Origin of the sequence: Enterobacter sp. 198, assembly GCF_009025585.1 — a bacterium.
Classification (GTDB): Bacteria; Pseudomonadota; Gammaproteobacteria; order Enterobacterales; family Enterobacteriaceae; genus Enterobacter; species Enterobacter ludwigii.
In genome coordinates this window covers 519,043-576,713 of the sequence record NZ_WCIM01000030.1, presented here as the reverse complement: position 1 = coordinate 576,713, position 57,671 = coordinate 519,043, and the positions used below count along the sequence as shown (strand labels likewise).

Below are 57,671 nucleotides of genomic sequence, written 5' to 3'. Positions count from 1 at the left end.
CTGCCCGGTGCGCGCGTGTATGCGAAAAACATCAGCGGCGATGGACTGCAAAGCGGGAAACAGCTCCCGCTTGGCCCTGCCCTGCTTGGCCGCGTTCTGGACGGAAGCGGTAAACCGCTGGACGGCCTGCCCTCGCCGGATACCACCGAAACCGGCGCGCTGATCACCCAGCCGTTTAACCCTCTGCAACGTACCGCCATCGAACATGTCCTCGACACCGGCGTGCGCCCGATTAACGCCTTGCTGACCGTAGGCCGCGGGCAGCGTATGGGCCTGTTTGCCGGCTCAGGGGTGGGCAAATCCGTCCTGCTTGGCATGATGGCACGTTACACCCAGGCCGATGTCATCGTCGTGGGTCTGATCGGTGAACGTGGTCGCGAAGTAAAAGACTTTATTGAAAACATTCTCGGTGCAGAAGGCCGTGCCCGCTCGGTGGTCATCGCCGCACCGGCGGATGTCTCACCGTTACTGCGTATGCATGGTGCTGCGTATGCCACCCGTATCGCGGAAGATTTCCGTGACCGCGGCCAGCACGTGCTGCTGATTATGGACTCCCTGACCCGCTATGCGATGGCGCAGCGTGAAATCGCTCTCGCCATCGGAGAACCTCCGGCGACCAAAGGTTATCCGCCTTCGGTCTTTGCCAAGCTCCCGGCGCTGGTCGAACGTGCAGGAAACGGCATCAGCGGCGGCGGCTCAATCACCGCTTTTTATACGGTTCTGACCGAAGGCGATGACCAGCAGGACCCGATTGCCGACTCCGCGCGTGCGATCCTCGACGGTCATATTGTGTTATCGCGCCGTCTGGCCGAAGCCGGCCACTACCCGGCAATTGATATCGAAGCATCAATCAGCCGTGCAATGACGGCATTGATCACAGAGAAGCACTACGCCCGCGTGCGTAACTTCAAACAACTCCTCTCCAGCTTCCAGCGCAACCGCGATCTGGTGAGCGTGGGGGCGTATGCCAAAGGCAGCGACCCGATGCTCGACAAAGCGATTAGCCTGTGGCCGCAGCTGGAGGCGTTTCTGCAACAAGGTATTTTTGAACGCGCCGACTGGGAAGACTCACTCCAGGCACTGGAGCTGATTTTCCCGCAGGTGTAACACAGGTGGAGGGCGAAGGTCATGGCGCAAAACAGCGCGTTATCAACGCTGAAAGATCTGGCTGAGAAAGAAGTTGATGATGCCGCATTGCAGCTCGGCGCAATGCGACGCGGGTGCCAGCAGGCTGAAGAGCAGTTGAAGATGTTAATCGACTATCAGCATGAATATCGCACCAACCTCAATACCGATATGACACAGGGCATTGGAAGCCAGCGCTGGATTAACTATCAGCAGTTTATTCAGACGCTGGAAAAGGCGATTGAACAGCATCGCCAGCAGCTTAACCAGTGGACCCAGAAAGTCGACACCGCGCTGAATTTCTGGCGCGAGAAAAAGCAGCGACTGCAGGCCTGGCAGACCTTACAGGACCGACAGATCGCGGCAACGACCCTGGCGGAAAACCGTCTGGATCAGAAGAAAATGGATGAGTTTGCCCAGCGCGCATCAATGAGGAAACCGGAATGATCACATTGCAACAACTGCTGATGACCGACAGCGACCTGTCGGGCGGCATGCAAACAGGGAAAGGCACCGACGGTGCACAAGACTTTCTTTCTCTGCTGGCAGGCGCCCTGACTGACGCAACAGGCCAGGGCAACGATGCGCCGCTGACGCTGGCTGACCTGAAAGCAGCCGGCAGTAAGCTGTCAAAAGTTGCTCAGGAAGCCGGGGGAGAGAACACCCTGCAGGCCAAAATAGCCAACCTGCTCTCGCGTCAGCCAGCCCTGACAGGCGATGAACCGACAGCAGCCACCCCGCTGGACACCCTCGTTTCCGGGCTGGTGCCGGTTTCAAAAGGTGATGCCCTGAAGACCCTGAGCGCGGTGAAAACGCAGGATGACAGCAAAAGCGAGCTGAGCGAAGAAGAGCTGGCAGGGTTGAGCGCGCTGATGGCGATGCTGCCCCACCAGCAGACGGCAACGCCGGTGGCCTCTGGCGCGACAGGTATTGGCGTGACGGCGAAATCAACGCTGAACGCTGCCGCGCTTTCGCAAAATGGTGCAGGTCAACAGTCCATGAGCACCCTGCTGGCGGGCCATGAAAAAGCGCAACAAGCGTCGACTTATCAGGCGCAGGCGCAAAACGCCGATCCGTCTCAACCGGTCAACGCACCGGCGACCCCGATCGTGGTCGCCGCCGCTGAGAAGCAGGATCTCGCCAGTTCACCCTCTTCAACAGCCCCAACCGCAACGCTTGCGCCCGTCATTTCCAGCAACGTCACCAGCCACGCTGCCGCAACCGTTGCCACGGCACCGGTATTGAGCCAGCCGCTGGGAACCCAGGAGTGGCAGCAATCCCTGAGTCAGCACATTACGTTGTTCACGAAACAGGGCCAGCAAACCGCAGAGTTGCGTCTGCATCCGGAAGATCTGGGTCAGGTCCAGATTACCCTGAAACTGGATGATAACCAGGCACAGCTGCAAATGGTGTCAGCGCACAGCCACGTGCGTGCGGCCCTGGAAGCTGCACTGCCGGTCCTGCGCACGTCGCTTGCTGAGAGTGGCATTCAGCTCGCGCAAAGCAGTGTCAGCAGCGAGAGCTTTGCCGGACAGCAGCAGTCCTCCTCTCAACAGCAGCAACAGGCTTCACGTTCCGGTAATACCGGCGGTTTTAATGATGAGAGCGATGAGTTACTGCCTGCCCCTGCCGCCCTGCAATCCGCGGCGCGTGGCAACAGTGCCGTAGACATCTTTGCCTAAACGCCAGAGGTAGCGTGATTATCCCCGTCTTTTCCACGCTTTGACGACAGCAGGACACGGGATAATCACCTTATTAAGCTGTACCGAAACAGGAAGCTCGTATCAGATGACTGACTCCGCGATCACCAAAAAAAGCAAGCGTTCCATCTGGATCCCGCTGCTGGTGTTAATCACGCTCGCCGCCTGCGCTACCGCGGGCTATAGTTACTGGCGTATGCAGCAGGAACCTTCTACCGCTGCGGCCAAAGCCGAACCGCCTCCTCCGCCGGCACCGGTATTCTTCCCACTGGATACCTTCACCGTGAATCTGGGTGATGCGGATCGTGTGCTGTATGTGGGTATTACGTTACGCCTGAAAGATGAAGCCACGCGTGCGCGCCTGAATGATTATCTTCCTGAAGTGCGTAGCCGTCTGCTGCTGCTGTTCTCTCGTCAGGACGCCTCAACGCTTGCTACCGATGACGGTAAGCAAAAGCTGGTCGACGCCATTAAACAGACGCTGGCGACCCCGCTGGTAAACGGTCAACCCAAGCAGGAAGTCACTGACGTTCTGTATACAGCCTTCATACTGCGGTAACGACATGGGCGACAGTATTCTTTCTCAGGCAGAAATCGACGCGCTTCTTAACGGCGACAGCGATAAGAACGATGATCCGCAACCGGGTATTGGCGGCGATAGCGATATTCGTCCTTATGATCCCAATACCCAGCGCCGCGTAGTACGTGAACGTCTGCAGGCGCTGGAGATCATTAACGAACGCTTTGCACGTCAGTTCCGTATGGGGCTGTTTAACCTGCTGCGTCGTAGCCCGGATATCACGGTCGGTGCGATCCGCATCCAGCCGTATCATGAGTTTGCCCGCAACCTGCCGGTGCCAACGAACCTTAACCTGATCCACCTGAAACCGCTGCGCGGCACAGGTCTGGTGGTGTTTTCGCCAAGCCTGGTGTTCATTGCGGTGGATAACCTGTTTGGTGGTGATGGGCGTTTCCCGACCAAAGTGGAAGGTCGTGAATTTACCCACACCGAGCAGCGCGTCATCAACCGCATGCTGAAGCTGGCGCTAGAATCTTACAGCGACGCGTGGAAAGCGATTAACCCACTGGAAGTGGAGTACGTACGTTCTGAGATGCAGGTGAAATTTACCAATATCACCACCTCCCCGAACGATATCGTCGTGAATACCCCGTTCCATGTGGAAATAGGTAACCTGACCGGTGAGTTCAACATCTGCCTGCCGTTCAGCATGATCGAACCGCTGCGTGAACTGCTGGTCAACCCGCCGCTGGAGAACTCACGCAACGAAGATCAGAACTGGCGTGAAAACCTGGTGCGTCAGGTTCAGCATTCTCAGCTTGAGCTGGTGGCGAGCTTCGCGGATATCCCGCTGCGCTTATCCCAGATCCTGAAATTACAACCCGGCGATGTTTTGCCGATAGAAAAACCCGACCGCATTATTGCCCATGTGGATGGTGTCCCCGTGCTGACAAGTCAGTACGGCACAATTAACGGTCAGTATGCGTTACGCGTTGAGCACTTGATCAACCCGATATTGAATTCGCTGAATGAGGAACAGCCCAAATGAGTGACATGAACAATCCGTCCGATGAAAACAGCGGAGCACTGGACGATCTGTGGGCTGACGCGTTAAACGAGCAAAAAACGACTCCGGCCAAAAGTGCAGCGGATGCTGTGTTCCAGCAGCTCGGCGGCGGCGATGTCAGCGGTACGCTGCAGGATATTGATCTGATTATGGATATCCCGGTTAAGCTGACCGTGGAACTGGGCCGCACCCGGATGACCATTAAAGAGCTGCTGCGTCTGACGCAGGGTTCCGTGGTGGCCCTTGACGGTCTCGCCGGCGAACCGCTGGATATTCTGATCAACGGTTATCTCATTGCCCAGGGTGAAGTCGTGGTGGTGGCCGATAAATACGGCGTGCGCATCACCGACATTATTACGCCATCTGAACGTATGCGTCGTCTGAGCCGTTAAGCATGAAAACCCAGGCAACAATATCACAGCCCTCTGCCGTTCCCGGCTCTCCGCTGCTCCAGGTGAGTGGCGCGTTGCTCGGTATTATTGCCTTTATTCTTATCGCCGCATGGCTGGCGAAGCGCTTCGGCCTGGCGGGTAAAACCGCCGGCACCCGCGGTCTGAAGGTCAGCGCCAGCACGACACTGGGGCCACGCGAGCGCGTGGTCGTTGTCGATGTGGAAGATGCACGGCTGGTGCTGGGCGTGACTGCCTCCAGCATCAACGTCTTGCATAAACTGCCGCCAGCCCCGGCAACGGGTGACGAGCGCGCAGAAGTCCCTGCGGATTTTCAGTCCGTCATGAAGAGTTTGCTTAAGCGTTCCGGGAGATCCTGATGCGCCGTTTGTTATCCCTTACGCTTGCGGGCGTCGGCCTGTTTGCCCCTGCGGTTTGCGCGCAACTGCCCGGTCTGGTCTCAACCCCTCTTGCAGGCGGCGGGCAAAGCTGGTCGCTGCCGGTGCAGACGCTGGTTTTCATCACCTCGCTGACGTTTATTCCGGCGATCCTGCTGATGATGACCAGCTTCACCCGAATCATCATCGTCTTTGGCCTGCTGCGCAATGCGCTGGGCACCCCGTCCGCGCCGCCTAACCAGGTACTGCTGGGTCTGGCGCTGTTTTTAACCTTTTTCATTATGTCGCCGGTTATCGACAAGATTTATACCGACGCATACCAGCCGTTTAGCGAAGATAAAATCTCCATGCAGGAGGCGCTCGATAAAGGGGCTCAGCCGCTGCGGGAGTTTATGCTCCGCCAGACCCGAGAGGCGGACCTGGCACTCTTCGCCCGCCTGTCCAATACCGGCGAGCTTCAGGGACCGGAAGCCGTTCCGATGCGTATTCTGCTGCCTGCGTATGTCACCAGTGAGCTGAAAACGGCCTTTCAGATTGGCTTTACCATCTTTATTCCGTTCCTGATTATCGATCTGGTGATCGCCAGCGTTCTGATGGCGCTCGGGATGATGATGGTGCCCCCGGCCACCATTGCCCTGCCCTTTAAGATCATGCTCTTTGTCCTGGTCGATGGCTGGCAACTGCTGGTCAGTTCGCTGGCGCAGAGTTTCTACAGTTAAGGAGCCGTAATGACGCCAGAATCGGTCATGATGATGGGCACGGAAGCGATGAAAATCGCGATAGCCGTTGCCGCGCCGTTACTGCTTGTCGCGCTGGTGACCGGTCTGATTATCAGTATCCTGCAGGCCGCCACGCAGATTAACGAAATGACGCTGTCATTTATCCCAAAAATTATCGCCGTGTTCGTGGCGATTATCGTTGCCGGGCCGTGGATGCTGAACCTGTTGCTGGACTATATGCGCAACCTGTTTACCAATCTGCCGTACATCATCGGCTGACCAGACGATGCTGCACTTCACCAGTGACCAGTGGGTTCAATGGCTTGGCGTCTATTTCTGGCCGATGCTGCGTATCCTGGCGCTGATTACAACGGCCCCCATTCTCAGTGAGAAAACGATACCCAAGCGCGTCAAAGTGGGGCTGGGCATCATCATCACCGTTATCGTCGCCCCTTCTCTCCCGCCAGTGGATATTCCGATCTTCTCGGCGAAAGCGGTGTGGGTTGCACTGCAACAGGTGATGATTGGCGTAGCCGTAGGCTTTACCATGCAGCTTGCCTTCGCGGCCGTGCGGACCGCCGGCGAACTGATTGGCCTGCAAATGGGTTTATCATTCGCCACGTTTGTGGATCCCGGTAGCCACCTCAACATGCCGGTGCTGGCGCGCATTATCGATCTGCTCGCCATGCTGCTGTTCCTGTCGTTCAACGGCCATCTGTGGCTCATCTCCATGCTGGTGGATACTTTCCATACGTTGCCGATTGGGGAAAACCCGGTGAACAGCAACGCGTTTCTGGCGCTTACGCGTGCGGCCGGGCTTGTTTTCCTGAACGGCCTGATGCTGGCGCTGCCGATCATCACCCTGCTGCTGACCGTGAACCTCGCCTTAGGGTTACTCAACCGAATGGCACCGCAGCTCTCGGTGTTCGTCATTGGTTTTCCGCTGACGCTGACGGTCGGTATTTTATTAATGTCATTACTGATGCCCCTTATCGCCCCCTTCTGTGAGCACTTATTCGGCGAGATATTCAATCTGTTAGCAGATATTGTCAGTGAGCTACCGCGTAAATAATAGCCCTCACAGTTGATATTGTCTTTCTGAGGATATTCCTAAAATAAAACGTGAAAAACATCTTCCAGGATATATCTGACGCGGTTTAATTGTTTCTAACCACCTCACAATACTTAATATTTACTTTACTTTAAGAAGATTCCTGGCAAATTATACGTAACTTTACGGGATAGTGAGTCCGCCTGAAAGTCTTTGTCATGCTCACAGGTTTATTAATTTTTTCCATCCCGTATGGCTGTTATGAGCTCTCAGGCAGATGGTGAATTATCGTTACGCATTGAGTGAGGGTATGCCATGTCAACGATCATTATGGATTTATGCAGCTACACCCGGCTAGGGTTAACCGGGTACCTGGCAAGCAGAGGGGTAAGAAAGAGAGACATCAACGATGCACACACCGTTGACGAACTCGCAGCCGCTTGTGACGAACTTAAACCAGGCGTGGTGTTTATTAATGAGGACTGTTTCATTCACGATCCAGCCAACAGTCAGCACATTAAGCAAATCATTAATCAGCATCCAAAAACCCTGTTTATTGTTTTTATGGCGATCGCGAATATCCATTTCGATGAGTATTTGTTGGTTCGTAAAAATTTATTGATCAGTTCTAAATCGATTAAACCAGAGTCGCTGGATGACATTCTGGGTGATTATTTGAATAAAGAAGTTAAAAATGTAGGAGCGGTTAACTTACCCACCCTATCATTAAGCAGGACTGAATCAAGCATGCTGCGAATGTGGATGGCAGGGCAAGGGACTATTCAGATCTCAGACCAGATGAATATTAAAGCCAAAACCGTTTCGTCACATAAAGGAAATATTAAAAGGAAAATTAAAACGCATAATAAGCAAGTGATCTATCACGTGGTACGCCTCACCGATAATGTGACGAACGGGATTTTCGTCAACATGCGTTAGTCGCTAAAAAAACCCTTTGCACCCTACCTTTGATCTCTGGCCTGGCCAGAGATTTTTGCTTCTGTGGACAGTGTCGGGCGCGCCAGTCGCCACCCGACGCCATGCTATTGCGCTTTCTCTACAAAGATGCCATCCGGGTGTCCCAGTTCGTTAAAAAACCAGATGCCGAGCGGGTAGTCTTCAAGTGATACCAGGTACATCGTGCCTTCACTAAACTCTTCAATTGCCAGGACCACACCCGGGCGGCGCGGTCCACCGTCCGTTTTAACGGTTACCCGATCGTTGACCTTCATACGTTCCTCCTCTGGTTTTGAGCCAGTGTAGAACAAAACGCCTTAACTGGCATCGCTGCCCGGTGTGAATGGCGTTTTTGTGCGCAGTCTATACTTACGGTTGGAGACGGCAAAATGAGGTACCCCGTAATGAAGACCGACAAAGAGTACAGCGACACCATCAAACGTGAGGTTGAGGTGGATGTCGATGCCCTGCTGGCCGCCATCAATGAGATCAGTGAGTCAGAAGTCCGTCGTTCAGACGACAATTCAGACAGGGTCATTGTGAACGGAAGGGATTATCACACCTACCGTGAACTGGCGGAGGCCTTCGAGCTTGATATACACGATTTTAGCGTGTCTGAAGCAAATCGTTAGGACGAAAAAAATCCCGGTCATGGGGATGGCCGGGATCAAAACTTGCTTATGCAAGAAGCACTTGAAAATTCGTTACACCAGGAAATCTGATGTACACAAAACACTATCCTCAACCATTTTGTATGACAAGCATATATTCTCATGGCGAATATAATATTTGGTACATAATAAATTTAGTTATGAGGGACAACATGCGCCGCATGCGGGTTTGGCAGGAGAGATACCCTTTTGCCTCACTTAAGCATTAGGATTTTTTTTAGGAATATTCTTAGGTGGCAGTTTGTCAGTTATCAGGAGTCGTTATGCCTTCACTGCAGGATAGCCTGCTGATCTTTTCCGATCTCGACGGCTCGTTGCTCGATATTCATACGTACGAGTGGCAACCGGCCATGCCCTGGCTGGACACCCTCCAGGATAACCAGGTGCCGGTTATTCTCTGCAGCAGCAAGACCGCGGCAGAAATGCTGGATATCCAGCAGGATCTGGGTCTGGAGGGGTTACCCTTCATAGCTGAGAATGGCGCGGTGATTCAGCCCGACGTGCGCTGGGAGACAGGTCGACGCCACATCAGGGGGATGACGCACCGTGACATTCGCCCGCTGATCGACCAGATTCGCCAGCAGTGGGGCTTTAAATTCACCACCTTTGATGACGTCGACGAACGGGTTATCAGCGAGTGGACGGGGCTGACGCGCTATCGTTCGACCCTCGCGCGCCGACACGAAGCCTCTGTCACGCTCATCTGGCGCGACAGCGATGAAAAAATGGCGCAATTTGACGAGGCGCTGGCGCAGTGCGGCCTGAAATGCCTGCAGGGAGCCCGCTTCTGGCATGTTCTGGATGCTCGCTGCGGTAAAGACGTTGCGGTTGACTGGCTAATTGAGCAGTACCGTGAGCGGGAAGGCATTGTGCCGGTCACCCTGGGGCTCGGCGATGGTCCAAATGATGCCCCGCTACTGGACAGCGTGGACTACGCCGTGGTGATCAAGGGCATTAACCGGCAGGGCATCACGTTACGTGACGATAACCCCGCCCGGGTGTACCACACGCAACAGCCCGGACCCGCGGGCTGGCAGGAAGGGCTGGATCACTTCTTATCCTGATCGTGCCAGAACACCCGGTTGCGCCCGCACTGCTTGGCCTGATACAACCGGGCATCCGCCACTGACTGCAGCTGTTCGAAATCGTAATTGTCCTTTTCCTGGGCGCTGCTTACCCCCAGTGAGGCACTGATACGCACGGTGGCGCTCTTTTTCACCAGGATCTCTTTACTGTTGATGCGTGAGCGAATGCGTTCCGCAATCCCCCTCGCCTCTTCAAGCCCGCTGCCGGGCAGTACCACGCAGAACTCTTCCCCACCCACGCGTCCGGCAACATCATTCTTGCGCAGTGCGCTGCCAATCAGGCCCGCGGCATGGGAAAGCACTTTGTCCCCGGCCTGATGGCCAAAGCGATCGTTAATGCTTTTAAAATGGTCGAGATCGATTTGAATCACCGAGAACGGCAGCGACTGCTGCCGACATTTTTCCGACAGCATTTTGGCACGCTCAAACAGGGCACCACGGTTATTCAGGCGGGTGAGCGGATCGTGCCAGGCCTGCCACTGCAAAGAGTGCTGAAGCGTGTACATATTGCTGACCATCCGACGGATAACCAGCCACGAGATAAGAAGCATGGCGGTGAAGAGTGCCCAGAGCAGCGCCAGCACGATACTGATACTGCCGAAGTCCCCCTTCACGCCTTCATGCAGGGTATGAACGCGTAAAATCACACCATCGAAGTGATCGAGCCGCTCCCAGCTGATAAAGCGGCTTCCGAGGCGGATCCCCCCGCCGGTATCGTTCTCAATCGCGTGCGCTATCTGCGCCGTTTCGCGTTCGTCAAACCGGTTCACCAGACTACCGGTCTCTTCTGACGTGGCAATCATATTCAGCCGGGTGTCGTACAGCTGATATTCCCCCTCTGTACGCTCTTGCGTTGCCTCTTCCAGCAGATGTTTCATGGTCTTCAATGAGAAATCCATCGCCACAACGCCATACCAGTAATGGTCAAAATAGATCGGTACGCTGGCCGTGATCATCCGTTCACCACCGGTCCAGGGCGACGGGCTGGAGATAAACCAGCGCACCGCGCGAGCGCGATTGTTACGTTCAGACTGCTGGGTAAACCACGGCTGGGTAACCAGATAGTAATAGCGCTGGCTAATATCACTCGTCTGTTCAGGCGTGTCCGTCGCAAGGTAAAACCCGGCGCGTGACGCATAGATAACCCGCTCTTCACTTTGCCCCACCGAGGACGCCAGTCGGAGTAAATACCCCACTTCGAGGGCAGCAGAAATTTCATTGCTGATACGCTCAGGATCACGATTCAACAGCGTGGTTTTTTCGACGAACGCATCCGACACGCCGTTAATGGGGAGAGTGCGTTTTTTATCAACGGCGAGCTGCCAGCTGGGGCGCGTGCGAAAGGCGTTAAAGCGTGAAATCGCTTCATACAGGACATCAAAGGCCAGCGGCGTCTGGATGGCATCACGCATGCTTTTGCGGAAAAAAAGCATTTTATCCACGCTGTACTGTAACTGCCGGTCCAGCGAAGTGGCTACCATTTCCAGATGATTACGCTGGCTGGAGATATACGCATCTTCCAGTACCACCACCTCTCGCCAGGTCAGGAGCGTGGAAAATATCAGTACGATGAGAAAACAGAGATTAACAATCAACCCCGGATTGCTACGCATATGCAGCCATTGCAGAAAAGATCGTCTTACAACAAAGGTCTCGCGCTGCACACACACTCCCTGATTACTGCCCGACGCCGGATACGGAAGGTAAAAACGCCCGGCAAAGCCGGGCGTTATGTCATTAAGCCTTGTCTCGCTTGCGCTGCCCGTCTCCCGGCTGAAGCTCATCTTCACGGAACGCTTCCCGCTTGATGCTATAACCGTCGTGCCACCGGCATTCCACCATACCGCTGGAATACCCGGTGACAATCATACGTGGGCCGCCCTTCTTAGGCTTAACTTCATCACTGACCAAAAAGACCATACCTGCCTCCTGTATCAGGGTGAAACGTTTTCAATTTAGACGAGGAATGATCTTTTTGCACCCCGCAACAGGTAACAATTAGTGCGACGTTCCGCGGATTTTTTCGACCAGTTTTACGGCCCCAACCACGATAATGCCAATGATAAAGCCCAGCACAAGATTAAGCAGCGTGGGCAGAATCGCCGCCACTATGCTGCCCTGCGCCGAGGCGAAATGTTCAATAGCATGGTGCAGCGGCGCGATACCGTGAACCACAATACCGCCTCCGACAAGGAACATCGCCAGCGTGCCAACCACTGACAGGCTCTTCATCAGCCAGGGCGCGGTCACCAGCAGGCTTTTGCCGATACCTTTGGCGATAGCGCTCGATTTTTCTTCCAGCCAGTAGCCGATATCATCCAGCTTAACGATAAGCCCCACCAGCCCGTACACTCCCACCGTGACCAGAATGGCGATCCCGGAGAGGATCAGGACCTGGTTCAGAAGCGGTGCTTCAGAGACAATACCTAACGTAATGGCCACGATCTCCGCCGACAGAATAAAGTCGGTACGAATGGCACCTTTCACCTTATCACGCTCGAAGGTTTTAGGATCCTGCGCGGCCAGCGCCTCAAGACGCTGCTGGCGCATTTCCGGCGTGTCGCTGTTCTTACGTGCGGCGAACGAGTGCAGGATCTTCTCAGCGCCTTCGAAGCATAAAAATGCGCCGCCAATCATCAGCAACGGCGTGATCGCCCATGGGATAAACGCGCTGATCAGCAGCGCAAGCGGCACCAGGATCACCTTATTCAGGAATGAGCCTTTCGCTACGCCCCATACCACCGGTAATTCACGGTTGGCCCGAACGCCGCTCACCTGCTGGGCGTTGAGCGATAAATCGTCTCCCAGAACCCCGGCGGTTTTCTTCGCCGCCAGTTTTCCCATCACCGAAATGTCATCCAGTAAGGTGGCAATATCATCCAGTAATGTTAATAAGCTACTTCCTGCCAAAATCTCATTCCTTCTTTTTTTGGTAATTAAGTGAATAGTATGGAGCAAAAGTGTAAACCCGGAAACAGGCACCTCGCGTCAACAAAAAATTCACATCAACTACACAATTAAAGGGCTCGCCAGGCCGATAGTTTTGGCGTTTACTGTCAGCGACCTTTTCATTTTGTCGCGAGGGATTATGCGTTTCCGGCAACTGCTACCGCTCATTGGGGCACTTTTTTCGCTGTATATCATCTGGGGTTCCACCTACTTTGTCATTCGTATCGGCGTGGAGAGCTGGCCGCCGCTCATGATGGCGGGCGTACGCTTTCTCTCGGCGGGCGTGTTACTGATGGCCTTCCTGCTGTTACGGGGTCATAAGCTGCCTCCGCTTCGCCCGATGCTCAATGCCGCCCTGATTGGCCTGCTGCTGCTGGCCATAGGGAATGGATTTGTGACGGTCGCCGAGCACCAGAACGTGCCGTCCGGAATTGCCGCCGTCGTGGTCGCGACCGTCCCGCTGTTTACCCTGTGCTTTAGCCGTCTTTTCGGCATCCGCACCCGCAAGCTCGAATGGGTAGGGATTGGGATCGGGCTTGCCGGGATCATCCTGCTCAACAGCGGCGGTAACCTGAGCGGAAATCCGTGGGGCGCAGTGATTATCCTGATCGGCTCCATGAGCTGGGCATTTGGGTCGGTATACGGTTCACGAATTGAGCTGCCGACCGGCATGATGGCGGGCGCGATTGAGATGCTCGCGGCGGGAATTGTGTTGCTGATTGCCTCAACGCTGACGGGCGAAAAACTGACAGCCATGCCGGACCTTTCGGGCTTCCTGGCCGTGGGTTACCTGGCATTATTTGGCTCTGTCATCGCCATTAACGCCTATATGTTCTTGATCCGCAATGTCTCGCCGGCGATCGCGACCAGCTACGCTTACGTGAACCCGGTGGTTGCCGTACTGCTGGGCACCAGCTTTGCCGGCGAAACGTTATCTCCCGTGGAATGGCTGGCGCTGGGCGTGATTGTCTTTGCCGTTGTGCTGGTAACGCTGGGGAAATATCTGCTTCCTGCGAAGCCGGTTGTTACGCCGTGTGAGGTGGAGAAACCGTAAGCGGGTGAATACCCTGGGTGTCGATCTGCGCGGCCTGCCCGCCGCCGCAGATCCACTCTTCCAGCCGTTCTGTCAGGTCGGCATCAGTACGTCTTAATCTGCCGCGCAGCGCGCACTCCCAGACAATCAACACCCGCCAGCCCTGCGCGAGAAGCGTGCTAAGGTCACGGTTGTCCCGCGCGACGTTCTTGCCAATCTTCTCCAGCCAGAAATCCGTACGCGTCGCGGGAACCTTAAACAGGTAGCAGTCGTGGTGATGCCAGAAACAGCCGTGGGTAAAGATGATGCATTGATACGCATCGATAACGAAATCCGGACGGCCCGCAAGCGCGGCATCCTGCACGCGGAAATCAAACCCCGCCTCGGTCAGCAGCCCGGCTAGCCGCTTTTCAATGGCGGTATCACGCGTGCCGATGGCACGCATGTTTTTACTGCGCGTCGCCTTATTGTGAACATCCGTCATTGACGGCCTCACTCTCACGTAACGCCACGGCCTGTCTGATGCGGGAGGCCAGCAGTTTTGCCACCGCCGCAAACGCGGGAACGACCACCGAGTTACCAAACTGCCGATAAGCCTGGGTGTCCGACACCGGAATGCGGAAGGTGTAACCCTGCGGGGTCTCAAACCCCATCAGCCGAGCGCATTCACGCGGCGTTAAGCGGCGCGGACGGTGACGCTGGTTATCGGGATCGTCAAACTCTTTCTCCCCCAGCGCTTTATCCCAGCCCCGGTCGATCAGGATCTCTGCGCCATCTTTATAGTAGCGAGCGGACAACGTGCGCGTCACACAGTGCGGATCGTTCGGATTAACCATCCCGAAGCCAAAACCGTTGCCTTTGGCCTGGTGTTTTTTCGCATAGCGGTAAAGGTATTTCCACAACACCGGGGTGAGGATAAATTTCGCGTCGACGACAGGTTCCAGCAGGTCGGCCACGGTTGGGCGACGCGCAGGATATAAAGAGGGAATATCCCGCAGGGTAAAATCCCCCTTCAGGTTGAGGTCGCGGCGAAAACCAACCAGCACAATGCGTTCGCGGTGCTGCGGCAGGAAATGTTTACCGTCGATGATTTTCGGGTCATCCGCGCCCATATGCTGAGCGTCCGCTACGTCATACCCCAGCTCATCGAGCGTTTGCATGATAATGCGGAAGGTCTTTCCGCCGTCATGGCTCTTGAGATTCTTGACGTTCTCCAGCACGAAAATCGCCGGACGACGGGCATCGATAATGCGGACAACATCAAAGAACAGCGTGCCTTGCGTATCGCAGGCAAAACCGTGAGCGCGTCCGAGGGCATTCTTTTTCGACACGCCGGCCAGCGAGAAAGGCTGGCACGGGAAACCCGCCAGCAGGACATCATGGGCCGGAATTGACTGGCGAATGTGCTCAGCCGCCTCTTCATCACTCACGCCACTTTTGTGGCTCAGCGTAACATCACGGATATCGGCGTTGAAACGGTGTTCATGGGGATCGCAGTACCAGTTGGCTTTGTAGGTACGGACCGCATGTTTGTTCCACTCGCTGGTAAACACACACTGCCCGCCAATGGCCTCAAACCCGTGTCGAATGCCGCCAATGCCGGCAAACAGATCGATAAAACGGAAGGCATAGTTCGGGTGCGCGGCTGAAGGACGCGGAAGCAGGTTTTGCAGGTAACGAAACTCGCCCTCACTCAGACGCTGCCCTGCCCGCTCGCTGGTCAGCAGTCTCTTCAGGATTGCCGGGCTCCAGTGGCTCTCACCGTGCGCCACCAGCTGATTCGCCAGCGTTTTAGCATCATAGATATCCAGCAGCTGGCGCAATAAAGCCTGCACCGTTGCCGTTGATTTCTCAGCCTGCTCTGGCGCGGGCTCACTCACTGATCGATTTTCCTGCATTCTTTTAACCGGAGAATAAAGACTGGAAACAGATTACCACAGTTCACTCGCTCAAACTGCGACGGAAGCGGCTCAGCACCTGGCTATCCAGCCCCAGGCAGTCGCCCTGTAATTCGGCACTTAATTTCGCCATAAACTGGATGAGAAAATCGGCGTTGTGTTGCGCAAGTTCGCGCCCCACGTCTGTGTGCATTGTATCAGGCAAGCGCAGCAGCTTGGTCTGAAAATGGTCGAGGGCAAAGGCGCGGTCATTAAGGGTACGCGCGTCGGCAAACGGGTCTTCAGCGTTAAAGAGCGCCACGCCCAACGCCCCCGATACCGCAAAGACGCGCGCAAGACCAATAGCACCAAGCGCTTCCAGCCGGTCAGCATCCTGAACAATTTTGGCTTCATGACTGTGCGGCGCGATATCGGCGCTAAAACTGTGCGCTTCAATGGCATGCTCCACGGCCGCATAGCGTTCAGAGGAGAAATCCGTAAAATCGCGACGCAGAATGTCGAGCGTCTTGCTGGCCGCCAGACGTGATGACTGACTGCGTTGGGGATGGTTTTTCGGCAGGCTGACAATGTCATGAAAATAACAGGCGGTCAGTACCACCAGTGAATCGACCGCCTGGTTCGCCATGATTTTTTGTGCCGTCATCCAGACACGACGAAAGTGCGAAATATCATGCGCGGCGTCGTGGGTCGCGTGGTTTTCATCGAGCCAACGCTCAAAGCGAGACTGCCACTGCGTAAGTTCCATCATCACGTCCTGTTGTTAAAACGGCTACAATAGCAACTTTCCCCGCCGCTATCACGGCTTGTCCTGACAGGGACGCGTGTACCCTGCATTCCCGAGGAAATATATTTAATATCAATTGGAGATATTAAATAATACTGCCGCTAAATACTTAATGATAATTTATTTCTATATATCCTAAACTCTAATTCACCAGAAAAATAAAGCGACAGATAGAAATATTTTGCAATATTTCTACGATTTTAATTACATTTATTTTTGAACCAAAATGACATTGCGTAGAATAGTATCAATTCTGTAATGACAGAGAGTGATTACATATATTCATATTAATTATCTTTAAAGGGAATATATAATGAAAAGAAAAGTTCTGGCAATTCTCGTACCCGCGTTATTAATGGCTGGCGCAGCACATGCAGCTGAAATGTATAACAAAAACGGCAATAAAGTTGATCTGTACGGTAAGATCGATGCGCGTCATACCTTCTCTGATCACCCTGGGGATGATGGCGATGAAACCTATGTACAAATTGGTTTCAAAGGCGAAACACAAATCACTAACGATGTTATTGGTTATGGCCAGTGGGAATATAAAACCTACGCCAATAATACCGAAGACGCCGGTGATACTTCTTTTAACCGTCTGGCGTACGCTGGCCTGAAATATGGCGAATACGGTTCATTCGATTACGGTCGTAATTACGGCGTCGTGTATGATGTTGAAGCCTGGACCGATATGCTGCCCGTATTTGGGGGCGATTCTTATACCTGGACCGACAACTTCATGGTCGGCCGTGCAAACGGTGTGGCGACCTACCGTAATGCCGATTTCTTCGGCCTGGTTGAGGGTCTGAACTTTGCGCTGCAGTATCAGGGGGCAAACGAAGGTCAGGACGCAACAGAAGATCAGGAAGGGACCAAGAACGGTCATAACGACGTGCGTTTCCAGAACGGTGACGGCTTCGGTATGTCCACGACCTATGATTTCTCCGGCGATCTGTCTGGCCTGACCTTAGGCGCGGCCTACTCCTCTTCTGACCGTACCAATGAGCAGGAAGCGAAGGGTATACAAGACAGCGCACGTTTCGCCGGCGGGAAGACTGCGGAAGCGTGAACCGTTGGCGCGAAATATGATGCCAACAGCGTTTATCTGGCGATGATGTATGCGCAAACCCGTAATATGACGCCATATGGCGATACCGGGATTGCGGATGAGACGCAGAACTTTGAAGCCGTGGCGCAATACCAGTTCGACTTCGGCCTGCGTCCGTCCCTGGCATGGGTTTACTCCAAAGGCAAGGACATGACTTATCCTGGCAATGCGGGTAACCCACAGGGCCAGCATGGCGACATGGATCTGGTTAACTATATCGACGTCGGCATGACCTACAACTTTAACAAAAACTTCTCCACCTATGTTGATTACAAAATCAACATGCTGGACAACGACGAAAGCTTCTACGAAGCAAACGGCATCTCTACAGATGACATCGTTGGCGTAGGTATGACGTACCAGTTCTAACTTCCTAGTATAAAAAAAAGCCCGCATCGCGGGCTTTTTTTTATTCAACAGAGAAATGTTACGGAGCTTCCTGCAGTGCCAGACGAATAAAGCCGTTATTCTGCGCCAGCAGTTCATGCGCCTTCCAGGCATCCAGCCCTGTCAGCACCATCAGCACCGCTGTTTTACAGTTATGGTTGCAGCTCTCCAGCGCGGCTTTCGCCGCTGACCGGGTGCATCCCCCCGCTTCCATGACGATGGCAATTTGCCGTTCAGACCATTTGGTGTTGCTGGCGTCCAGATCCACGCGCAGGTTGCTGAACACGCGTCCGGTTCGAACCGCCAGGCCGGTGGTTATCATGGTCAGGATCATTTTTTGTGCGATCCCGGCTTTGGTATTGATATAACCCGCGATCGCGTCCGCGCCGAGCTCCGGGGCAATCACCATGCTCGCCAGCTGCGCGGCTTCACTTTGCGCGTCATCCGTAATAGCCGCGACCGGGGAACCCAACGACCACGCATGGCGCATCGCGCCCCAGACCCACGGTGTTTTGCCGCTGACGGTGACCGCCAGCATCATATCCTGTTCACCAAATTTGATGGCCTGCAGGTCGGCGACACCGCGCTCGTAGCTGCCCGCCTCCTCTCCCGCCGTTATGGCGATCACTGGCGTTTTTCCCGGGGCATACTCATCGGCTGCCTGCTGCGCGACACGGCCTGACGGGCCGGCGCCAACAATGACCAGACGACCACCGTGACTCAGGGTCGCAGCGGCGTTATCCACCACGCGGGCGATCGTTGTTAAACATGGGGTTATTGCAGCGGAGATGAGGGCATCATCCTGGTGAATGACTTTCAGCATGTCCAGCGTGGACAATCTATCGATATTCATCGTGCTGGCGTGCCGTCTTTCCTTGACCGAACCGGTAAGCGTAATGCTCATAAACAACCTCCTTATTATGAGTACCCCTACACTATAAAGTGTTTTAGACAGGTGACCTGCGAGGAGGGTCACGAAAAGAGGACCGAATCCATGCCTTTACATGGCTTTAAGAAACGCGCGTCATCGGCGATAATTACCCCTTTCTTAATCATCGCGGAGTTTTGATGAGCGATTTGCAGCCCTTCCCCCTGACGCGCAAGCGCCCCATGAAACTGAACACCCTGGTCACGTTAATGGTGTGCGCGATTATCGGTTCTGTGCTGCTGTTGGTATTTGCGCTCTATTCCGTCCAAATCACCCGTGCCACCCGCGATGATGTTAAGGATACGGCCCTTGGGATCGCGCGAACGCTGGCCGACAGTCCCGAAATTCAACGCGGTCTGATGCAGGCTCCCCAGGCGGATATTATTCAGCCCATCGCCCAGGCGGTCACCAGGCGCAACGACCTGCTCTTCACCGTCGTCACCGACATGCGCGGTATTCGTTACTCGCACCCGAACGAAGCCCTGCTAGGTCTGCACTTTATCGGCGATGACCTGACGCCCGCGCTGGAAGGAAAGGAGCATGTCGCCGTTAACCGGGGTGCCCTCGCGGAAGCGCTTCGCGTCTTTACTCCCGTCTTTGATAGCCAGCACGAGCAGATCGGCGTAGTGGTGGTCGGCATCTCCCTTAAAAAAGTGGAAGATCAGATTGCCCGTGGGCGGCTTAACGCCGTCTGGACCATATTATTCAGTATATTGATGAGCTCGCTGGCCATCTGGGGTCTGGTTCGCGTGCTCAAACGTATCCTGTTCGGCCTTGAGCCGTATGAGATCTCTGCGCTGTTCGAACAGCGGCAGGCGATGCTGCAGTCGCTTCGCGAAGGGGTACTGGCCGTGGATATTCAGGGCCGGGTGACGATGATTAACCACACCGCCAGAGAAATATTGCTTCTGCCTTCCGGCAAACAGACCGAAAATGCCAGTGCTCCCCTGCTGGCAAGCCTGCGGGAAGTCTCGAAGAGTGGCATTGCACGCAAGGATCAGGAGATCAGCTGCAACGGGCGACTCTTGCTGTGCAACATGGTGCCTGTTAAAAGCCAGGAGCGGGTTATTGGTGCCATCACCACTTTTCGCGATAAAACGGAAATCAGCCAGCTGATGCAGCGTATTGATGGCATGGTCAATTATGTCGATGCCCTGCGCTCCCATACGCACGAGTTTATGAATAAACTGCACGTGATCCTCGGTCTGCTGCATATGAAGCGCTACGACAAACTTGAAGAGTACATCATCCAGACGGCGCATAATTATCAGACCGATATTGGTACCATTCAGAGCAAAGTTAAATCTCCGGTGATAGCCGGGTTCCTGCTGGGTAAAATCAACCGGGCTAAGGAAGCAGGGATCGCCCTGACGCTGGCCGATGAGTGCCAGATACCGGATACCGCCAACGAAGAGCAGGTTGCGGTGCTGATTACCGTGCTGGGTAACCTCATTGAAAACGCGCTCGACGCGATGGAAGGACAGCAGGAAGGCGAAATTGGCCTGCTGCTACATTATCAGAATGGCTGGCTCAGTTGCGAAGTCAGCGACGATGGCCCCGGTATTGATCCGGCTCAGCTCGAGGCTGTTTTTACAAAGGGCTTCTCAACCAAAGGCGAAAATCGCGGCGTTGGGCTGTTCCTTGCTCGTCAGCAGATCCAGAACCTGGGCGGAGACATTACCGTCGAGTCTGAGCCTGGCGTATTTACCCAATTTTTTGTTCACATCCCCTGGGATAGCGAGAGGAATATCGCGTGATAAATGTGTTAATTGTCGATGATGACGCCATGGTGGCCGACCTCAACCGTCTGTATGTCAACCGTGTTGAAGGCTTTAGCTGCTGCGGCGTCGCCTCCACGCTCAACCAGGCCAGGGCTATCATTAACGACCCCAGCCAGCCTGTCGATCTGGTGCTGCTGGATGTCTATATGCAGCAGGATAACGGGCTGGATCTCCTTCCCGTCATCCGTGCCTCAGGCCGGCCGATCGATGTCATTATGATCTCCTCCGCCGCCGATGCCGCCACCATCCAGACCTCCATCCATTACGGTGTGGTGGATTATCTGATTAAACCGTTCCAGTTCCCGCGTTTTGAAGAGGCGCTGAACGGCTGGAAGGCAAAGCACAGCCTGATGGGATCGCATCAGTACTATGAGCAGGCCGACGTCGACAGATTGATCCACGGCGGTGCGCCGGAACTGGCGGACAGTAAAAAACTGCCGAAAGGGTTAACGCCGCAAACGCTGCGTACGATTTGTCAGTGGATTGATGCGCACCCGGAGACGGAGTTTTCCACCGATGATCTGGCAAACGCGGTTAATATCTCGCGCGTGTCCTGTCGCAAATACCTGATCTGGCTGGCGCAAATCAACATCCTGTTCACCAGCATTCACTACGGTGCCACCGGGCGGCCGGTGTATCGCTATCGCCTGCAGCCCGAGCAGACGGCACTGCTCAAGCAGTACTGTCAGTAACGCGGTAGCTGTTATCCAGCAAGGTAAAGCGGAAGTGGTGCGCTGAAGAGAGCACCACTTCTTTTGTTTTGGTCACGAAGATTGCTTCAATGTCGGGTCGTGCACGCAGCGCTGAACAGCCTTTACTGACGCCCATGCCGTACATCAGCGTGGTCCAGATATCACCATCAATGGAGTTTTTCGAAATGATGGTGACGCTGTCCAGTTCGTTATCCAGCGGATAGCCGGTGCGCGGGTCAAGTATGTGGTGATAACGCCTGCCGTTTTGCTCAAAAAAGCGTTCGTAGGTACCCGATGTCACCACCGACATGTTCTCTACGGTCATCGTACCGATCAGCGCCTCCCCGGCGAACGGTTTTTTGAGCCCCACGCCCCAGCCCCCCTCCGGTGAACCCAGCGTCTGGATATTACCGCCAAGATTAATAAGCCCCAGTTGAGCGCCCTCTTTACGCAGGTAATCGCGCACTCTGTCGGCGATATAGCCTTTGGCGATAGCCCCCAGATCAATCTCCATGCCCGCCCGGGTCAGGAAGACGCTGCTGCTGGCCTCATCAAGGACCACATCCTCAGGATGGGTAATGGCGAGCAACGACGCGATTTCATCGGCAGGCGGAACGCTATCTCCCCGAAAACCGATTTTCCAGCGTTTCACCAGCGGGCCGATGGCCAGGTTAAATGCGCTGTCCTTGAGCTGGCTTGCCGCTTTCGCACAGCGGATAAGCTCAAAAACCGGGCGACTGACGGTGACAGGATGCAGACCGGCAGCATGGTTGATATCCATCACCTGCGAGCTGGCACGGTTGACGGTCAGCAGGTCTTCATACTGTTTAATCAGTCTAAAAACGCGAGAAGCGAGGGCTTCATCATGAGAGAAAAGCTTCAGGAGAATGGGCGATCCCATCAGAACGGCGGAGTAACTGTAGACGCGGTGGTCAGAAGACATGGTGCAAGCTCCCTGGTTGAAATGCCGGATACACGGCGCGTATCCGGCATACCCTTACGGCTGACTTACGCCCTTTTCGCGCGCATCGCCGCCTGATGTCCGGCAAGCGTACCAAAAATAATGATATCTGCCACCGCGTTACCCCCGATGCGGTTACCACCGTGGATACCACCGACCACTTCACCGGCCGCAAATGCCCCTGGCAGCACGTTGTGGTTGCTGTCCAGTACACAGGTTTCGGTGTTAATGGTCACACCGCCCATGGTGTGGTGCACGCCCGGCGCAATCTGAATGGCATAGAATGGCCCTTCGTTAATTGGTGCACGCAGCGCGGTCGTACGGCCAAAATCGTCATCGTGCTGTTTTTCAACAAAGCCGTTGTAACGCTCCAGGGTCGCCAGGAAGGCGTGATAATCCATACCCAGGGCTTCAGCCAGCGCTTTAGGTGAGCTGGCGCTGGTGACAAACCCTTTGGCGATGTACTCATCTGCCGCTTTGTTTTTGGCGCGGACATGCTCATCAAAGACGATGTAAGCGTATTTCTCCGGCAGGGCGATAATTTGTGCAGAGACTTTATCGCGGGTTTCCATCTCGTTGAAGAAACGGTTCCCCTGCTGGTTCACCAGAATCGCCCCGCCACCGCGGATGGATTCGGAAATCAGGTACGAGGTTTTCTGCTCAACGGTTGGGTGGATCTGGATTTCCCCCATATCGACCGTACCGGCGCCAATACGCTCCAGCAGCGCGATACCGCCCCCTGTCGCCCCTTTGTGGTTGGTGGTCACGAAACCTTCCAGGTCAGGACGGTACTTCACCACCATCTGGCTATTGGCGCTGAAACCACCGGTAGCCACAATGACGCTTTTGGTTGCTACGGTAAGGGTTTCGTTTTCTTCCGTGGTCAGACGTACGCCAGTGACTTCGCCGTTCTCGAAGAGAATGTCGCTAACCGACGTATCGAGCATGACCTCGATGTTGCGTTTGTTGACGTTACGCACCAGGCCGCTAATCAGATAGCCGCCCACCGCAGAACCGTCTTTTGGACGGTGAGTACGGTCGATGCTCATCCCGCCGGTGGTGGTGATGTCGTTGAGCATAATGCCGCGGGTCGCCAGCCACTCGATCGCCTGCGGGGCATTTTCCACAAAGCGGCGCAACAGTTCCGGGTTGTTCTTGTTTTTACCGCCTTTCAGGCTTTCCTGATAGAACAGCTCTTTGCTGTCCTGAATTCCTTTCACCCGCTGGAAGCGTGTTTCCGCGGCGTTCATCCCCGCAGACGCTTTAATGGTGTTACCGCCGATGGAGGGCATTTTCTCAACAATCAGCACGCTTGCGCCTTCGTCATGCGCCTGGATTGCTGCGGCCAGACCCGCGCCACCGCTACCGACCACCACAACGTCAACGCTTCGGGTCTCGTTCGGGTCGACACCCTCTTCGGCTGCCAGCGCTTTGCTGGATTTCAGCATGGCTTTGGACACCGCTTTTTTGACCGCTTCACTCTGGCTGGTTGCACCGGTAATGGCATCCACGTGCGGGGTGTTTGCATCCAGAATACGGGTGCGGATCTCTTCGAAGCTGGTGACAAACTCAACGTCCTGGGTCGGGCCAGAAGCCAGTTCAATGTCGGCGATGCGGTCGGTCTCCAGGCTGACGTTAATCACCAGTTCGTTGCTATCGTCCCGAACATTCTCAATAAACATGCCCGGTTTAAATTTCGATTCACCCATGCTCATATCGCGGATCATCGCCTCCACCAGCGAGAAACGCCACAGCGGCTCAGGGATGCTTAGCGCTTCGCGTCGGGTGCTGTCCATAAACAGTTCCAGCGTTTCTCCCGCCGCGATGCGGTCTGTCCAGTCTGGATAGGCGATGGTGGCGCGGCCTACGGCGATAAGATCGTAGCCATGTTCCAGCGCCTCGTTCGCATCCGCGGCATTGACCACGCCACCGACGCCCATGACCGGCACCTGCGCCAGCGTGTCAGAACGCATTGCGCGGTATTTTTCGATAAGCGGGGTCGGATCCTGCGTGTCGACAATAGAAGGACGCAGGGTTGCGCCAACGGAGAAGTGCAGATAATCCACACCGCGCGCGGCCAGCTTTTCCAGCAGGTACATGGTGTCTTCAAAGCGGATGCCCGGCTCTTCCAGCTCTTCAGGGGAGAAGCGATAGCCGATGATAAAGGCGTCATCGGCGTACTGGCGCACCATTTTATGGGTGATGTCGAGCACGGCCAGCGGGAATTTCGCGCGGTTATCGCGGCTGCCACCCCACTCGTCGTCACGCTGGTTAGAGTTTGGAGAGTAGAACTGCTGAATCAAATAGGTGTTGGCCCCATGGATTTCAACGCCATCGAAACCCGCCTGAATCGCACGGCGTACTGCTTCACCGAACTTACCAATCATCCCTTCGACTTCTTCTCCCGTCAGGGCAACCGGCGTGGCGGCGCCGTCACGTGGCGCGGCAACGGCACTTGGCCCCACCGGCGTGCGGCCACCGATCAGTTTCGGATCAACCATGCGGCCGCCGTGGTAGATCTGCAGCAGCGCTTTAGATCCTTTGGACTTAATCGCCTCAGCGATCTTCGCCAGCCCGGCGATTTTCTCGTCGTTATCAATGCCAATCGCACCCGGGAAGGCGAGACCGAGATCGTCAACAAAGCAGCACTCAACAATAATGGTACCAATACTGCCTGAGCGGGCGCGATAGTACTCAACCAGCTCGCTGGTCACCGTACCGTCGTAATAACCGGTACAGGTCGTCATAGGGGCCATTAACAAACGGTTTTTCAGTTCGGTACCATTCGGTAATGTGAAGGGGCTTAGAATACGTTCGTTAGTGCTCATAATAGAAACTCCAAACTTTAAAATTAAGAATTCGTTATCGGGCTCAGTTTTATTTCGATTTTTTATTCCGATGTCATAATACTAATATAATGATTTTTTTAGTTTCCAAACCTATTACGTTAGTTAAAAAACTATTTAATCTCTTCAATAACATTAATAACACATTGGTGTTAGCAATATTAATTACTCCATTCACAATCCTTTAAACACTGTTAACGTATCAATGACCTTTTCACGATCCCAAGAGACAAAAACAAACCATTAAAAACAAAGAGTTATATGAAAATGGTTATTTGAAATGTTAACAACATTGAGTAAAATCCATATCAAAATAAATAATACCCACATACGCCAGAGTGGTTATTATCAACTGAACAAAAACACCACCGCAACTCTATTTTTTTGATCGCGATCAAGCATCGAGACAGTCAAAGGCGCAATATATAAATATCATCAATTTTTAATTTAGCGCATCAAAAATGCGTTAAATCGCTATTGCTGAAATAGCAAATGCGCACCTTTAGTAACTAAATAAAATAAAAGCAAACTAAAGAAAGCAAATGAATATTTCAGCGCATAACCGAATTCCTGACAACTTAAGACGCGAAACTATGAATACAAAAACTGCTGTAACGCCCCCTGTGGCGAGTCACGCATCCAACGGAAAGGCAAAACGTCTGCTAATGATGGCATTGCCCGTTGTCGTTGCCGTGCTGTTACTGTTTGTTCCGGTCCCGGAAGGGCTTCCTCCTTACGCGTGGCACTACTTCGCTATCTTTGTCGGCGTGATTGTCGGTTTGATCTTCGAACCGCTGCCAGGCGCGGTCATTGGCCTGACCGGCGTCGTGGCGATTGCGCTCTGCAGCCAGTGGGTGTTGTTCAGCCCGGAACAGCTGGCCGACCCGAAATTCAAACTGGCGGGTGCCTCCTTTAAATGGGCCGTGAGCGGTTTTGGTAACTCTACCGTATGGCTGATTTTCGGTGCCTTCATGTTTGCCGCAGGCTATGACAAAACCCGCTTCGGCCGCCGTCTGGCACTGATTCTGGTGAAATATCTGGGTCGTCGCAGCCTGACGCTCGGTTACGCTATCACCTTCGCGGACCTGCTGCTGGCACCGTTTACACCTTCCAACACCGCGCGTAGCGGCGGGACCATCTATCCGATTATCGCTAACCTGCCGCCGCTGTATGGTTCGAAACCAAACGATCCAAGCGCGCGTAAAATTGGTTCTTACCTGATGTGGGTGGCGATCACCGCGGCCTGTATTACCAGCTCAATGTTCCTGTCTGCCCTCGCGCCGAACCTGCTGGCGCTGGCGCTGGTGAAAAGCACCGTGGGGATCGACATCTCCTGGGGCACCTGGTTTATCGCATTCCTGCCGCTGGGCGTGCTGCTGATTCTGACCATGCCGCTGCTGGCCTACTGGTTCTACCCGCCTGAAGTTAAAGTGAACAACGAAGTGCCACTGTGGGCGACCCGTGAACTGGAAAAACTGGGCAAACTGTCCCGTAACGAAATCCTGCTGCTGATTTTCGTCTGCTGCGCGCTGCTGATGTGGATCTTCGCCGCCGCGTGGATTGAACCGGCAATGGCTGCACTGTTAATCGTGGGTCTGATGCTGTGGACCGGGGTGCTGGAGTGGAACGATATCACCGGGAATAAAGCCGCCTGGAACACCTTCGTCTGGTTCGCCACCCTGGTTGCGCTGGCGGATGGCCTCTCCTCCACGGGCTTCATTAGCTGGCTGGGTAAAGAAGGTGGTCTGCTGATGAGCGGTATCTCGCCGGGTGTTGCCACCATCGTACTGCTGCTGGCGTTCTACCTGCTGCACTACCTGTTTGCCAGCACCACCGCACACACAACGGCGCTGCTGCCAGCGATGCTGACCATCGCCTCTACCATTCCGGGCATGAATATGGAGGTGTTCGTCCTGCTGATGGTGACCTCCCTGGGTGTCATGGGGATTATCACCCCTTACGGTACCGGCCCTAGCCCTATCTACTACGGTAGCGGCTACCTGCCAACCAAAGACTACTGGCGCCTCGGCACCATCTTTGGTGCCATCTTCCTGGCGGCCCTGCTGCTGATTGGTTATCCGTGGATGTCCATGATGTTCTGATCCCTGACCGCCGGGCTACCTCTCCGGCGGTTTTATTTTTTTGGAGCAATACGCTATGTCAAACAAACCGTTTTACTACCAGAACCCCTTCCCTCTCGCACACGACGATACCGAATACTATCTGCTGACCAAAGAACACGTCTCTGTTGCCGAATTTGAGGGTCAGGAGATCCTGAAAGTGGAACCCGAAGCGCTGACGCTGCTGGCACAGCAGGCCTTCCACGATGCCGCCTTTATGCTGCGCCCTTCGCATCAGAAACAGGTTGCCGCTATTCTTAACGACCCACAAGCCAGCGAAAATGATAAATACGTTGCCCTGCAGTTCCTGCGCAACTCTGAAATTGCGGCCAAAGGCGTGCTGCCCACCTGCCAGGATACCGGCACGGCGATCATCATGGGTAAAAAAGGCCAGCGCGTCTGGACCGGTGGCGGTGACGAAGCCGCGCTGAGTCAGGGTGTCTATAACACCTACATCGAAGATAACCTGCGTTATTCCCAGAATGCCGCGCTGGATATGTATAAAGAGGTCAATACCGGCACTAACCTGCCTGCGCAGATCGATCTCTACAGCGTCGACGGGGACGAGTATAAATTCCTGTGCATGGCAAAAGGCGGCGGTTCCGCGAATAAAACCTATCTCTATCAGGAAACCAAAGCGCTGATTACCCCGGCGAAACTGAAAAACTATCTGGTTGAGAAAATGCGTACCCTGGGTACCGCGGCCTGCCCGCCTTACCATATTGCCTTCGTGATTGGGGGAACCTCGGCTGAAGCGACGCTGAAAACCGTTAAGCTCGCCTCAACGCGCTATTACGACGCGCTGCCCACCGAAGGCAACGAACACGGTCAGGCGTTCCGTGATGTTCAGCTCGAACAGGAACTGCTTCAGGAAGCACAGAACCTTGGCCTGGGCGCGCAGTTTGGCGGGAAATACTTCGCCCATGATATTCGCGTGATCCGTCTGCCGCGCCACGGTGCCTCCTGCCCCATTGGCATGGGCGTCTCCTGCTCCGCTGACCGCAACATCAAAGCCAAAATCAACCGCGACGGTATCTGGATTGAAAAACTGGAGCACAATCCGGGCCAGTATATTCCAGAATCCCTGCGTCAACAGGGTGAAGGCGACGTGGTCAGCATCAATCTGAATAAGCCGATGAAGGAGATCCTGGCCCAGCTTTCTGCTCATCCGGTCTCTACCCGCCTGTCGCTGAACGGCACCATCATCGTGGCGCGCGACATTGCCCACGCGAAGCTGAAAGAGCTGCTCGACAACGGTGAAGAACTGCCGCAGTACGTCAAAGACCATCCAATCTACTACGCAGGCCCGGCCAAGACTCCGGAAGGCTATGCATCAGGCTCTCTCGGCCCAACCACGGCTGGACGGATGGATTCGTACGTCGACCTGCTGCAGTCTCACGGTGCGAGCATGATCATGCTGGCGAAAGGCAACCGTAGCCAGCAGGTGACCGATGCCTGTCATAAGCACGGCGGTTTCTACCTCGGCAGCATCGGCGGCCCGGCGGCGGTACTGGCACAAAACAGCATCAAGCGTCTGGAGTGCGTGGCCTATCCTGAACTGGGTATGGAAGCCATCTGGAAAATCGAAGTGGAAAACTTCCCGGCGTTTATCCTGGTGGATGACAAGGGTAACGACTTCTTCCAGCAGATCCAGAATCAGCAGTGCAATGGGTGTTCACAGCGCTGAGTTTTTCCACAACGCCGGTAACAGCGACAGCGTTTCAGCGATCCTCTCTCGCTTGTCGCTTCCCGGCTTCCAGATGGTCACCATCGTCTGACTTATCCCCTGGCTGCCCACTTCGGTGTGCAGCCTTTTTACCTTTTTCCACCCGGTCGGCTGGAAATGCGTCGGTAAGAATCCCCAGCCGCATCCCTGCTCCAGCAGGCCCCGCAACATCTCCAGCTCATTGGTGAAAAGGGTGTGCCCCGAAATCTGCAGACGACGTGCCACCGGCTCATCCGAGGCGGCGTGCATAATCACCTGCGGCACCAGCGACAACTCAAGCAGCGACAGCGGCTGCGTGGCTTCAGCGAATAGCGTGTTGCAGGCGTAGAAATCCATATCGATCGCCCCGAGCGCCCGCCACTCCATTTCATTACCCACACTGCGATTACGTGCCTGGCAAATGCCCAGATCCGCCTGCCCGCTGGCCAGCATCGCTTCCGCCTCATCCCGGGAGGCGCTGACCAGGCTCAGACGTAAATGTCGCTTCGCCATCTCGCCAATCAGCGCCTGCAAAAATGGCCTTGAGGTAAAGGGATCGTAAACCAGCGTGATGTCCTGCGTAGCACGCTCCGGTACCGCGCTGGCAAATGCCTCAAAGGCTTTCACCTGGCGCATCAGCAGGTGCGCCTGCCGCTGCAGCTGCTCGCCCTCAGGGGTCAGACGCAGCGTGCGTCCTTCACGCACAAACAGCCTGTACCCTAATCCATCTTCGAGAAAATCAATCAGGTCGCGCAGCGTCGTACGATCTTTCCCGAGCTTCATCGCCGCTTTTGCCAGGCCACCGTATTCCACCACGGCGGTAAACGCTTCCAGTTGGGCAAAGGAATAAATTACCGTCGACACGCCACTCTCCATTCAGTTTTCGGGGGGAATTTCCCCCATTACGCGTTTTTTATTATAAGTCGCGGGTTCTTAAACTGAAGGCGTTCCTAATCACAGCGAGAAAAATGATGAATTGTCCTTCACTGAACCGCACGCTGCTGGCGGGCGTTGTAATTAGCCTGTGCAGCGGTCTGTTTGCGCCTGTCGCACTGGCTGCCTGCGACGGTACTGACCTGAACACCTGCCCTGCTCCGTTCGACAAACAACTTCCTGACACGCACAAGATGCTCACCTGGAGCCAGGCGGATCGCGTGGTCGGCTTTCGAAATGACTACCGCAACTACGCGGGAGATGTGTTCCATCACGGCAACGCCACGCCGCTGCCCAGCGCAGAGAAACCGCTCACTGACGCCCGCTATCAGGTCAATGGCAAGACCTATAACCTGCAGGACTACCTGAAACGTCAGAACGTGAGCGGCATGCTGGTACTGAAAGACGGCAAAATCGCGTGGAAATATCTCGGCGAAGGCAATACGGATACGACGCTCTGGACCTCCCGTTCGGTCGGGAAATCCGTGGTCTCAACGCTGGTTGGCGTGGCTCTCAAAGAGGGAAAAATTCGCTCACTCGACGACCTTGTCACGCAATACGAGCCAGACCTGAAAGGCACCGCCTGGGACGGCGTGACGTTAAAACAGCTGATCACCCACACCTCCGGCGTGGCATGGAACGAAGACTACACTAATCCCGCCTCCGATTTCGCACAGCTCACCGAGTGTGAAGCGAAACCAGGCACCTATGACTGCGTGCGTAAGCTGGTGTCCGGGCTGAAACGCGAACACCCGGCAGGCCAGCACTGGTCTTACTCCTCCGGTGGCGCCTGGCTGTTGGGTGACGTGCTTGAGCGTGCAACGGGCATGACCCTGGCCGCCTATCTTGAGAAGAGCATCTGGCAGCCGTACGGCATGGCGAGCGACGGTGTATGGCATGCCTACCGTAAAGGTCAGCATGATGTCGGCGCGCATGGCTTTAACGCCACGCTGGAAGACTGGGGACGCTTCGGGGAGTTTATCCTGCATAACGGCACACTACCGAATGGCAAACAGATCCTGCCTGACAACTGGGTGAAAGACGCCTCACGCTGGACGCAGGCTGATGGATCTGTCTCTGACGCACACCCGACCGGCTTGTACGGCTATCAGTGGTGGAACAACGAAGTGCCCGTCACGGCCACGAAGGTGGCGCCCGCGGCGAATGAGTCGCTGAAAGGCTCGCTCTGGGCGCTGGGGATCTTTGGGCAGATGATCATGGTAAACCAGGCGGAAAATCTGGTGATCGTTCAGTGGTCCACCTGGCCGCAGGCCGAACCGTCGTTTAGCGCACAGCCGCTGGAAGCCTCACTGATGTTCAGTGCGATTGCCAACGCGTTGCGGTAAGTGATAGTTAACAGCCAGGCATCGCCTGGCTTTTGTCTTCGCTGCAAACAAGGGTGCCTCTGCGCGATGTCACAAAACGGCAATATCAGTGACTTACCCAAACTGGTGAATAAAAAATCAATTAATTGTTAAGTTATTGTTACGACAATCACTCCCGATCGACCACGCGCTATTGATGCGTTAAATGCATCAGTCCATGTATTAATTGCGCTTATAAATTTGGGGTTCTTGATCCAGTTTTCAGAAACAGACGAGCAAAACGTCAACAATAAACTGGAGATAACCATGTTTTCCTCAACCTCACCTGCAACCGTTCGCTCGAAAGCGGGCGCGATACTTCGCGTGACGTCCGGCAACTTTCTCGAGCAATTCGACTTCTTTCTCTTCGGCTTTTATGCGACCTACATCGCGCACACCTTTTTCCCGGCGAGCAGTGAATTTGCTTCCCTGATGATGACGTTTGCCGTCTTTGGCGCAGGATTTTTAATGCGCCCTATCGGGGCAATCGTACTGGGTGCCTATATCGACAAGGTTGGACGCAGAAAAGGACTCATCGTGACCCTGTCGATTATGGCGGCGGGTACCTTCCTGATCGTGCTTATTCCGTCTTATCACAGCATAGGTCTGTGGGCACCGTTACTGGTTCTGACTGGCCGACTGTTGCAGGGGTTTTCTGCCGGAGCGGAGCTGGGTGGCGTATCGGTCTATCTGGCTGAAATTGCCACGCCCGGCCGCAAAGGCTTTTACACCAGCTGGCAGTCCGGCAGCCAGCAGGTCGCGATTATGGTTGCGGCAGCCATGGGGTTTGCGCTGAATGCGCTGATGGCAGAGAGCGCCATTCGTGAATGGGGCTGGCGTATCCCGTTCCTGGTCGGCTGTTTAATCGTACCGTTTATCTTTTTCCTGCGCCGCAAGCTGGAGGAGACAGAGGAGTTCAACGCACGCCGCCATCATCTGGAGATGCATCAGGTCTTTAAAACCCTGCTCGGTAACTGGCAGGTGGTCATTGCCGGCATGCTGATGGTGGCAATGACCACCACGGCCTTTTATCTGATCACCGTTTACGCGCCGACTTTCGGGAAAAAAGTGCTGATGCTCAGCGCTTCGGACAGCCTGCTGGTCACGCTTCTGGTGGCAATTTCCAACTTTATCTGGCTGCCAGTAGGCGGTGCGCTGTCGGACCGCTTTGGGCGTAAACCGGTGCTTATCGCCATGACGCTGCTGGCTCTGGCGACGAGCTACCCCGCACTGACGCTGCTGGCGCAGGCACCGAGTTTCTCAATGATGCTGAGCGTCCTGCTGTGGCTCTCTTTCCTCTATGGCCTGTACAACGGTGCGATGATCCCGGCGCTCACAGAGATCATGCCTTCTGAAGTTCGCGTGGCGGGGTTCTCTCTGGCCTACAGTCTGGCAACGGCGGTATTTGGGGGGTTCACGCCGGTAATGTCTACCGCGCTGATAGAATATACCGGGGATAAAGCCTCTCCCGGCTACTGGATGAGTTTCGCCGCGGTGTGCGCCCTGCTGGCAACACTTTACCTGTACCGTCGTCGTGCAGTGACGCTGCAAAATACCGTGAAATCAGAGGGGGCGGCATGAGACTGATTCCTCGACTGACCACCGGCGCGTTGATACTGACCGTCCTGAGCTTCAGTGCCTCAGCGAAAGAGGTGACGGTCATGATCTCAGGCGGTTTTAAAGCCGCCCTTGAAAAGCTGGCACCGGAATATGAACGCCAGACCGGCGATAACATTGTGCTCATTCCCGGCCCGTCTATGGGAACGACTCCGCAGGCAATTCCTAACCGGCTTGCGCGCGGGGAAAAAGCCGACGTGGTGATCATGGTGGGCGATGCGCTGGCAACACTTGAAAAGGACAACCTGACTCAACCAGGCTCGCGCACGGAACTTGCGGACTCCCCTGTCGGTATGGTGGTAAAAAAAGGCGCTGACGTCCCGGATATCAGTAACGAGGCGAAACTTCGCCATACGCTGCTTCAGGCGGAGTCCATCGCCTACTCCGACAGCGCCAGCGGCAGATACGTCAGCCAGACGCTGTTCAAAACGCTGGGGATTGAAAAAGAGGTGATGGGTAAAGCAACGAAGGTTGAGCGCATTCCCGTCGCCGAAGAAGTGGCGAAAGGGAAATACGCGGTAGGTTTCCAGCAGGTCAGCGAACTGCTGCCGATTCCGGGAGTGACGTTTATTGGCAAACTCCCGGACAACCTGCAATACATCACCCGCTTTGCTGGCGCCGTGACCCGCCACGCCGACCATCCTGGCGAAGGGAAAGCGCTGCTGGATTACCTTTCCTCGACACAGTCCAGCGCCGTGATTCGCGACACGGGGATGAGCCCCGTCACGTCCCGCGGTACTGCACAGTAATGTGTTTTTCCAGTTCAGCCGCAATGTAAGACTGGATACGCCCCCGGCGTCGGATAAGCCCCACAGTGCGTTTCACCTCCGGCGCCACGAGCGGGACAGACGTCAGTAGCGAGTGCTCTGACGTCGGCATCGACATGGCGGGCACGGCAGCAATGCCGATGCCAGCCTCTACCATACCGAGCATCGTGGTCACATGGCGCGTTTCGCAAACGCTGGGACGCGCAGGCACGATATCCCCCAGCATCCGGTCGAGCAGGTTACGGTTGCCTGACGTTTTGTCGAGGATGATATAGTCCTGCTGATAAAACGCCTGCCACGTCAGGTGAGTCTTTTTTGCCAGCGGATGATCGCGCCTGCACGCGGCGACATAGCTATCTTCCACAAGGGGGAAAAACTCGATTTCAGAGGGCAAACTCCCGGCGAAACAGATCCCGAAATCCGCCTGGCTACGGGCAACCGCATCAATGACATTCCCCGCGCTGCTGTCGATGAGCTTAATCCGGACACGCGGATAACGGGCCTGAAAGCGACGAATGACATCCGGCATAAAGTAATAGGCCGCAGACGGTACCGTAGCGACGGTAATCAGCCCGGTCCGCTCTTCACTCACTTTATCAATATCAGCCAGCATGGACTCAACGTTATCGAGCAACTGCGCTGAACGTTCAGCAAAGTTCTGCCCGTAGAGTGTCAGAGCCACGTGGCGGGTGGTCCGGTCAAACAGCTTCGCTCCCAGCGCCGCCTCCAGTTTTTCAATCCTGCGGCTCAGTGCTGACGGGGACAAACAGATAGATTCAGCAGCAACCCGAAAGTTGCCGTATTCCACTAACGCTCTGAAAGCATAAAGATCGTTAAGGTCAAAATTTACGGGCATAGCGTCTGAATGTCCTGTCTGGCAATACGAACGAAAGTCAAAAATAATAGCGGCTTATTGTCCTGCCGCAACCGGTGAAGCGCCGAAATCCCTTAAGGATTTGGTTTTCACGCTGACCATAATGGGGTAAGTGTCATAAGATTAGGCTTCGACTGAGTTCACAAAATGAAGGTGATACCAGCAAACCGCTATCCACCGTTACGTACGAAGTGATAGTTTATCCAGGCTGGAATTGAAGCAATGACCGAATGTCTGGCATTTTAACAGAACCTTACCTTCCCCTTTTGTTCAAGTGACGAGTTTGCGAGCAAAGCGATGATTAAGTGGCCCTGGAAAACGAATGACGCTGGCCGAAATATGGCGCTGCCGTGGGATGAAGCGCTGGCGATCCCTGTTCTGGCTAATCTTCAGCCGGATGAACAATCAAAACTGGTTCAACTGGCGGATCGCTTTTTGCAGCAAAAACGTCTGGTTCCGCTGCAGGGCTTCGAGCTGGATCCCCTGAAAAACGCGCGTATCGCCCTGCTTTTCTGTCTGCCGGTTCTGGAACTCGGTATTGAGTGGCTGGATGGCTTCCATGAAGTACTCATCTACCCTGCACCGTTCGTGGTGGACGATGAATGGCAGGACGATTTCGGCCTGGTGCATAACCAGCGGGTGGTGCAGTCCGGGCAAAGCTGGCAGCAAGGGCCCATCATCCTGAACTGGCTTGATATTCAGGACTCGTTCGACGCATCCGGCTTTAACCTGATCATTCACGAAGTGGCGCATAAGCTGGATACCCGCAACGGGGATCGCGCCAGCGGTGTACCGCTGATCCCGCTTCGTGAGGTTGCAGGTTGGGAACACGATCTGCATGCGGCAATGGATAATATCCAGGATGAGATAGATCTGGTGGGCGAAAGTGCCGCCAGCATCGATGCCTATGCGGCAACCGATCCTGCGGAGTGCTTTGCGGTGCTGTCAGAATATTTCTTTAGCGCACCTGAGCTTTTCGCCCCCCGTTTCCCGGCCCTGTGGCAACGGTTCTGTCAGTTTTATCAGCAAGACCCTCTCCTGCGTCTGCGGCAAAATGAGGATCCTGCCGGCAATTCATCTCACCAGCTCCATTAAGACGGGTCGACATGGGTACGATTGACCGCCCGTACCCATAGACTCATCACCAGAAACATCAGCGCCATCACCCAGGCGGCCTGCGTTAAAAATACCTCGCCGAATAAACGCGTGACGGCAGGCACCAGCAGCGCACTCAGGCCGTAGCCCAGCGTGTGGCTGGTGGCAATCACTCCCGCCCCTTTTCCGGTGGTCAGCCGTTCATTCAGCAGCAGCTGGTATCCCGGCGTCGCCATGGCGGCTCCCAGCGACGTCATGACAATCCCCACGTAGAACAACACCAGACCGGCAATACACATTAGCCCCAGTCCCGTCACCATCAGTACCGCGGCCAGGCAGAGCAATGTCACCGGGCTGAAATGCTGCGGACGGACCACCAGAAATTGTGCAGCGAGCGTTGCCAGCGCGGCCAGGCTCAGCAGCAGCGCGACATGATGACTCACCTCTCGCGGGTTACCGTCCAGCAGAGGGCTGAGATGCGGTGACAGGCCAAGCTGCATCAGGCTCACCAGTGCAGCCAAAAGCAACGCCAGCACAAGGTACGGCAGCATTGAAACCTGCACACGCGTCGCCTGATGCGCGACAGGCGGCAGCGGCGGATCGGCGACCTCTCGAAGGACCAGCAGGAGAGCGATAAACGGTGCAATCGCCATCAACCAGAGGGGAGCCACCGGATTGACGCTGAGCATCATCGCCGCCAGCGGCGGCCCCAGCAGACGACCGCAGCTGAGGCCGGAGCTTATGGTCGCCAGCGCGGCCATGCGTTTATCCAGCCCCGCGCGCTGGATGGCCCATGTCTGAGCCGCGGGCACCAGCCCTGAGACGGTCAGGCCGTACAGCGTACGCGAGAGGATCAGGCCCGCCAGCCCCCAGACAGCACTCATCATCCCGCTTGCCATCGCCCAGACCACCAGCGCCATCACGACGAAACTTGCCAGATAGCCACTTAGCGAGGCCTGCATCACGACCTTGCAGCCGTGTCGCTCGCTCTGACGCCCCCACCAGGGCGATGCGGGTAAAAAGAGCATGGAGCCGAACATTAACAGCCCCGCCCAGACGGAGAGCGATAACCCGGTCAGGGTGACCAGTTGCGGCAGCATGACCAGCAACCCGTTTTGCCCAATACCTAACAATCCGGCGCATAACGCCAGTGGCCAGTTCGCTTTCGGGGTGAGGTTTTCCGTCAGTGTTTCAGGGTAAGTGCGCATGAGAATGTGAACATAGTGTCAATAAATGTGTGGAAATCATGAAGTTTATGAAAACAAATATTGCAAAAATAGTTGCGACTGTAAACAGAATGCATATCATAACGATAATTATTATCAATCATGGAATGAGGTACACCTATGCGTACTCTGCCCCGCTCCGCCGGTACAGACGTTGCGGCCCAGTGTTTTTTGAACGCCCTGTTGCGTGAAACGAAGGACTGGCGCTATCTCCCCGCTACCGTTGCGGATGAGCTATCGCAGATTCATATTCCGCTCTCTTCAACCCAGGCCATTCGGGTTCCGGTACGCTATTTCTCACCGACTCAGCATCATCAGTATCACTTTCCGGCGATGCTTATCCAGCGCGACAGCGACAGCGGTGACGCCGTCACTTTCGCGCAACTGATTGACTTAATTCTGGAAAAACCTTCAGTTAAAGGCTCACTCGATACCGAAACGCTGGCTCGCTTTAAGCAACGCGCCCTTGAAAGCCATGCCCACACCTGGCAGGCCATCGATTTGCGCCACAACTGGGCAACCCTGCGTGACAAACCGCTGAATTTTGCGCAAGCAGAACAGGCGCTGCTGGTGGGCCATGCGTTTCACCCGGCCCCCAAATCTCACGAGCCGTTTAACGAAAGTGAAGCGCGCCGTTATTTGCCTGATTTTGCCTCCCGCTTCCCGCTGCGCTGGTTTGCGGTTAAGCGTGAATTGATTGCCGGCGACAGCCTGGCCGTCTCTCTTCGCGAACGCCTGCTGCGCTTCGCAGCGCAGAGCGCCCCTGAGCTCCTCGGTCACTTCACCGATACCTGCTGGCTGCTGCCGATGCATCCGTGGCAGGCCGAGCATTTGCTGGGTCAGGCCTGGTGCCAGCGACTTGTGGCTAACGGCGACCTGCAGGATTTGGGCGAAGCGGGCGCACAGTGGCTGCCCACCAGCTCCTCGCGCTCGCTGTACAGCGAAACCAACAGCGACATGATCAAGTTTTCCCTCAGCGTGCGCCTGACCAACTCCGTGCGCACGCTGTCGGTGAAAGAGGTTAAACGCGGTATGCGCCTGGCGCGTCTGGCTAAGACAGCGCGCTGGCAGACCTTACAGGCACGCTACCCGACCCTGCGTGTTATGCAGGAAGACGGCTGGGCGGGGCTGCGTGATGAAAATGGCGTCATCCAGGAAGAGAGCCTGATGGCCCTGCGCGTGAACCTGCTGTTCGAGACGCCAGACAACCAGACCAACGTACTGGTGAGCCTGACGCAGGCGGCACCGGACGGAGGTGACAGTATGCTGGTTGCGGCGGTACGTCGTCTGAGCCAGCGCCTGGATTTACCCCTTGCCGGGGCTGCGCGCTGCTGGGTGCAGGCGTATTGCGATCGCGTCTTACTTCCGCTGTTTAGCGCGGAAGCGGATTACGGCCTGGTTCTGCTGGCACACCAGCAAAATATCCTCGTTGAGATGCAGCAAGATTTCCCCGTCGGGCTGATCTACCGTGATTGCCAGGGCAGCGCCTGGACCGAAGGGGCCGATGAATGGCTAAAAGAGGCGGGTGAACATGATGTGGAAAACCGTTTTGGCGAAAGCCAGCTGCTGCGCTACTTCCCCTACTACCTGCTGCTGAACTCAACGCTTGCCGTGACTGCCGCCCTCGCCGCCGCCGGTTTCGACAGCGAAGAGAGCCTGATGGCGCAGGTGCGTGACGCACTGTCCGAATTACGCAAAACAGCGAAACAGACCCGCTGCCTCGACTACGTGCTCGACAGCCCAACCTGGAACTGTAAAGGCAACTTTTTCTGCTATCTGCACGATCGCAACGAAAACACCATCGCCGATCCGGCAGTGATCTATTTCGACTTTAGCAACCCGTTTTACAAGGAGAAGGCGTGATGGCAAACGCGAATATCGTCCATTCTGGCTATGGCTTTCGCTGCACCGAAACGGAGAACACTCTGCCCCTGACGTTAGGTCTCGACGGCAGCGCAGTGCTTGAGCGCGTGGGTGGTATCCCGGAAGGTTGGTTAGTCGACGCGCTGGATCAGCTGTTTATCGCCGCGCCGGCACTGACCGGCGTCACGCTCCCCTGGTCCGCCTGGCAGGATGAACCGCAGGCGCAGGCGCTGTTTACGCTTGCCAGCGGGGATTATCTGGCGCGCGAAACGTTCTGGCAGTTGCCTCTGTGGCTGCAGGGAGAACGGCCCCAGAACCACGGCGGCATGCAGTTCGATGAAAGCCGTCAGCTTTACTTCCCGCTGCGCCCTCACCGCCCGCAAGGTGGAGTCTATCGCCGTTACGACCCGCAGATTAAACGCACCCTGAGTTTCCGCGTGGCCGATGTGGCGCAGGACGGCGAACGTTTCACCCGCTGGATGAACACCCCGCGCGTTAACGCCTTCTGGGAGATGGCCGGCCCGCAGGCGGAGCAGGAAAATTACCTGCGCCGTCAGCTCGACTCGACCTATTGTTATCCGCTTATCGGCTGCTTTGATGACCAGCCGTTCGGCTACTTTGAAATTTACTGGGCGGCGGAAGACCGTATTGGCCGTCACTATCGCTGGCAGCCGTTTGACCGCGGCCTGCACATGCTGGTTGGGGAAGAAAACTGGCGCGGCGCGCAGTATATCCGCAGCTGGCTGCGCGGTCTGAGCCATTATCTGTGGCTGGATGAGCCACGCACAACACGCATCGTTGCCGAGCCGCGTTTCGACAACCAGCGCCTGTTCCGCCATCTTTCGTCTGCCGGTTTCGAAACCGTAAAAGAGTTCGACTTCCCGCATAAACGCTCGCGCCTCATCATGAACCAGCGTCACCGCTTCTTCAGCGAGGTGGGACTGTGAGCGTGTACTGGCAGAAAGTGAACCGCGACATGGTGGCGAAGATCCTCGCCGAGCTGGAATATGAACGCACCCTGAGCGCCCGGCAGCTTGCAGACAATCGCTGGCAAATCACCATGGGCGCGGAGACCTGGCAGTTCCAGGCCACGCGCGGGATCTGGGGCTGGCTGCATATCGACCCCGAGAGCCTGACCACCGTCAGCGGTGTCGCAGTGGACGCAGAAACTGCACTGCTGCAGCTTGCGACGGTACTGGAGATGAGCGACGCGCAGACCGCGGAGCATCTGGAAGATCTCTATGCCACGCTGCGGGGTGATATTCAGCTGTTACAGGCGCGCGAAACGCTGGATGCTGACGCGCTCATTCATCTCGACCCGGACGAATTACAGTGCCTGATGAGCGGCCATCCTAAGTTTATCTTTAACAAGGGACGCCGCGGCTGGGGGCTGGATGCGCTACGCCAGTATGCTCCGGAATACCGTGGCCGTTTTCGCCTGCACTGGGTCGCCGTGCAACGTGCGCACCTGGTCTGGAGCAGCGATGTTGATTGCGATATCAATACTCTGCTGGCGAGCGCCATGGATAACGTCGAGCGCGCCCGGTTTGATGCCCGCTGGCAGGCGCTGGATCTTGATGATAACTGGCTGCCCGTACCGCTGCATCCGTGGCAATGGCAACAAAAGATTGCTGTCCATTTCCTGGCGCAACTCGCGCGCGGCGAAATGGTTGAGCTGGGCGAGTTTGGCGACGAGTACCTGGCGCAGCAATCGTTGCGTACCCTCACCAATGCCAGCCGCCGCGCGCCGTTTGACATCAAGCTGCCGCTGACCATTTACAACACCTCCTGCTATCGCGGTATTCCGGGTAAGTACATTGCCGCTGGCCCGCTGGCCTCACGCTGGTTACAGCAGCAGTTCGCTAGCGATGCCACGCTTATTCGCTGTGGCGCGCAGGTGCTTGGCGAGCCCGCGGCCGGGTATCTTTCCCACCCGGGTTACGCCGCACTGCCGAAAGCACCTTACCGTTATCAGGAGATGCTGGGGGTTATCTGGCGCGAAAATCCGTCCTGTTATCTTCAGCGGGGTGAAGAGGCGGTGCTGATGGCTGCGTTGATGGAGAGCGATAACGCCGGACGCCCCTTGATTGACGCATGGATTGCCCAATCCGGTTTGACCGCTGAAGCCTGGCTGGAAAAGCTCTTTGACGCGACGGTCATCCCCTTCTATCACCTGCTCTGCCGCTACGGCGTGGCGCTTATCGCCCACGGCCAGAACGTGACGCTGGTGATGAAAGACGCCATCCCGCAACGCATCCTGCTGAAAGATTTCCAGGGGGACATGCGCCTGGTGGATGAAGATTTCCCGCAGGCAGCAAGCCTGCCTGAACAGGTGAAGTCCGTCACGGCGCGCCTGAGTGCGGATTACATCATTCACGATCTGCAAACCGGTAACTTTGTCACGGTGCTGCGGTTTATTTCACGCCTTACCCTGCAAAGCGGCGTCAGCGAAACCCGTTTCTACCAGATCCTGGCCGAGGTATTGCGCCGCTATATGGCCGCGCATCCCGATCTCGCCGAACGCTTTGCGAAGTTTGATCTGTTTAAGCCGCAAATTATTCGCGTGATCCTCAACCCGGTCAAACTGACCTTCTCCGAACACGATGGCGGCAGCCGCATGTTGCCGAACTATGTCACCGATCTTGATAACCCTCTTTTTCTGGTCTCCCAGGAGTCAGCGCAATGAAAACGTATGATTTCATCGGCATTGGTATTGGCCCGTTTAACCTCAGCATCGCCGCACTGGCTGAGGGACTGGACGGTTTTAGTTCGCTGTTTCTTGAACGCAAGCCGCATTTCTCCTGGCACCCTGGCATGATGGTGCCGGACTGCCATATGCAAACCAGCTTCCTGAAAGATCTGGTGAGCGCCGTGGAGCCCACCAATCGCCACAGTTTTCTTAACTATCTGGTGCAGCGTAAAAAGTTCTATCGTTTTTTGACCACCGAGCAGCGTACGGTCTCTCGCGAAGAGTTTGCCGATTACCTGTGCTGGGCCGCGGAAAACCTCACCAACCTGTCCTTCAGCCAGCAGGTACAGCAGGTCAGTTTTGATGAAAAAAACGGTCTGTTCGACGTGGTGACTCAGCGCGATCGCTTCCTGGCGCGTCACGTCTGCGTGGGAATTGGCAAACAGATTAACCTGCCTGACTGCGCTCCGGCGCAGGATGACAGCTGCTTCCACGCCAGCGAGATGATGCTGCGCACGCCGGACTTAGCGGGCAAGCGCGTCACCGTCGTCGGCGGAGGTCAGAGTGGTGCGGATCTGTTTCTGAATATCTTCCGCGGGGAGTGGGGTCAGCCACTGAGCCTGAACTGGGTTTCCCGACGCAACAATTATAACGCGCTGGATGAAGCGGCTTTCGCCAACGAGTATTTCACGCCGGAATATGTAGACAGCTTCTCCACGCTTGGCGAAGAGGCGCGTCGTCAGATGCTGCACGAGCAGAAGATGACCTCCGACGGCATCACCACGGGGTCTCTGCTGGCGATTTATCGCGCCATGTATCACCGCTTCGAAGTGCTGCGGGAAAAACCGTGGGCACACCTGCTGCCCTCTCGCTCGGTCACCGCGATCGCGCAGCAGGAGAACGGTAAGCGCCTGACGTTACAGCATCACCTTGACGGCGGCCGTGAACAACTCGATACCGACGTGGTGATTTTCGCGACCGGCTATCGCACCGTGCAGCCTGCGTTTCTGGCACCGCTCTCCCATCGCCTGCGTCTGGACGCCGACGAAACCTTCTGCATCAACAATGATTTCACCCTTGAATGGGACGGTCCGCAGAGCAACCGCCTGTTCGCCGTGAATGCCGGGATGCACCGTCTTGGCATTGCCGAACCCCAGCTCAGCCTGATGGCCTGGCGCGCCGCGCGAATTCTGAATCGCGCGCACGACGATGAGCCGTTTGAGCTGGCCACCACCCCTGGCGTGATCCACTGGCGAAGCACTCCCCGCCCGGACAGCAGCCAGGTTTATCAATCTTTAGCAAGAACCACCGAGTACTGACACACACATTCAGGAACTACATAACAATGAAACGTTCTCATCTTTGGGTTTTAAATCCTTGCTTGCTTGCAATGCTTTCTACCTCTGCGTGGGCGGAAGAACAAAAGGAAGAAAATATTGTTGTCTCCGCCAGCCGCGCGCACCGCAGCGTGGCGGAGATGGCGCAGACTACCTGGGTTATTGAGCGTGCTGAGATTGAACAGCAGGTTCAGGGTGGAAAAGAGATTAAAGAAGTCCTGGCGCAGTTGATCCCGGGCATGGACGTCAGCAGCCAGGGCCGCACCAACTACGGTATGAACCTGCGCGGCCGCTCGATGATGGTGATGGTGGATGGCGTGCGTCTTAACTCGTCCCGCAGCGACAGCCGCCAGCTTGACTCTATCGATCCGTTCAACATCGACCGCATCGAAGTCATCTCAGGTGCAACCTCGCTTTATGGCGGCGGCAGCACCGGCGGCCTGGTGAACATCGTCACCAAAAAAGGCCAGCCTGATACCGAAGTGGAGTTCCAGACCGGAGCAAAGAGTGGCTTTAACAGCCATAACGATCACGATGAGAACGTGTCAGCCGCGGTGAGCGGCGGCAACGACAATGCCTCTGGCCGGTTGTCAGTATCGTATCAGCGCTACGGCGGCTGGTACGACGGCAAAGGCAACGAGGTGATTATTGATAACACCCAGACCGGATTACAGTATTCCGACCGTCTGGATGTGATGGGAACAGGCACCCTCAACATCGACGATCACCAGCAGCTGCAGCTTACGACGCAATACTACAAGAGCGAGTCCGACGGGAAGCACGGCCTGTTCCTTGGGGAAAACTTCTCCGCGGTTACGGGTGATGCCAAAGCCTACAATAAAGGCAACCTGAACTCTGACCGCCTGCCGGGCACAGAGCGGCATCTGATTAACCTGCAGTATTCCAACACCGATTTCTGGGGCCAGGATCTGGTCGCACAGATTTACTATCGTGACGAAAGCCTGACCTACTACCCGTTCCCGACACTGACCAAAGGCGTGGTGAGCAGCATCGGTGCGTCGCAGCAGAAAACCGATTTTTACGGCGGCAAGCTGACGCTGAACAGCAAACCGATGGATGATTTAACGCTGACCTGGGGTGTGGATGCTGACCACGAAACCTTCGACGCTAACCAGCAGTTCTTCAATCTGGACAAAGCGGCAGCAAGCGGCGGTATGGATCTGGAGAACGCCTATAACGTTGGCCGTTACCCGGGTTACAGCATTACCAACCTCGCCCCGTTCCTGCAGGCCAGCTACGACATTGATGCCATCACCCTGAGCGGCGGCGTGCGCTATCAGTACACCGAAAACAAGGTGGATGACTTCGTTGGTTATACCCAGCAACAGGCCATCGCTAACGGGAAAGCCACATCGGCTGACGCGGTACCGGGCGGGAAAACCAATTACAACAACTTCCTGTTCAACGCCGGGATCCTTGGCCGCCTGACCGAACAGCAGCAGCTGTGGTTTAACTTCTCCCAGGGCTTCGAAATTCCGGACCTGGCGAAGTACTACGGCTCCGGTACCTACCAGCTTGTCGACGGGCACTATCGCCTGCTGAACAGCGTGAACGTTAACGACTCGACGCTGGACGGCATTAAGGTTAACGCGTATGAGCTGGGCTGGCGCTACACCGGCGACAACCTGCGCACGCAGGTTGCGGCGTATTACTCGCTCTCGGACAAAACCATCACCATCAACAAGACGGACATGACCATCAACCTGGAAGACGACAAGCGTCGTATCTACGGGATTGAAGGCCAGGTGGACTATTTCTTCACCGACAGCGACTGGAGCACCGGCGCGAACTTTAACGCCATTAAGTCTGAAACCCGCGAGAACGGTAAATGGGAGAAGCTGACGGTAGACAGCGCCAGCCCGTCGAAAGCCAGCGCCTGGGTCAACTGGGCACCGGGCGACTGGACCCTGCGCGTGCAGAGTACGCAGACCTTTGACGTGTCAGATGCCGACGGTAAGAAGATCGATGGCTATAACACGGTCGACTTCCTGGGCAGCTACGACCTGCCGGTGGGTAAAGTCAGCTTCAGCGTGGAAAATGTGCTGGACAAAGACTACACCACCGCCTGGGGTCAGCGTGCGCCGGGGCTGTATAGCCCAACCTACGGTGCACCAGGTCTGTATACTTATAAAGGCCGTGGCCGTACGTTTGGTCTGAACTACTCCGTACTGTTCTAATCCTGCGCGCCGCCTGCGGGCGGCGCAATTTGCTGTGTAATTTCAGCGCGAATTTGCTATAAAATCAGCGATTTGCTGAAATTGTCGGCAAACGAACGAAAAGTGCGTTTTCCCCCTTTGACAAGACGAACTGAGGTCGATACTATGCGCCTCGTTCACACGATTCCTCTGTAGTTCAGTCGGTAGAACGGCGGACTGTTAATCCGTATGTCACTGGTTCGAGTCCAGTCAGAGGAGCCAATTTAAAGAAACCAGATGTCTACTGACGTCTGGTTTTTTGCTTTCTATCAATTGGTTAATCCTTCTAGCTTGTCTACTCACGTCTCGTAAAAAACACTCGAAGCTACACCCTTTTGCTGGTAAAAATGCTGGTAAAGCTGGTTCGGTTTTTCTTTTACCAGCATCCAAGGGTAACCGCCATGCCACTTACTGATACCAAAGTAAAAAATGCTAAACCCGCTGAAAAGCCCGTTAAGCTCACTGATGGGTTCGGCCTCTACCTTCTGGTACATCCTAACGGTTCAACGTACTGGCAGTTGGGTTATCGCTTTGAAGCGAAACAAAAGGTGTTTTCCATAGGTGGCTACCCTGCCGTTTCTCTGGCAGACGCAAGGCAACGCCGCGACGAAGCCAAAAAGCTTTTAGCATCAGGAGTTGATCCCAGCGCTAAAAAATATACATTTATCGATCGATATAACAGATCAATAAGTTAATGAAATGTGAGCTTAATTGACTGATTTTGCACATCGAAAGTAGCCCTCTGCTGGTTTTGACTGTTTCCTGACGGGTACTTATTTATAGACATATGCCTGACATGGGGAAAAGCGACCTTTCATATAGCAAGCTTTATGCCCCTGTGGCACACTTAAACCGTCCTGATGCATACGGAAGCTGCTTAATGTCTGAAAATCTCCCTCTCTGTGTTTTTACCGAAGGCCACATCACCCTTCCTGATCACTATCAGGATCGTACCGTTAATCTCTTCACCCTTCCCGGTGAGAATAAGCCTGCTTTTAACATCTCCCGCGACAACCTGAATGAGGGTGAAAGCCTGCCGGACTATATTGACCGGCAGTTAACGCTGATGCAGAAGCATCTGAAAGGCTGGAATCAAACGGAACGGGTGCCAGCTGAGCTCGGCAATAACCTTTTACAGGGTGAATGTGTGCATGCCAGCTATCTGCGTGACGGTAAACGGGTCTTCCAGCAACAGGCGGTATTTAACACGTCTGCAAACCATATTCTGGTGTTCACTGTGTCCTGCACCGCGATACTGACGGACGGAGACAGTCAACAGTTCCATGCGCTGCTTGCCAGCTTTTCTTTTAACACCTGACAATTAAGGAACGTTGTTATGTTTGAAGCGGCACGCGTGGGTGATGATATTGGCCATTCTCATGCACTGGCAGGGATGATTGCCGGGACGATTGTCGGTGGACTGATTGCCGCAGTTGGAGGTATCGCCGCCGGGGCATTGATGATTGCCGGTATCGGTGCGTCATGTCTGGGTATTGGTGTGCTTCTGGTCGGGGCCAGTCTGGCAGTAGGATATGCTACTGGCGAACTGGCAACGAAGGCCAGAGACAGCATTGCGGATGCCGGGGTCGCCAGTATGGAGAAGGAAGGCGTTATTGCCACCGGCTCGCATAACGTGTTCATTAATGGCAGACCTGCCGCCCTTGCCACCGAAAGCATGGTGGAATGCGCCAGGGATGCTGGCTCGCAGCAGATGGCCGAAGGATCCTCACAGGTTTACATCAATGGCCTGCCTGCTGCCCGTCTCGGCGATCAGACCACTTGTGGTGGAAAGGTCATGACCGGTTCAGCAGATGTGATTATCGGCGGTGAGGCGGAACAGACACTGCCGATACAGTCAGAGGTGCCAGAGTGGCTCTATAAAGCCTCTGACCTGACACTGTTATTTGCCGGACTGCTTGGTGGAGCGGGCGGAGCGGCAGGCAAAGTCGGTGCGCTGGGAAGACTGTTCAGTAAAATCCCGGGTATCAACAAACTGGCCCGCGTCGCCTGCCGCGCAGGCGTGCTGATGACCAGCGCCGCCGCCGTGGGCATCATCGCCCGCCCGGTTGATATCGTCAGTGGGCAGAAATTCCTGTCCGGTGATGACGATCTGGACTTTGTATTACCGTCCCGTCTGCCGGTTGTCTGGCAGCGTTACTGGCGCAGTGGCAATCCCGGCGACAGCGTACTGGGCCGTGGCTGGTCACTTTTCTGGGAAACGCGACTGGAAAAATATCAGGACGGTCTGGTGTGGCGTGCACCGTCCGGCGATTACGTGTCATTTCCTCTCGTGCCGAAAGGGAAGTGTACCTTCTGCGAAACTGAAAAACGCTGGCTGGAACACCATCAGGATGATACCTGGTCAGTGTATGACATCGGCGGCGAACGCTGGCATTACTCATCCCTGCGGGACGATTCCCCTTCCATGCCGCTGCGACTCACCGAACCCTGTGGTAACGATATTCTTTTTGACTGGAACGACGACCACATGCTGCATGCGCTCACCGACAGCGCCGGACAGCGCGTGGTCTGCCGTTATCAGACCGTCAGCGGACAGGTTCGCCTTGCCGGAGCCTGGCTGGACGATGAGATTTGTCTGGTCAGCTACGATTATGATGACAAGGCCCGGCTGATTAGCGTCACCGGACGTGGCGGTCAGGTACGCCGCCGTTTCAGCTGGTATGACGACGGGGACGGTACGGATTTACTGCGCAGCCATGAGGACAGCAACGGTCTGCTGAACGAGTATCTCTGGCAGAACCTTGACGGACTGCCCCGCGTGCTGGCTTACCGCAACAGCGCGGGTGAGCAGCTTACTTTTGATTACGATTTTGAAAACGGCACCCGCTGCGCCACCCGCGAGGATGGCGCACAGGCACACTGGCTGGTTGACGACGATGATAATGTTGCACGTTTCACCGATTATGACGGTCGCCAGACCGGCTTCGTCTGTCGTGATGGGGAGTTGTGCGAAGTTATCCTGCCTGACGGAGCCATGCGGCGCAGCCAGTGGGACCGTTATGGCCGCCTCACGTCAGAGACCGACCCGGCAGGGCGCACCACAGCGTATTACTGGTTCCGTAATACTGACCGAATCGCCCGCACGGTTTTCCCGGATTCAACAGCCACTCAGTCTGTGTATGACCTGAACGGTCGCCTGCTGTCGGAAACCGATGCACTGAATCACACCACCACGTATCACTACCCTGATGAAGAAGAAACGCTGCCTGACCGCATCACCGATGCCAGTGGTGGTGACGTGCTGCTGGTGTGGAACCGTCAGGGGCTGCTGACGCAACGCACCGACTGCTCCGGCAGCGTGACCCGCTTTACCTATGACCGCTTCGGTCAGCTCCTGAACAGTGAAGATGCAGAAGGCAACCTCACTCGCCGCGAATGGAACGATGCAGGCCAGCTCACCGCCGTTATTCGTGCCGATGGCAGTCAGGAAACGCTGCGGTGGAACGCGCACGGACAGCTCACTGCCTGGCGTGACCCGCTGGAAAGTGAGGTTCGCTGGCAGTATTCCGCGCTTGGACTGCCAGAAAGCGTTACCGACCGCACGGGACGAACCCGCCGCTGGCACTATGACCCGAGAGGCAATCTGCTGCGTCTGGAAAACGGCAACGGTGGCGAGTATCGTTTTACATATGACCCGACAGGCCACCCACTGAGCGAAGTCCGCCCGGACGATACATCCCGGCAGATGGAATGGAATGAACGTGGACTGCTCACCACGCTGATGGAAAACGGCAGACCAGACGTTGATGGCGGCATCCCACGACGCGCTCAGCATTTCAGCTATGACAGCAGCGGCCTGCTGACCACACGCACTACCCGCGATGCTCAGTACCATTACCAGCGTAAAAACAGCGGGCAGCTTACCGGCCTGACCCGCAAGCCAACCGCCGATGGCATGGCGCTGGGAATCGAAGAAGATGAAATTCAGTTTACCTTTGACGCGGCAGGAAACCTGCTCGCTGAGCAGGGAGTCAACGGTGAACTGCATTCTGCGTATAACGTTCTGGGTAATCTCACTGCGCTGACCCTGCCCGGCGGCCAGCAGATAAGCTGGCTGCATTACGGTTCCGGACACGTCAGTGCCATCCGGTTCGGTCAGCAAATCATCTCTGAATTTAGACGCGACCGCCTTCACAGGGAAGTGGCCCGCACTCAGGGAACCCGTGAACAGACCCGCCGGTATGACAGTCTCGGCAGACGTACCGGGCAGCGCAGTTTCTCACCCGACCTGCCGGAACAGACAATCTTCGAACGCGCCTTCAACTACACCGGGCGTGGAGAATTGTCAGACGTCAGTGACACCCTGCGTGGCAACACAATTTACGGCTATGATGAGGAAGGCCGTTTTCTCAGGCACTACGAAGCCCGTCCGGACCACAGTAACAGGAGGTTCCGGTACGACGCTGCGGATAACCTGCTGCCGGATGATGACCTTCCTGCCCTGTCGCTGAGGGATAACCGCCTCACGCACTGGCAGAACCTGTTTATGAAATACGACTGGTGGGGTAACCTGGTCTTTCGCCGAAGTGGTCTGTATGAACAGCATTATGTATACGACGCGGAAAACCGCCTGATACGGGCCGGGGGCAATGGACCAGAAGGCAATTTTACCGCCCGCTACCATTATGACGCCCTGGGCCGCCGCACACGCAAAACGGTCACCATGCCACACGGCACCACAAAGACCCGCTTTCTGTGGCAGGGATACCGGCTGTTGCAGGAACAGCAGCAGAACGGACAATGTCAGACATATGTTTACGACCCGAACGAAACATACAGCCCGCTGGCGCGTATTGACCATTTGCGTGACGAAACCAGCGGAGAGGTTCTCTGGTTCACAACCGATCTGAACGGTGCACCGCTGGATATCACTGATGAACAGGGACAACTCCGGTGGAGCGGTCATTACGAGAGTTTTGGTGAGGTTGCACGACAGACGGAAGGCTTCCACAGATTCACGCAGCAAACTGCCCTCGCTCATCAGCCACTGCGCTATGCCGGGCAGTACGCAGACAGTGAAACGGGATTACACTATAATATGTTCCGTTATTACGATCCGAAGGTTGGGCGGTTTACGGTGCAGGACCCGATTGGATTACTGGGAGGCTGGAATCTTTATCAGTATGCACCGAATCCGCTGGGTTGGATTGATCCGTGGGGGTTAGCTAACAGGCCAAATAATGGTGAATATCATATTTTTCATGATTATTCACTTGACCCTCAATATCGATATTCCAGTGATGCAGTCCAGTTCAACAGAGCTAATGTGGATTTTGTTCAGAAAATGGAGACGAATCCGGAATTTCGCCAAGATATGCTCAACAGATATCCAAAACTAAATGACTGGCTCAAAGATGGGGATATGAGCAGAAGTCCTTCGGGATTAACCTGGCATCACCATGAAGATATAAACAGACTGACTCTGGTCGACAGAGCAGACCACAGATCTAATCATTCTTTATATCATCCAACTGGTAAAGGTGGACGTGACATATGGGGTGGTGGAAAACCTGGACGACAAGGTAAGCTTGATGGTCCTACTGGTAGAAAAATTTGTAGCTAAACCTAAATAAAAAGGGGATAGTATGTCGATTAAAGGTAACCATATGAAATTGAAAGATATAATTGACATCATGGTTAAATCGCGTTGCGAAGATGATAATTTTTGCATTTATGGCTCAGACGGAGAGTTATTCGGAGAAAAAGAATATTTTGTCTCCGGTTATCCACAGGTAGATGAAAACGATAAAGAAGTCTATCCGCAAGATGCGGCTAGCAGAGGTTTATCATATATTTATTCTGGTGAGCAGTTTGCTGATGTAATCTTATCAGTAATCGAACAAAAACCTTCTGCCAGTAATCAAGATTTTATTGATGCTTTAAACTATTACCTTGAAAATGATGATTTTTTAGATTTCTGACATTTATCCAGACAGCCTGCACACTATTTTTAAGGGTTGCAGGCTGTATTAAACTATTTTCAGCACCATCTTCACCAGAAATTAACTGAGGATATGAACAGACGTTAGTCTCGCGAGGGCAATAACTTGTAATCATTTCATGACATTCGTGAAAGCCATTATTCTAACTTAATTCTTTTGTTGAGGATGATTTTCAAACAGCCCTCGCTCATCAGCCATTGCGCTATGCCGACAGTGAAACGGGATTACACTATAACCTGTTCCGTTATTACGATCCGCAGGTCGGGCGTTTTACGGTGCAGGTGACCTGCCCCCAGTATTAGCTACAACCGTCAGTTAGTAATGTCGGTTTGTTTACCTTCACATTTTCCATTTCGCCACCGTGCTGCAAACTCTGATGGCGTCTGATAATTCAGTGCCAAATGTGGCCGACACTCGTTATAATCCTGCCGCCAGTCATTAATCGTTTTCCGGGCATGAAGAATATCGCTGAACCAGTGTTCATTCAGACACTCATCGCGAAAGCGTCCGTTAAAACTCTCAATAAATCCGTTCTGCGTTGGCTTACCTGGCTGGATAAGCCGTAGTTCCACACCATGCTCAAAGGCCCATTGATCGAGCGCGCGGCAGGTAAATTCCGGGCCCTGATCGGTTCTTATTGTCGCCGGATAGCCCCTAAACAGCGCGATGCTGTCCAGAATACGCGTGACCTGAACGCCTGAAATACCGAAAGCAGCGGTGATCGTCAGACACTCCTTCGTGAAATCATCCACACAGGTCGGGCACTTGATCCTCCGACCGTTGGCCAGTGCGTCTATAACGAAATCCATCGACCATGTAAGGTTCGGCGCATCCGGGCGCAGAAGCGGAAACCGTTCGGTTGCCAGCCCTTTACGGCGTCGTCTGCGTTTTACGCTCAGCCCATTAAGGTGGTAAATACGGTATACCCGCTTGTGATTGACGTGAAGGCCCTCCCGACGCAGCAGCTGCCAGATGCGGAGGTAGCCAAAACGCCTGCGTTCAAGCGCCAGCTCAGTAATACGCCCTGATAAATGTGCATCAGCAGCCGGACGCTGAGCATCATAACGGCAGGTCGACAGGGACAAACCTGTAAGCCTGCAGGCACGACGTTGCGACAAACCGGTCGCATCACACATCAACACCACGGCTTCACGCTTCTGCCCTGTCGTCAGTACTTTCGCCCCAGAGCCACCTGAAGCGCCTCCTTATCCAGCATGGCTTCGGCAAGCAGCTTCTTGAGCCTGGCGTTCTCTTCCTCAAGCGACTTCAGGCGCTTAACCTCGGGCACCTCCATACCGCCATACTTCTTACGCCAGGTGTAAAAGGTGGCATCTGAAATGGCGTGCTTACGGCAGAGCTCACGGGCAGAAACCCCGGCTTCAGCCTCGCGGAGGATACTGATGATCTGTTCGTCGGAAAAACGCTTCTTCATGGGCATGTCCTCATGTGGCTTATGAAGACATTACTAACATCGCGGTGTATTAGCAGGTCAACCGGCCAATCTGTCAGTAATACTCACTCAGGCCGTAACATACTGATGATATTCGCCATAACGAATTTATTGTAATGTCTGTTTATCATCTTCAATGAAGCGTTATTTCACACAGACAGGAAAACTGGAATCATGATAAAGCTGATTGGCATGATGGATTCTCCTTATGTACGCCGCGTGGCGGTCTCCCTGGAACTTTATGGCGTTGCGTTTGAAAGCCAGCCGTTGTCCGTATTCAGCACATTTGAGGAATTTTCCCGGATTAACCCTACGGTAAAAGCGCCAACGCTGGTTCTGGAGAATGGAACACGTCTGATGGACTCGTCTCTCATACTGAATTATTTTGAGGCTCAGGCCGCGCCTGAACGGAGACTCCTGCCCGTGACGCAGGATGCACTGGCGAACGATCTCCAGACGCTGGGCTTTATCCTCGCAGCCGCGGAGAAAGCTGTGCAAAATGTGTACGAACACAATCTGCGCCCGGCGGAGAAACAACATAATCCGTGGATAGAACGTATTACCGTCCAGCTGCTGGCTGCCTGTCGGGAATGGAACGCGCTGCTGGAAGCCCGTCCGGAAAACGCGGTGGCCGATCAGGTTGCTGTCACCAGTACGGTTATCTGGACATTTATTCAGTCAATGATCCCTCACGTCGTTAACGCCGGGGATTTTAAAAAGATTCAAGCGGTAGCCGACGTTTTCGAAAACCAGGCGGCATTAAAAAAATACCCTTTTAGTTAACGCTTCGCTCGGCGTGTTATGGGGCTTTTCAGCCCTTTTTTTGCCGCACGCGAATATTATCCTCATCTAAAAGAATCATATTTTTTTATTTATTCTTATATGTAACCCAATGGAAATATGAGAAATATTTCCATATAAGACAATCTTATGACGTCACAGGGTATCGTTATTCATCAGGGTATTCTTGAGAACAAGCTGTCAGGAAATTAAACGGTTTCAATAAAAAAGCCTGCTTTAATTGCAGGCTTGTGCTTCTTGTCGACGGGGACGGGTGCTATAAGGGGCTTAAATCTGATAATCAATCGCCACTTCTTCTGGCTCCATCACCTGACGTTTAATCTCATCCACGGACAGCCCGGCGTTGCAGAGTTCGATAAAGCGCCACACATAGTTGCGCTGCAGTTGTCCACGCTTCAGGCCGAGCCATACGGTATTGGCATCAAAGAGATGACGCGTATCCAGTCGTACCAGGCTCTCCGTCTCGCGTTCACCACCGGACTGTTCCGCCACCAGACCAATGCCCAGCCCCAGCTCGACGTAGGTTTTGATTACATCAGAGTCCTGTGCACTCAGCACCACATCCGGCGTTAAGCCTTTGCGGTTAAAGGCTTCATCAATGCGCGAGCGTCCGGTAATACCCTGCCGGTAGGTAATCAGTGGCCATTTCGCGATATCTTCCAGCGTCAGGGGAGTGACCTGATTCAGCGGATGGTCGACGGGAAGTAACAGACTGTGGTACCAGCGAAACCACGGGAAAGCCACCAGCAGCGGATCGTTGCTCAGGCGTTCACTGGCAATGCCGATATCTGCCCCACCGTTTTGTAACAGCACGTCAATTTCCTGCGGTGTGCCCTGGATAAGCTCCAGACGGACGTCAGGGAAAAGTTCACGGAAGGCTTTAATCACCGGCGGCAGGCTGTAACGCGCCTGGGTGTGGGTGGTGGCGATAGTGAGGACGCCCGAGGCGTCATTGGTAAAGAGATCCGCCAGGCGACGCACATTGCTGGCCTCGTTGAGGATCCGCTCCGCGATGGTCAGCAAGGCTTTGCCCGGCTCCGTCATGCCAAGCAGACGCTTGCCGCGACGGATAAAAATCTCTATCCCCAGTTCTTCTTCCAGCTCGCGGATATGGCGACTGACGCCGGACTGAGAGGTATAAAGCATATTGGCGACCTCGGTCAGGTTGTAATCCCGCCTGGCCGCCTCACGGATAATTTTAAGTTGCTGGAAATTCACGATTCACTCCGGCGCATCTGACATAACGCTATTGTTAGAGTCAGCCGACCTGCAGAACAAATAATAAAAACCAGCATCTTATGCTTTTATGGAATATCAACTCACCAGCTGCAGCTCACGGTTCTCCAGAGACGGTTTGCTGACCAGCGACATCAGAATCTCTTTTACCGCCTGCGCCTGAGGTGACAGCGATCCGCGCGCGGACATATTCAGCGACAGCGGTAAGCTCATCGAAGGCGTGGTGATGCGCGCCATCCAGCCGTTTGCTGCGCTGCACAGCGAACGTGCTGCGGATTCTGGCAGAACGGTCACACCCATACCGCTGGCTATAGCGGCGGTTAGCGTGGAGATGGAATCAATTTCACCGATAATTTTTGCCGTCAGGCGGCGCAGGGAGAACGCTTCATCCACACGCACGCGCACCGCGCTGTAGTCACGCGGCAGGAAAAGATTCATTTCTGCAACGGCCGTCAGATCGACGCTCTGCCCCGGACAGTCGCGGGTGCCCACAAGGTAGAGATCTTCTTTCAGCAGCGGCTGGCTGGTGATCCCGGCCACCGGTGAGCGGTCGTACAGCACCGCCATATCCAGCTGGCCGCTAAGAAGTTTGTCATTCAGCACAGAACCGCTGTTCTCATGCAGGTAAACCAGTACTTCTGGCAGCTCTGCGCGGACGGCCTGCAGCAGCGGCATGGTAATAGAGGACGCGGCCGTTCCCGGAGCCAGCCCAATGGATACGTGGCCGCTCAGCGTCTGGCCCACGTTATTCACCGCCAGCTGCGCCTGTTCGCACTGGCGAAGGATGGTGCGCGCATGGGTATAAAGGATTTTGCCTGCTTCCGTTGGCGTCACGCCACGTTTGGTGCGGATCAACAGCTGTTGATCCATCTCGCCTTCCAGAGTAGCCACCTGCTGGCTCAGCGCAGGCTGCGCGATGTGCAGCACTTCCGCCGCTTGAGTCAGGCTGCCGATATCGACGATTTTTACGAAGTATTTCAGTCGTCTTAAGTTCATTTTGCCCCCTGTTCGAAATGCTGTGCCGGTACTGGCTTTTCATTGTTGATAGGGTTTTGCAATATGAATGCCAGTTTTACGAAGAGGTCTGATTTGTCGCTAAGCGGCTGAAAATAAGGAAAGCTAATCATAAGCAGCGGTTTTATTACTGAAACAGCAGTTTATGATCTGCCCCATTAGGGGTATGTGCGCACCATTACGGTGCATTCCGGCGTCAAAAACGCCATTTTGCTGATTTTGTCAGCAAACGATCAAAAGGCGTTGATCCACCCTTTGACAAGGCTGGCTGACGTCGATAATATGCGCCCCGTTCACACGATTCCTCTGTAGTTCAGTCGGTAGAACGGCGGACTGTTAATCCGTATGTCACTGGTTCGAGTCCAGTCAGAGGAGCCAAATTTGAAAAGCCTGCTTTTATAGCAGGCTTTTTGCTTTTCTGCGGCAGGTAAAATTGCCCTCAGTTGCCGAGCTTAACCGGCATCCCTGACCGACGTTCCAGTTCCGCGCCCGCCCCCTCGTTGACAAGCTCGGTTCGCAGCGAGGCAGATATCGGCAAAGGCACTTTCCGGGTCGATTCAAATTCCGCCCGGTTCCGTGATAGCGGTTCATGCACCTCTACCCAGCGGCTGCCGTCCGGCTCTGTCGTCACTTTAACGGGCTGATCGATAAGCTGCACACGGGTGCCTACCGGGACGTTATCGAAAAGATATTTAATGTCGTTATTGCGCAGACGAATACAACCCTGGCTCACCCGCAGTCCGATGCCAAAATTGGAGTTTGTCCCGTGAATGGCATACAGCCTGCCAATATAAATCGCATACAGTCCCATTGGGTTATCGGGCCCGGCGGGCACGAATGCAGGCAGCGTTTTCCCCTCTGCCGCATAGGCACGGCGCGTATTCGGCGTAGGAGACCAGGTGGGGCCTTCCTGCTTACGTTCTACCGCCGTGACCCAGTTTCGCGGGGTTTCGCGCCCGGCCTGACCAATGCCGATGGGTAACACTTCAACAGTGTTGCTTCCCGGTGGGTAATAGTAGAGGCGCATTTCTGCCGCATTAACGATAATTCCCTCGCGGACGGTGTCAGGCAAAATCAGCTGCTGGGGTATCACCAGTTGCGTACCGGATTTAGGCAAAAAAGGATCCACGCCCGGGTTCGCTTCCAGCATATTGCTCAGACCCTGCCCGTATTGCGCGGCAAACGCTTCGAGCGGTAGCGTATTGTGATCCGGCACGGTAATGGTTTGCGAAGTGCCCACCAGCCGACTGCCTGTCGGCGGTAAAGGATAACTTACCGCCTGAACGCTCTGGCTGATAAGTAATGCAGCAAGACAACTCAACATATTTATACGACACATATTCCCTTCCTCAGTCGCACCTCGATTTGCTAAGCATAGCGTAGCCGCTTTGCATTACCCATCAGGAAATAAAATCAGTTTGCACACGCGCCCTGGCGCGGTAGTCTCATACGTTCCGTTTATATGACGGTGGCTATGTGAGTGACCTTTTCTTATACCAATAATTAGAAATACGTGCAGACAGGACAACTATGGACTCCACTCTCACCTCCACACATCCCAACGAGGAGACACCTTCGCTCAATCGTGCCCGCCGCGCAGCCCTCGGCAGCTTCGCGGGTGCCGTCGTCGACTGGTATGATTTTCTGCTTTACGGCATTACTGCCGCGCTGGTGTTTAACCGCGAATTCTTCCCCCAGATTAGCCCGGCAATGGGTACGCTCGCCGCGTTTGCTACCTTTGGCGTCGGCTTCCTGTTTCGTCCACTGGGCGGAGTGATCTTCGGCCACTTCGGTGACCGTCTCGGTCGCAAACGCATGCTGATGCTCACCGTCTGGATGATGGGCATCGCCACCGCGCTGATTGGCGTTCTCCCTTCATTTTCCGCCATTGGCTGGTGGGCGCCGGTGCTGCTGGTTACGCTGCGCGCCATTCAGGGCTTCGCGGTAGGCGGTGAATGGGGTGGCGCGGCGCTGTTATCCGTTGAGAGTGCCCCGAAGAACAAGAAAGCGTTTTACAGCAGCGGCGTGCAGGTGGGCTATGGCGTAGGTCTGCTGCTCTCCACCGGGCTGGTGTCGCTGATGAGCCATTTCACCACCGATGAACAATTCCTGAGCTGGGGCTGGCGCATTCCGTTTATCTTCAGCATCGTGCTGGTTGTCGCCGCCCTGTGGATCCGCAACGGCATGGAAGAATCTGCTGAGTTCGAACAACAGCGGCAAGAACCGCCCGTTGCCAGAAAACAGCTGCCGGTGATGGAAGCGCTTGTCCGGCATCCTGGCGCTTTTCTGAAAATTATTGCCCTGCGCCTGTGCGAACTGCTGACGATGTATATCGTGACCGCGTTTGCCC

General features: G+C 55.0%; 48 protein-coding genes, 2 tRNA genes and 4 pseudogenes (2 of these 54 only partly in view). 37 read left to right on the top strand and 17 right to left on the bottom strand.

Translation table 11 applies throughout. The features are described from left to right. From fliI to rcsA, 11 genes and pseudogenes are all read left to right on the top strand, one after another. Window positions 1–1,107: the 3' portion of a flagellar protein export ATPase FliI gene (gene fliI, locus F8561_RS20870; RefSeq protein WP_151887868.1), read on the top strand. The gene continues 264 nt to the left of window position 1, outside the view; only the last 1,107 of its 1,371 coding nucleotides appear in the window; the start codon falls outside the window, past its left edge; the stop codon is at window positions 1,105–1,107. Between the two features lie 21 nt (window positions 1,108–1,128). After that, complete coding sequence (fliJ, locus tag F8561_RS20865; protein ID WP_014170734.1) at window positions 1,129–1,572, top strand: flagellar export protein FliJ; 444 nt, start codon at window positions 1,129–1,131, stop codon at window positions 1,570–1,572. Further along, window positions 1,569–2,807: a flagellar hook length control protein FliK gene (gene fliK / locus F8561_RS20860; protein WP_151887867.1), complete on the top strand. Its 1,239-nt coding sequence runs from the start codon at window positions 1,569–1,571 to the stop codon at window positions 2,805–2,807. Before fliJ ends, fliK begins: the two co-directional genes overlap by 4 nt. Window positions 2,808–2,913: 106 nt before the next feature. Beyond that, window positions 2,914–3,384 carry a flagellar basal body-associated protein FliL gene (gene fliL, locus F8561_RS20855; protein ID WP_020883336.1) on the top strand — a complete coding sequence of 157 codons (471 nt, stop codon included), beginning with the start codon at window positions 2,914–2,916 and terminating at the stop codon, window positions 3,382–3,384. A gap of 4 nt (window positions 3,385–3,388) precedes the next feature. Next, complete coding sequence (fliM, locus tag F8561_RS20850) at window positions 3,389–4,393, top strand: flagellar motor switch protein FliM (RefSeq protein ID WP_014170737.1); 1,005 nt, start codon at window positions 3,389–3,391, stop codon at window positions 4,391–4,393. Then, complete coding sequence (gene fliN / locus F8561_RS20845) at window positions 4,390–4,803, top strand: flagellar motor switch protein FliN (RefSeq protein WP_014170738.1); 414 nt, start codon at window positions 4,390–4,392, stop codon at window positions 4,801–4,803. Before fliM ends, fliN begins: the two co-directional genes overlap by 4 nt. 2 nt (window positions 4,804–4,805) lie before the next feature. After that, window positions 4,806–5,180 (top strand): flagellar biosynthetic protein FliO, encoded by a 375-nt coding sequence (gene fliO / locus F8561_RS20840; protein ID WP_025203802.1) that lies wholly within the window; start codon window positions 4,806–4,808, stop codon window positions 5,178–5,180. Continuing rightward, window positions 5,180–5,917 (top strand): flagellar type III secretion system pore protein FliP, encoded by a 738-nt coding sequence (fliP, locus tag F8561_RS20835; protein ID WP_151887866.1) that lies wholly within the window; start codon window positions 5,180–5,182, stop codon window positions 5,915–5,917. Before fliO ends, fliP begins: the two co-directional genes overlap by 1 nt. A gap of 9 nt (window positions 5,918–5,926) precedes the next feature. Next, window positions 5,927–6,196 (top strand): flagellar biosynthesis protein FliQ, encoded by a 270-nt coding sequence (gene fliQ, locus F8561_RS20830; protein WP_008500315.1) that lies wholly within the window; start codon window positions 5,927–5,929, stop codon window positions 6,194–6,196. A 7-nt stretch (window positions 6,197–6,203) separates the two neighbouring features. Then, window positions 6,204–7,005, top strand: a pseudogene (gene fliR, locus F8561_RS20825) (flagellar biosynthetic protein FliR). Window positions 7,006–7,283: 278 nt separating this feature from the next. After that, the gene (gene rcsA, locus F8561_RS20820) at window positions 7,284–7,907 is read left to right on the top strand and encodes a transcriptional regulator RcsA (RefSeq protein WP_008500313.1); all 624 of its coding nucleotides are present in this window, start codon (window positions 7,284–7,286) and stop codon (window positions 7,905–7,907) included. A gap of 104 nt (window positions 7,908–8,011) precedes the next feature. Here the strand turns inward: rcsA and dsrB are convergent, their stop codons facing one another. Beyond that, the gene (gene dsrB, locus F8561_RS20815) at window positions 8,012–8,200 is read right to left on the bottom strand and encodes a protein DsrB (protein ID WP_020883333.1); all 189 of its coding nucleotides are present in this window, start codon (window positions 8,198–8,200) and stop codon (window positions 8,012–8,014) included. A 129-nt stretch (window positions 8,201–8,329) separates the two neighbouring features. On the opposite strand from dsrB, the gene yodD reads away from it, so the two are divergent. Together yodD and F8561_RS20805 are read left to right on the top strand one after the other, a co-directional pair. Next, complete coding sequence (yodD, locus tag F8561_RS20810; protein ID WP_008500310.1) at window positions 8,330–8,557, top strand: YodD family peroxide/acid resistance protein; 228 nt, start codon at window positions 8,330–8,332, stop codon at window positions 8,555–8,557. Window positions 8,558–8,859: 302 nt separating this feature from the next. Then, complete coding sequence (locus tag F8561_RS20805) at window positions 8,860–9,660, top strand: mannosyl-3-phosphoglycerate phosphatase-related protein (protein ID WP_151887864.1); 801 nt, start codon at window positions 8,860–8,862, stop codon at window positions 9,658–9,660. Here F8561_RS20805 and dgcQ read toward each other — a convergent pair. The 3 genes from dgcQ to F8561_RS20790 all read right to left on the bottom strand — a co-directional run bounded on the left by dgcQ (window position 9,645) and on the right by F8561_RS20790 (window position 12,591). After that, the gene (gene dgcQ / locus F8561_RS20800; RefSeq protein ID WP_151887863.1) at window positions 9,645–11,345 is read right to left on the bottom strand and encodes a cellulose biosynthesis regulator diguanylate cyclase DgcQ; all 1,701 of its coding nucleotides are present in this window, start codon (window positions 11,343–11,345) and stop codon (window positions 9,645–9,647) included. The genes F8561_RS20805 and dgcQ overlap by 16 nt on opposite strands. Before the next feature lie 73 nt (window positions 11,346–11,418). Next, the gene (locus F8561_RS20795) at window positions 11,419–11,601 is read right to left on the bottom strand and encodes a YodC family protein (RefSeq protein ID WP_014170745.1); all 183 of its coding nucleotides are present in this window, start codon (window positions 11,599–11,601) and stop codon (window positions 11,419–11,421) included. A gap of 78 nt (window positions 11,602–11,679) precedes the next feature. Then, window positions 11,680–12,591, bottom strand: a complete 912-nt coding sequence (locus tag F8561_RS20790) for a DUF808 domain-containing protein (RefSeq protein WP_020883330.1) — start codon at window positions 12,589–12,591, stop codon at window positions 11,680–11,682. 178 nt (window positions 12,592–12,769) lie between these two features. On the opposite strand from F8561_RS20790, the gene yedA reads away from it, so the two are divergent. Further along, window positions 12,770–13,684 carry a drug/metabolite exporter YedA gene (gene yedA / locus F8561_RS20785; protein ID WP_020883329.1) on the top strand — a complete coding sequence of 305 codons (915 nt, stop codon included), beginning with the start codon at window positions 12,770–12,772 and terminating at the stop codon, window positions 13,682–13,684. Here yedA and F8561_RS20780 read toward each other — a convergent pair. From F8561_RS20780 to F8561_RS20770, 3 genes are all read right to left on the bottom strand, one after another. Beyond that, window positions 13,656–14,147: a very short patch repair endonuclease gene (locus F8561_RS20780; RefSeq protein ID WP_020883328.1), complete on the bottom strand. Its 492-nt coding sequence runs from the start codon at window positions 14,145–14,147 to the stop codon at window positions 13,656–13,658. The two genes, yedA and F8561_RS20780, sit on opposite strands and share 29 nt — an antisense overlap. Further along, entirely contained in the window at window positions 14,128–15,543 is a 1,416-nt protein-coding gene (locus F8561_RS20775; protein WP_047744869.1) for a DNA cytosine methyltransferase, read from the bottom strand. Before F8561_RS20775 ends, F8561_RS20780 begins: the two co-directional genes overlap by 20 nt. A gap of 61 nt (window positions 15,544–15,604) precedes the next feature. Then, window positions 15,605–16,306, bottom strand: a complete 702-nt coding sequence (locus tag F8561_RS20770) for a phosphohydrolase (RefSeq protein ID WP_151887959.1) — start codon at window positions 16,304–16,306, stop codon at window positions 15,605–15,607. A gap of 352 nt (window positions 16,307–16,658) precedes the next feature. Here F8561_RS20770 and ompC point away from each other — a divergent pair. Continuing rightward, a pseudogene (ompC, locus tag F8561_RS20765) lies at window positions 16,659–17,825 on the top strand (porin OmpC). 58 nt (window positions 17,826–17,883) lie between these two features. Here ompC and F8561_RS20760 read toward each other — a convergent pair. Then, entirely contained in the window at window positions 17,884–18,747 is an 864-nt protein-coding gene (locus F8561_RS20760) for an N-acetylmuramic acid 6-phosphate etherase (protein ID WP_020883324.1), read from the bottom strand. A gap of 164 nt (window positions 18,748–18,911) precedes the next feature. Between F8561_RS20760 and F8561_RS20755 the strand changes: the two genes are divergently transcribed. Both F8561_RS20755 and dcuR read left to right on the top strand, forming a co-directional pair. Next, window positions 18,912–20,528, top strand: a complete 1,617-nt coding sequence (locus F8561_RS20755) for a sensor histidine kinase (protein ID WP_020883323.1) — start codon at window positions 18,912–18,914, stop codon at window positions 20,526–20,528. Continuing rightward, window positions 20,525–21,244 (top strand): two-component system response regulator DcuR, encoded by a 720-nt coding sequence (gene dcuR / locus F8561_RS20750; RefSeq protein ID WP_014170753.1) that lies wholly within the window; start codon window positions 20,525–20,527, stop codon window positions 21,242–21,244. The genes F8561_RS20755 and dcuR overlap by 4 nt, the downstream gene beginning before the upstream one ends. On the opposite strand, the gene F8561_RS20745 is transcribed toward dcuR, so the two are convergent. Both F8561_RS20745 and F8561_RS20740 read right to left on the bottom strand, forming a co-directional pair. Continuing rightward, entirely contained in the window at window positions 21,225–22,187 is a 963-nt protein-coding gene (locus F8561_RS20745) for an FAD:protein FMN transferase (protein WP_151887862.1), read from the bottom strand. The two genes, dcuR and F8561_RS20745, sit on opposite strands and share 20 nt — an antisense overlap. Window positions 22,188–22,252: 65 nt before the next feature. Further along, window positions 22,253–25,033: a flavocytochrome c gene (locus F8561_RS20740; protein WP_014170755.1), complete on the bottom strand. Its 2,781-nt coding sequence runs from the start codon at window positions 25,031–25,033 to the stop codon at window positions 22,253–22,255. A gap of 611 nt (window positions 25,034–25,644) precedes the next feature. On the opposite strand from F8561_RS20740, the gene F8561_RS20735 reads away from it, so the two are divergent. Together F8561_RS20735 and fumA are read left to right on the top strand one after the other, a co-directional pair. Next, a complete protein-coding gene (locus F8561_RS20735; protein WP_073396077.1) occupies window positions 25,645–27,153 on the top strand; it encodes an anion permease in 1,509 nt (502 codons plus the stop codon). Between the two features lie 55 nt (window positions 27,154–27,208). Then, on the top strand, window positions 27,209–28,858 hold the full coding sequence (gene fumA, locus F8561_RS20730; protein ID WP_025203790.1) for a class I fumarate hydratase FumA: 1,650 nt from the start codon (window positions 27,209–27,211) through the stop codon (window positions 28,856–28,858). On the opposite strand, the gene F8561_RS20725 is transcribed toward fumA, so the two are convergent. Further along, complete coding sequence (locus F8561_RS20725; protein ID WP_078774567.1) at window positions 28,847–29,752, bottom strand: LysR family transcriptional regulator; 906 nt, start codon at window positions 29,750–29,752, stop codon at window positions 28,847–28,849. The genes fumA and F8561_RS20725 overlap by 12 nt on opposite strands. Before the next feature lie 95 nt (window positions 29,753–29,847). Between F8561_RS20725 and F8561_RS20720 the strand changes: the two genes are divergently transcribed. The 3 genes from F8561_RS20720 (at window position 29,848) to F8561_RS20710 (ending at window position 33,539) form a co-directional block, all read left to right on the top strand. Beyond that, complete coding sequence (locus F8561_RS20720) at window positions 29,848–31,155, top strand: serine hydrolase domain-containing protein (RefSeq protein WP_151887958.1); 1,308 nt, start codon at window positions 29,848–29,850, stop codon at window positions 31,153–31,155. Between the two features lie 285 nt (window positions 31,156–31,440). Beyond that, complete coding sequence (locus F8561_RS20715; protein ID WP_032680672.1) at window positions 31,441–32,754, top strand: MFS transporter; 1,314 nt, start codon at window positions 31,441–31,443, stop codon at window positions 32,752–32,754. After that, on the top strand, window positions 32,751–33,539 hold the full coding sequence (locus F8561_RS20710) for a substrate-binding domain-containing protein (RefSeq protein WP_047744878.1): 789 nt from the start codon (window positions 32,751–32,753) through the stop codon (window positions 33,537–33,539). The genes F8561_RS20715 and F8561_RS20710 overlap by 4 nt, the downstream gene beginning before the upstream one ends. Here the strand turns inward: F8561_RS20710 and F8561_RS20705 are convergent. After that, on the bottom strand, window positions 33,514–34,413 hold the full coding sequence (locus tag F8561_RS20705; protein WP_151887861.1) for a LysR family transcriptional regulator: 900 nt from the start codon (window positions 34,411–34,413) through the stop codon (window positions 33,514–33,516). The genes F8561_RS20710 and F8561_RS20705 overlap by 26 nt on opposite strands. A 315-nt stretch (window positions 34,414–34,728) precedes the next feature. Here F8561_RS20705 and mtfA point away from each other — a divergent pair, with 315 nt between their 5' ends. Beyond that, entirely contained in the window at window positions 34,729–35,526 is a 798-nt protein-coding gene (gene mtfA, locus F8561_RS20700; RefSeq protein WP_014170764.1) for a DgsA anti-repressor MtfA, read from the top strand. Here the strand turns inward: mtfA and F8561_RS20695 are convergent. After that, window positions 35,523–36,734, bottom strand: a complete 1,212-nt coding sequence (locus tag F8561_RS20695) for an MFS transporter (protein WP_151887860.1) — start codon at window positions 36,732–36,734, stop codon at window positions 35,523–35,525. The genes mtfA and F8561_RS20695 overlap by 4 nt on opposite strands. A 138-nt stretch (window positions 36,735–36,872) precedes the next feature. On the opposite strand from F8561_RS20695, the gene F8561_RS20690 reads away from it, so the two are divergent. The 11 genes and pseudogenes from F8561_RS20690 to F8561_RS20640 form a co-directional block, all read left to right on the top strand. Further along, on the top strand, window positions 36,873–38,615 hold the full coding sequence (locus F8561_RS20690; protein WP_151887859.1) for an IucA/IucC family protein: 1,743 nt from the start codon (window positions 36,873–36,875) through the stop codon (window positions 38,613–38,615). Further along, a complete protein-coding gene (locus tag F8561_RS20685; RefSeq protein WP_151887858.1) occupies window positions 38,615–39,562 on the top strand; it encodes a GNAT family N-acetyltransferase in 948 nt (315 codons plus the stop codon). The genes F8561_RS20690 and F8561_RS20685 overlap by 1 nt, the downstream gene beginning before the upstream one ends. Further along, window positions 39,559–41,301: an IucA/IucC family protein gene (iucC, locus tag F8561_RS20680; RefSeq protein WP_151887857.1), complete on the top strand. Its 1,743-nt coding sequence runs from the start codon at window positions 39,559–39,561 to the stop codon at window positions 41,299–41,301. Before F8561_RS20685 ends, iucC begins: the two co-directional genes overlap by 4 nt. Then, window positions 41,298–42,623, top strand: a complete 1,326-nt coding sequence (locus F8561_RS20675; protein ID WP_151887856.1) for a lysine N(6)-hydroxylase/L-ornithine N(5)-oxygenase family protein — start codon at window positions 41,298–41,300, stop codon at window positions 42,621–42,623. The genes iucC and F8561_RS20675 overlap by 4 nt, the downstream gene beginning before the upstream one ends. A gap of 26 nt (window positions 42,624–42,649) precedes the next feature. Then, the gene (locus tag F8561_RS20670) at window positions 42,650–44,839 is read left to right on the top strand and encodes a TonB-dependent siderophore receptor (RefSeq protein WP_014170770.1); all 2,190 of its coding nucleotides are present in this window, start codon (window positions 42,650–42,652) and stop codon (window positions 44,837–44,839) included. A gap of 164 nt (window positions 44,840–45,003) precedes the next feature. Continuing rightward, a tRNA-Asn gene (locus F8561_RS20665) sits at window positions 45,004–45,079 on the top strand. A gap of 179 nt (window positions 45,080–45,258) precedes the next feature. Then, window positions 45,259–45,513, top strand: a pseudogene (locus F8561_RS20660) (Arm DNA-binding domain-containing protein); the annotation flags it as partial. A 224-nt stretch (window positions 45,514–45,737) separates the two neighbouring features. Then, window positions 45,738–46,175, top strand: coding sequence for a DcrB-related protein (locus tag F8561_RS20655; RefSeq protein ID WP_148576258.1), 438 nt, complete (start codon window positions 45,738–45,740; stop codon window positions 46,173–46,175). A gap of 18 nt (window positions 46,176–46,193) precedes the next feature. Continuing rightward, window positions 46,194–50,441: an RHS repeat-associated core domain-containing protein gene (locus F8561_RS20650; protein ID WP_151887854.1), complete on the top strand. Its 4,248-nt coding sequence runs from the start codon at window positions 46,194–46,196 to the stop codon at window positions 50,439–50,441. Between the two features lie 43 nt (window positions 50,442–50,484). After that, window positions 50,485–50,799, top strand: a complete 315-nt coding sequence (locus F8561_RS20645; protein ID WP_113656147.1) for a hypothetical protein — start codon at window positions 50,485–50,487, stop codon at window positions 50,797–50,799. A gap of 194 nt (window positions 50,800–50,993) precedes the next feature. After that, a pseudogene (locus F8561_RS20640) lies at window positions 50,994–51,101 on the top strand (RHS repeat-associated core domain-containing protein); the annotation flags it as partial. Window positions 51,102–51,131: 30 nt separating this feature from the next. Here the strand turns inward: F8561_RS20640 and F8561_RS20635 are convergent. Beyond that, window positions 51,132–52,252, bottom strand: a protein-coding gene (locus F8561_RS20635; protein WP_151887853.1) for an IS3 family transposase whose coding sequence is annotated in 2 segments (ribosomal slippage) — window positions 51,132–51,994 and window positions 51,994–52,252 — 1,122 coding nt in all. Because the reading frame shifts where the segments join, the coding sequence is not laid out codon by codon here. Window positions 52,253–52,444: 192 nt separating this feature from the next. On the opposite strand from F8561_RS20635, the gene F8561_RS20630 reads away from it, so the two are divergent. Further along, the gene (locus tag F8561_RS20630; RefSeq protein WP_134178621.1) at window positions 52,445–53,053 is read left to right on the top strand and encodes a glutathione S-transferase family protein; all 609 of its coding nucleotides are present in this window, start codon (window positions 52,445–52,447) and stop codon (window positions 53,051–53,053) included. 285 nt (window positions 53,054–53,338) lie between these two features. Here F8561_RS20630 and cbl read toward each other — a convergent pair whose 3' ends face one another. Both cbl and nac read right to left on the bottom strand, forming a co-directional pair. Beyond that, window positions 53,339–54,289, bottom strand: a complete 951-nt coding sequence (cbl, locus tag F8561_RS20625; RefSeq protein WP_047955842.1) for an HTH-type transcriptional regulator Cbl — start codon at window positions 54,287–54,289, stop codon at window positions 53,339–53,341. 96 nt (window positions 54,290–54,385) lie between these two features. Beyond that, a complete protein-coding gene (gene nac, locus F8561_RS20620; protein WP_014170773.1) occupies window positions 54,386–55,303 on the bottom strand; it encodes a nitrogen assimilation transcriptional regulator NAC in 918 nt (305 codons plus the stop codon). A 320-nt stretch (window positions 55,304–55,623) separates the two neighbouring features. Here nac and F8561_RS20615 point away from each other — a divergent pair. After that, window positions 55,624–55,699: transfer RNA gene (locus F8561_RS20615), tRNA-Asn, on the top strand. A gap of 61 nt (window positions 55,700–55,760) precedes the next feature. Here F8561_RS20615 and ldtA read toward each other — a convergent pair. Next, entirely contained in the window at window positions 55,761–56,660 is a 900-nt protein-coding gene (ldtA, locus tag F8561_RS20610) for a L,D-transpeptidase (RefSeq protein ID WP_151887852.1), read from the bottom strand. Window positions 56,661–56,851: 191 nt separating this feature from the next. Here ldtA and shiA point away from each other — a divergent pair, with 191 nt between their 5' ends. Further along, window positions 56,852–57,671 carry the 5' portion of a shikimate transporter gene (gene shiA, locus F8561_RS20605; protein ID WP_151887851.1) on the top strand. The gene runs 497 nt beyond the window's last position, so the window shows 820 of its 1,317 coding nt (coding positions 1–820); its start codon is at window positions 56,852–56,854; the stop codon falls past the right edge of the window.

What these genes read in the sequence shown, in the direction of transcription:
- F8561_RS20645 (WP_113656147.1), top strand. Translation starts at nt 50,485, where the DNA reads ATGAAATTGAAAGATATAATTGACATCATGGTTAAATCGCGTTGCGAA.
- ldtA (WP_151887852.1), bottom strand. Translation starts at nt 56,660, where the DNA reads ATGTGTCGTATAAATATGTTGAGTTGTCTTGCTGCATTACTTATCAGC.
- fliQ (WP_008500315.1), top strand. Translation starts at nt 5,927, where the DNA reads ATGACGCCAGAATCGGTCATGATGATGGGCACGGAAGCGATGAAAATC.
- fumA (WP_025203790.1), top strand. Translation starts at nt 27,209, where the DNA reads ATGTCAAACAAACCGTTTTACTACCAGAACCCCTTCCCTCTCGCACAC.
- F8561_RS20655 (WP_148576258.1), top strand. Translation starts at nt 45,738, where the DNA reads ATGTCTGAAAATCTCCCTCTCTGTGTTTTTACCGAAGGCCACATCACC.
- F8561_RS20780 (WP_020883328.1), bottom strand. Translation starts at nt 14,147, where the DNA reads ATGACGGATGTTCACAATAAGGCGACGCGCAGTAAAAACATGCGTGCC.
- dsrB (WP_020883333.1), bottom strand. Translation starts at nt 8,200, where the DNA reads ATGAAGGTCAACGATCGGGTAACCGTTAAAACGGACGGTGGACCGCGC.
- F8561_RS20675 (WP_151887856.1), top strand. Translation starts at nt 41,298, where the DNA reads ATGAAAACGTATGATTTCATCGGCATTGGTATTGGCCCGTTTAACCTC.
- F8561_RS20720 (WP_151887958.1), top strand. Translation starts at nt 29,848, where the DNA reads ATGAATTGTCCTTCACTGAACCGCACGCTGCTGGCGGGCGTTGTAATT.
- F8561_RS20715 (WP_032680672.1), top strand. Translation starts at nt 31,441, where the DNA reads ATGTTTTCCTCAACCTCACCTGCAACCGTTCGCTCGAAAGCGGGCGCG.
- F8561_RS20735 (WP_073396077.1), top strand. Translation starts at nt 25,645, where the DNA reads ATGAATACAAAAACTGCTGTAACGCCCCCTGTGGCGAGTCACGCATCC.
- F8561_RS20725 (WP_078774567.1), bottom strand. Translation starts at nt 29,752, where the DNA reads ATGGAGAGTGGCGTGTCGACGGTAATTTATTCCTTTGCCCAACTGGAA.
- F8561_RS20795 (WP_014170745.1), bottom strand. Translation starts at nt 11,601, where the DNA reads ATGGTCTTTTTGGTCAGTGATGAAGTTAAGCCTAAGAAGGGCGGCCCA.
- fliO (WP_025203802.1), top strand. Translation starts at nt 4,806, where the DNA reads ATGAAAACCCAGGCAACAATATCACAGCCCTCTGCCGTTCCCGGCTCT.
- F8561_RS20630 (WP_134178621.1), top strand. Translation starts at nt 52,445, where the DNA reads ATGATAAAGCTGATTGGCATGATGGATTCTCCTTATGTACGCCGCGTG.
- yedA (WP_020883329.1), top strand. Translation starts at nt 12,770, where the DNA reads ATGCGTTTCCGGCAACTGCTACCGCTCATTGGGGCACTTTTTTCGCTG.
- F8561_RS20805 (WP_151887864.1), top strand. Translation starts at nt 8,860, where the DNA reads ATGCCTTCACTGCAGGATAGCCTGCTGATCTTTTCCGATCTCGACGGC.
- rcsA (WP_008500313.1), top strand. Translation starts at nt 7,284, where the DNA reads ATGTCAACGATCATTATGGATTTATGCAGCTACACCCGGCTAGGGTTA.
- fliL (WP_020883336.1), top strand. Translation starts at nt 2,914, where the DNA reads ATGACTGACTCCGCGATCACCAAAAAAAGCAAGCGTTCCATCTGGATC.
- fliM (WP_014170737.1), top strand. Translation starts at nt 3,389, where the DNA reads ATGGGCGACAGTATTCTTTCTCAGGCAGAAATCGACGCGCTTCTTAAC.
- fliJ (WP_014170734.1), top strand. Translation starts at nt 1,129, where the DNA reads ATGGCGCAAAACAGCGCGTTATCAACGCTGAAAGATCTGGCTGAGAAA.
- F8561_RS20710 (WP_047744878.1), top strand. Translation starts at nt 32,751, where the DNA reads ATGAGACTGATTCCTCGACTGACCACCGGCGCGTTGATACTGACCGTC.
- yodD (WP_008500310.1), top strand. Translation starts at nt 8,330, where the DNA reads ATGAAGACCGACAAAGAGTACAGCGACACCATCAAACGTGAGGTTGAG.
- F8561_RS20755 (WP_020883323.1), top strand. Translation starts at nt 18,912, where the DNA reads ATGAGCGATTTGCAGCCCTTCCCCCTGACGCGCAAGCGCCCCATGAAA.
- F8561_RS20690 (WP_151887859.1), top strand. Translation starts at nt 36,873, where the DNA reads ATGCGTACTCTGCCCCGCTCCGCCGGTACAGACGTTGCGGCCCAGTGT.
- F8561_RS20705 (WP_151887861.1), bottom strand. Translation starts at nt 34,413, where the DNA reads ATGCCCGTAAATTTTGACCTTAACGATCTTTATGCTTTCAGAGCGTTA.
- mtfA (WP_014170764.1), top strand. Translation starts at nt 34,729, where the DNA reads ATGATTAAGTGGCCCTGGAAAACGAATGACGCTGGCCGAAATATGGCG.
- fliP (WP_151887866.1), top strand. Translation starts at nt 5,180, where the DNA reads ATGCGCCGTTTGTTATCCCTTACGCTTGCGGGCGTCGGCCTGTTTGCC.
- F8561_RS20740 (WP_014170755.1), bottom strand. Translation starts at nt 25,033, where the DNA reads ATGAGCACTAACGAACGTATTCTAAGCCCCTTCACATTACCGAATGGT.
- nac (WP_014170773.1), bottom strand. Translation starts at nt 55,303, where the DNA reads ATGAACTTAAGACGACTGAAATACTTCGTAAAAATCGTCGATATCGGC.
- F8561_RS20770 (WP_151887959.1), bottom strand. Translation starts at nt 16,306, where the DNA reads ATGGAACTTACGCAGTGGCAGTCTCGCTTTGAGCGTTGGCTCGATGAA.
- fliN (WP_014170738.1), top strand. Translation starts at nt 4,390, where the DNA reads ATGAGTGACATGAACAATCCGTCCGATGAAAACAGCGGAGCACTGGAC.
- F8561_RS20760 (WP_020883324.1), bottom strand. Translation starts at nt 18,747, where the DNA reads ATGAGCATTACGCTTACCGGTTCGGTCAAGGAAAGACGGCACGCCAGC.
- F8561_RS20670 (WP_014170770.1), top strand. Translation starts at nt 42,650, where the DNA reads ATGAAACGTTCTCATCTTTGGGTTTTAAATCCTTGCTTGCTTGCAATG.
- F8561_RS20745 (WP_151887862.1), bottom strand. Translation starts at nt 22,187, where the DNA reads ATGTCTTCTGACCACCGCGTCTACAGTTACTCCGCCGTTCTGATGGGA.
- F8561_RS20685 (WP_151887858.1), top strand. Translation starts at nt 38,615, where the DNA reads ATGGCAAACGCGAATATCGTCCATTCTGGCTATGGCTTTCGCTGCACC.
- fliK (WP_151887867.1), top strand. Translation starts at nt 1,569, where the DNA reads ATGATCACATTGCAACAACTGCTGATGACCGACAGCGACCTGTCGGGC.
- F8561_RS20695 (WP_151887860.1), bottom strand. Translation starts at nt 36,734, where the DNA reads ATGCGCACTTACCCTGAAACACTGACGGAAAACCTCACCCCGAAAGCG.
- F8561_RS20650 (WP_151887854.1), top strand. Translation starts at nt 46,194, where the DNA reads ATGTTTGAAGCGGCACGCGTGGGTGATGATATTGGCCATTCTCATGCA.